Consider the following 54,887-nt stretch of genomic DNA (forward strand, 5'->3'; position numbering starts at 1 on the left):
AGGCCTGGACGAGGAAGGGCCGCACCGAGCGCGCCGCCGCGATGCCGGCACGATCGTCGAAGATTCGCCGGTTACGCGAATGGGCCGCGTTCCAGAGCGGATCGCCGCCGCGCTGCGGCTGGGCATAGGCGTCGTTGTGCACCGGGATGAAGCCGTTGCGGTCGATCGGCACCGTGAAGAGCAGGCGCGGATCGCTTGCGAGCATGCGCGCCATCAGGGGCGGCAGGATCGCCTCGAGCACCGGCAGCGCCCGGGTATCGTATTGCTGGGGCTCCGTATCGGCCACGGCGATGTAGTCCGCGTCGAAGAGCTCGACCTCCCCGACGAGCCCCCCGCCCAGCGCATCCGCCATCAATGCGGACACCTCAATGGCGAAGGCCTGCGCCTTGTCGATCAGCGGGCGGTAGGAACTCTCGACGGTCTCGATCAGGCCGTCGAGCAGGCGGGTCTCGCCGAGAGCCTGCCGATCGAAGGCCACATGCAGGCCGAGTTCGCTCGTCGCGGCCATGCGGCACGGCACCGGCGGCAGATCGGCTATCTCGATCGTGCCGAAGAGACCGGGTGCGAATCTCTGGTCCTCGGGGCGCGCGAGCAGAACACCACCACGGCTGAGATCGATGGTGCGGCTGACGAAATCGACCGTGCCGAGCCGCGCCTTGGCACAGTGTTCGACCGGAAAACGGTCATGCTGGCGTCGGTCGGCGAAGGAGGAATGCCGCAGGGTCGGGATGAAGCGGCGCAGCATGCCTCCCGCGCGCGTCGCGCCCTTGGCCGTGGCCCGGCGGGCATTGGCACTCTCGGTGGCCGCCGAGAGCGCCACCCGGTCGATCTCGTCGACATGCTGGACGACGGTCTCGACGAAGCGCGCCGTCTCGCCGGCATTGCGCGAGAGTTCCGCCGTCGCGGTGGCCTGTTCCTGCGAGGCGTTGCCGATGGCGGCGATCACCGGATTGACGTCCCGAACCATCTGGAGCGCATCGGTGACGATGGCGGCCGAACCGTGGGCGGCCTGCGTCAGCCGATCGACGCGGTTGCGGATGTTGTCGACCGCCTCGCGCACCTCGACCGAGAGCAGCTTGACCTCCTGAGCGACGACGCCGAAGCCGCGCCCAGCCTCTCCGGCCCGCGCCGCCTCGATGGATGCGTTAAGCGCCAGCAGATTGGTCTGGCGCGCGATCTCGGCGATCGAATCGACGATGCCTCGAATCTCCGCGGTCGCGACCGCGAGCCCGCTCATCATGTCGGTCGCCTCGCCCGCCCGGGTCGCGGCGGCTTCGAGCCGCTCGCGCGCATGGCTCATCGAGCTGCCGATCTGCTCGGCGGCATCGGAGACCTGCTGCGACGCCGTCACCAGAGCGACCGAATTGACGCTGGCGCTGGCTGTCGCCGCACGCATGCCGATAACGCTCTCATGAATGGCGCCGGAGCGCGTCTCGGATTCGGACGAGAACTGCTCGGCGCTGCTGAGATCGGCAGTGAGACGGCGCATCGCCGCCACCACATCCTGCTCCAGCACGGTGACGGCCTCGCGATCGGCGGCCTCGCCGGCGCTGCGCGCATCGGCCGGACCGACGGCGGCGATCGCCGCCTCGGCCATCATGGGCTCCACGGCAGCCGTCTGGCTTCGACTGCTCAGCCAGCGTCGAACCCTGCGGTGCATCAGCCCATCCCGTTAGGTTAAGTCGCCTCCCCGTTATGGTCGGACATTGTTAAGAAAAACTGACTGCTGCACCGGGCGCGGGAGGATCGGGCGTCCGCGGGCATGGACCCGGACCGACCGCGCCTGTAAGGCTCCGGCACCACCTCCTTCCCCGTCCGCGCCTGCCCCGCAGCTCTCATCCCACCCGCCCAGCGAGCCCCGCCATGACGAGCAACAGCTACGACGTCATCGTCGCCGGTGTCGGCGCCATGGGGTCGGCCGCCTGCTGGCATCTGGCCAAGCGCGGCCTGAAGGTGCTGGGGCTGGAACGCTTCGATCTCGGCCATGCGATGGGCTCGTCGCATGGGCTGAGCCGGATCATCCGGATCGCCTATTTCGAGGGCTCGCATTATGTGCCGATCGTCCGGCGCGCCCATGAGCTGTGGCAGCAGACGGGCGACGAGGCCGGGCTGAAGCTGCTTCACGTCACCGGCTCGCTCGATCTGGCGCCGGCCGGGTCCGGGCCGGTCGAGGCTTCGCTGCAATCCTGCCTCGACCATGGGCTGGTGCATGAACAGCTCGATGCGAAGGATCTCGCCCGGCGCTTCCCCGGTTTCCAGTTGCCCGGCGGCCATATCGGGCTGTGGCAGCCCGATGGCGGCTTCGTCGCCTCCGAAAAGGCGATCTATGCCCATGTCGGGCTGGCGCAGTCGCGCGGCGCCGAAATCCGGACGAACGAGCCGCTGCTCGACTGGACGCCGACCGCGCAGGGCGGCGTCATCGTTCGAACCGAGCGCGGCACCTATTCGGCCGGGCGCCTCGTGATCACCTCGGGCGGCTGGATCGCCGATGCGGTGCCGGCGCTGGCGAAGAACGTCGCGACCGTCCGGCAGGCGATCGGCTGGTTCACCACGCGCCGCCCGGAGCTCTACCGCCCCGACGTGTTCCCGGTCTTCATCCTGAGCGCGGAGGAAGGCACATTCTACGGCTTCCCGCTCTACGAGCATCCCGGCTTCAAGCTGGGCGGCCCGCATTTCGGCCGCGAGCCGATGGATCCGCGCGATGACGACCGGACGCCGAGCCCGCGCCAGGTCGCGCTGATCCGGGATTGCCTGGCGCGCTACCTGCCCGATGCGGCGGGCGACCCGCTGACCGTGAAGGGCTGCGTCTACAGCGTGACGCCCGACGAGGATTTCATCATCGACAGCGTCCCCGGCGTTCCGCAGGCGGTGTTCGCCTCCGCCTGCTCCGGCCACGGCTTCAAGTTCGCCAGCGCGATCGGCGAGATTCTCGCCGACCTGTCGACCTCCGGCCAATCCGCCTTCGATCTCGGGCCCTTCTCGCTCGACCGCTTCGCGGCCTGAACCCGGACCGGACGACGCCTTGGCCAGTCACGCCGAAAATCGCCGGGGTATCATCGCCATGCTGATGGCGATGACGTTCTTCGTCGGCAACGACACGCTGATGAAGCTCGCGCGCGAGGTCTATCCGGTCGGGCAGGCGATCACGCTGCGCACGATCTTCGCCCTGTTCACCGCGCTTTGCATGGTCCTGGCCTTTCAGGAGGGTGCCAAGCTGCGGCTCGCGATGAAGCCGATCCTGCTGCTGCGTGGCGTCATCGACGCCGTGGTGGCGCTGACCTTCATCTGGGCTCTGGCGGAACTGCCTCTCGCCAACGTCACAGCGATCCTGCTGGCCTCGCCGCTCATCATCGTCGTCCTGGCCGTGGTCTTGCGCATCGAGCGCGTCGGCTGGCGCCGGACGGGCGCGATCGTCGTCGGCTTCTGCGGCGTGCTGATCGTGCTGAGGCCGGCGACCGACGGCTTCAGCACCGCCGCGCTGGTGGCGCTCGCCAGTGCCGTACTCGCCTCGTGCCGGGACCTGCTGACGCGCAGCATCGGCAACGAGATTCCGGCCAGCGTGATCGCGCTGACGACGACCGCGATCGTTGGCCTCGTCGCCTGCGGCTACGGGCTGTTCGAGGTCTGGGTGCCGATCTGGCGGCGCGAGACGCTTTATCTCGCCGGCGCCGCGGTGATGGTCGCGGCCGGCGGCATCTGCATCATCAGCGCCTATCGCAACACCGATGTCGGGCTGGTCTCTGGCTATCGCTACGCGATCGTGATCCTCGCCGTCATCGCCGGCTATGCGGTCTGGGGCCATGTGCCGGACCCGATCGCCGGGGCCGGCATCGCGCTGATCGTCGCGAGCGGGCTCTACACCATGCACCGCCAGCGCGTTCTGCCTGCTTCCAACCTGAAGATCGCCAGCGGCCCGCCCTCATGAGCATCGTCGCGGCCAAACCAACCCTCACGGTCCTCGTCGCGATCTCGGCCCTACAGCCGCTCGCGCTCAACCTGCTGGCGCCGGCGGCACCGGCGCTGTCGCGCCATCTCGGCTCGAGCTACGCGACGATCCAGCTCACCTTGACCTTGTTCCTGGTGGCGGTGGCGCTGACACAACTCGTCAGCGGGCCGCTCTCGGACCGCTTCGGCCGGCGGCCTTGCGTCAATGCCGGCATCGCGCTGTTCGTCGCCGGCTCGGCGCTCGGCGCCATCGCGCCGTCGATCGAGGTGCTGCTGCTGGCGAGGGTGCTCCAGGGGGCGGGGTCCGGTTCGGTCTTCGCCCTGTCGCGGGCGATCATCCGCGACGCGGCCAGCCGCGACGAGGCAGCGAGCCAGATCGCGACCGTGACCATGGTCATGGTCGTGGCGCCCATGGTCGCGCCCTGGCTCGGCGGCCAGATCGAGACGCTGGCCGGCTGGCGCATGATCCTCTGGTTCATGACGGCGACCGGCAGCCTCGTCCTGCTGCTGACGCTGTCGCGGCTGCCGGAGACGGCGCCCCGCCTCGGGCAGCGGACACCGCTGCTGGGCGTATTCCGGGCCTTTCCGCAGCTCGCCGTGAACCGCACCTTCGTCCTCAATGTGGTCGCCGTCTCGACCAGCTCGGCGGCGTTCTTCGCCTTCATCGCGGCGGCGCCCTATATCGTCGTCGAGACGATGGGGCGCGGCAGCGACGTCTACGGCGCCTATTTCATCCTGAACGCGCTGGGCTACATGCTCGGCAACTTCGCCATGGCGCGGCTGGTCGTGCGGATGGGAGCTCCGCGCATGGTCCATCTCGGGCTCATCATCTCCGTCGTGGCGATGACGATCGCGGTTCCGCTGTCCCTGAGCGCCGCCTGGTCTCCGCTGATGCTGTTCCTGCCGCTCGCCCTCAACGCCATCGGCAACGGCATGACGATTCCCGGCTCGACGGCCGAGGCGCTGTCGGCACGACCGGAACTGGCCGGTTCCGCCGCTGGGCTGATGGGCGCGATCCAGCTCGGCCTCAGCGCGCTGATGACGGTCGCGATCAGCTGGCTGGTGACGATCTGGCCGCCGTCGCTGATCGTCCTGATGTGGGTTCTGACCGTGACCGGGCTGCTTGCGATCCATCTCGGCCGGCGAGGCGCGTCGCCGGCAGGCTGAGGCCGGCCCGGCGACGGCTCCCGTTCAGTCTTCGAGGCGCGCGATCAGGCTCGAAGTATCCCAGCGGCGGCCGCCCATCTTCTGAACCTCGGCATAGAACTGGTCGACCAGCGCGGTGACGGGCAGTTGCGCGCCATTGCTGCGCGCCTCGTCCAGCACGATGCCGAGGTCCTTGCGCATCCAGTCGACGGCGAAGCCATAGTCGAACTTGCCGATGTTCATGGTCTTGCCGCGGTTCTCCATCTGCCAGGAGCCGGCGGCGCCCTTCGAGATCACCTCCAGCATCGCCTCGACATCGAGCCCGGCACGCTTGGCGAAATGCACGCCCTCCGACAGCGCCTGAACGAGGCCGGCGATGCAGATCTGGTTGACCATCTTGGTGAGCTGGCCGGAGCCCGCCGGGCCCATCAGCTTGCACATGCGGGCGTAGGCAGCGATCACCGGCTCGGCGCGGGCATACGCCTCGGGATCGCCGCCGCACATCACCGTCAGGACGCCGTTCTCGGCGCCGGCCTGTCCGCCCGAGACCGGCGCGTCGACGAAGCCGAAACCGCCGGCGCGCGCTGCCGCGTCGAGTTCGCGGGCGACATTGGCCGAGGCCGTCGTATGGTCGACGAAGAGCGCGCCCCTGGCCATGCCGGCAAAGGCGCCCTGCTCGCCCAGTGTCACCGAGCGCAGGTCCTCGTCATTGCCGACGCAGGCGAAGACGATCTCCTGGCCCTGCGCCGCATCGGCGGGCGTCGGGGCCGAGATGCCGGCATGCTGAGAAACCCAAGCCTGAGCCTTCGTCGGATTGCGGTTGTAGACCGTGACCTCGTGGCCTTTGGCCTTGAGATGACCGGCCATGGGGTAACCCATGACGCCGAGACCGATGAACGCGACTTTGGCCATGTTTCGCTCCGCTTGATTTTTGTGGCGTTGTCGCGGGGTTTAGCCTGCGGCGCCAAGAGTGGGAAGGGTGTGGTTGTCCGCCGGCAGCTGAGGATCGGCAGGCTCAGCGCAACGCCATGTGCCGCGTCAGCCTGAGTTCCAGCCTGTCCCAGACGCGCCGGATGACCTCCACCAGCAGCAAATAGATCAGCGCGGCGTAGAGATAGATCGTCAGGTCGAAGGAACGGGAGAAGGCAAGCTTGGTCGCTCCCATAAGATCGTAGATCGTCACCAGCGAGGCGAGTGCGCTCGACTTGATCATCACGATCAGTTCGTTGCCGAGCGGGCGCAGCGCCAGGATCATCGCCTGGGGCAGGATGACATGGCGCAGGCTCGACCAACGATGCAGGCCGAGCGCGAGAGCGCCTTCGAACTGGCCGCGCGGGACCGATTGGATGGCGCCGCGCAGGATCTCGGCCTGGTAGGCTGCCGTGTTGATGACGAAGGTCAGGAGCGCACAGTAGAACGGCTCGCGGAAGAACCACCACAGCCCGATATCGGTCCAGAAGACGCGGAACTGGCCGAGGCCGTAATAGACCAGGAAAAGCTGGCAGAGCAGCGGAGTGCCGCGGAAGAAGGTGGTGTAACCGGCGATCGCCCTCTGGGCCCAGCGCGGTCCGTAGAGCCGCGCCACGGCGAGGCCAACCGCCAGCACGAAGCCGAGCGCGACCGAAATCGCGACCAGCTGGAGCGTGATCCAGAGGCCGCCGAACATGCGGCAGCCGTAATTCTGGAAGACTTCATTGCCGACGAGCCAGCCCGGATATTCGCACCAGCTCATCGCGTCGCGCCCCCGAAAGCGGCGATGCCGCGATTGGCGCGCGCTTCCATCCGACCGATGCCCCAGGCGGAGATGAGCGAGAAGAACAGATAGATGGCCATCGCCGCACCGAAGAACAGGAAGGGCTCCTTGGTCGCGACATTGGCGCGGGTGGTGATGAACATGATGTCCGGCAGCGTGATGACGGACACCAGCGAGGTCTCCTTCAGCAAGACCATCCAGTTGTTGCCGAGACCGGGCAGCGCCACGCGAATGAGCTGCGGAAACACGATGAGGCGAAACGTCTGCCGCTTCGACAGCCCCAGAGCGGCCGCGGCCTCGCGCTGGCCCACCGGAATCGCATTCAGCGCGCCGACCCAGACCTCACTGGAAAAGGCGGAGAGCACGACGCCGAGCGCGACCATGCCGGCGACGAAGGGGGGCATCGAGAAGGAGCCCGGCAGGCCAAGCCAGCGCCAGGCCTCCTGAAGCAATACCTGAACGCCGAAATAGATGATGTAGAGCGTCAGCAGTTCCGGCACGCCGCGAAACACGGTCGTATAGGCCGTCGAGATGGCTCGCAGCACCGCGTGGTCCGAGCGCTTCCACAGCGCCACGACCAGCCCGAGCGCGAGGCCGAAGGGCAGGGTCGCAAGGGCGATCGAGATGGTGATGCCCGCGCCCTGGAGCAAGGCGAGCCCCCAGCCGCCATCGCCGAAACCGAGCAGGGCGAACTTGTCGAACATGAAGCGGCCGGCTGGAGGCTGAAAAGCCGACCGGCGCGGAGGAGCCGCGCCGGTCGTTCGAGGACGCTCCGATCAGAGGATCGGGATCTTGAAATATTTGTCGGCGATCTTCTTGTGGGAGCCATCGGCGATCGACTCGGCAATGGCCTTGTCGAACATCACCTTCAGCGCGGTATCCTCCTTGCGGACGGCGCCGCCGACGCCGGGGCCATGGATCGCGGGATCACGCGTGATATCGCCGATCTTCTTGCAGCAATCCTTGCCCTTGCCGTTGAGGAAATCCTCGAGCGAGAGCGAGTCCGCGATGATGTAGTCGAGACGGCCGCTGAGCAGATCGAGGTTGGCCTCCTCCTGAGTCGGATAGGGCCGCGCGGTCGAATCCTTGTAGACCTTCTCGACGAAGTTGGAATGGACGGTCGAGCCCTGGACGCCGATCGCCTTGCCCTTCAGCGCGGCCGGCGAAACGTCGGTCGAGGTCGTCGCCTTCGGCCCGATGATCCAGATTGGCGTCTTGGTGTAGACTGCAGTGAAGTCGACTCGCTTCTTGCGCTCGTCAGTGGCGTTCATGCCCGCGATGATGATGTCGTATTTGCTGGAGAGCAGCGCCGGGATGATGCCGTCCCAGTCCTGCACGACCCAGGTGCATTTCACCTTCATCTTCTCGCAGAGCATGTTGGCGTAGTCGATCTCGAAGCCTTCCAGCTCCTTCTTGGCGTTCAGGTTGTTGAAGGGCGGATAGGCGCCTTCGGTGCCGATCCGGATTTCCTTCCACTCCTTGGCCTGGGCAAGGGCACCGGTCGCGCCGACAGCCGTCAACAGGGCCGCGGCGAAAAATTTCGCGAAACCTTTCATGGTACCTCCCGCTGGGTTCGGCCGGTCGGGCGTTTCGAGTTCCCATGCCCGGCTCTGCCCACAGATTGGGCGATGGCGTGCCATGCCGGCAAGTAGGGGGTCGCAGCTTTTCTGAGCCGGCGCGCCGAATTATTCGGCAGGCAGCCGGCGCGATTTCCGTCCGGAAAAGCGGGGCGGAACGGTGCCCCACCCGGCTGGTTCAGCGCATTCGCGCCGCCCGGAAGCGGTCGTCGAGCACCGCCACGAGCCAGATCGCGAAACCGCCGAGCGCCAGTGCCGTGCCGACCCAGCCGGTCGAAGTCCAGCCATAGCCGGCGGCGATCGCCATGCCGCCGAGCCAGGGGCCGAGCGCATTGGCGGTGTTGAAGGCGCTGTGATTGAGAGCGGCGGCCAGGGTCTGCGCATCCTCGGCCACATCCATCAACCTTGTCTGCAGCATGGCGCCGAGACCGCCGCTGGTGCCGATCAGGAAGATCACGGCGGAGATCGCCCAGATATTGCCGGCCGCAAAGGGAAACAGGGCCAGTGCCGCGGCCGTCCAGAGCAGCATGCCGCCGATCGAGGGCATCAGCGCCCGGTCTGCCGCCCAGGCCCCGACCAGCGTGCCGGCCGTCAGCCCGAGTCCGAAGATGCCGAGCACGAGGGGGACCAGGCCGGCCGAGACCTGCGTCACCTCCATCAGCGTCGAGGCGACATAGGTGTAGACGGCGAACATGCCGCCGAAACCGATCGCGCCGATGGCGAGCGTCAGCCAGACCTGCCGGCGCTTGAGCGCACCGAGTTCGCGCAGCGGGCTGGCGCCCGGCTGGACCGTGTCGCGCGGCGCGAAAGCATAGACCAGCGCCATGGTCAGCAGCGCCAGCAGCGCGACGATACCGAAGCCCCAGCGCCAGCCCAGCACCTGCCCCATCCAGTTGGCGAAGGGGACGCCGATGATCGTCGCTACGGTGAGACCCAGCATGACGCGCGCCACCGCCTGGGCTCGCCGGTTCGGCGGCGAGAGCGAGGCGGCAACGAGCGCGGCCACGCCGAAATAGGCGCCATGCGGAAGACCGCTGAGGAAGCGGAAGACGAGCATCCAGCCATAGCTCGGGGCGAGCGCGCTCAAGAGGTTCGCGACGCCGAAGACGGCCATCAGACCGATCAGGAGCGTCCGGCGCGCGATCCGGGCCGCGAGCACCGCGATGATCGGGGCGCCGACGACGACGCCGAGCGCATAGGCGCTGATGACGTGTCCCGCAGTCGGCTCGTCGATGCCGAGCCCGGCGGAGAAATACGGGACCAGGCTCATGACCGCGAATTCGGTTGTGCCGATGGCGAAGCCGCCCATCGCCAGAGCGAAGATGACCAGCCCGACATGGGCATCCGGGCGGGATGTCGCGCTCCCCGCCGAGGCGCCATCGAGGGCGGTGTCGTTCGTCGCAAGTGTCATCGGTGGGGTCGGCTCGATTTTGGCGGTGCAGCAAAGACGCTGCGCCGCAGCATGATGCCATAGTCATGCGGCGGTCGTCGGATCAACAGGGCGTGAAGAGCGCCGGCATGATTTTCCTGCATGAGTGCAGGACAGAGGCTATAGACGGCGGGACGCCCTGCCCTCCCCCCTCCGAGACCCTGCCGTGAGCGAGATCCATCCGTGATTCCCTGGACGCTGCTCGACACCGCGACTTTGCCCGGCGCCGACCGCGAACTCCGGCTGAAGCGCCGCGGCGCCGAATTCTCGATCATGCTCGGCACCATCGAGCTGATGAACAGCCGCCTCAGCGGCTCGGAGGAGGCGCTGGCGACGCTCGTCGCGACGCGGCTCGCCGGCCGGCCCAAGCCGCGCATCCTGATCGGCGGGCTCGGCATGGGCTTCACCCTGCGCGCGGCGCTCGCGAGCTTCAGCGCCGATGCCGAGATCACGGTCTCCGAACTCATCCCCGCCGTCGTCGCCTGGGCACGCGGGCCGATGGCGGAGCTCTTCGCCGGCTGTCTCGACGATCCCCGCATCGGCATAGCGGTGCAGGATGTCGGGCGCGTCATCGCCGACGGCGCCGGGCGCTACGACGCTATCCTGCTCGATGTCGACAATGGCCCCGAAGCCCTCACGGTCGCCGCCAATGACCGGCTCTACGAGGATGGCGGGCTCGGCCTGGCGAAGGCGGCCCTGCGCCCCGGCGGCATCCTCGCGGTCTGGTCGCAGGGGCCGGACCGGCGCTTCACGCAAAGGCTGAAGCATGCGGGCTTCGCGGTCGAGGAGGTGATGGTCAGGGCCCATCGCGGCCGCAGCGGCGCAAGGCACATCATCTGGCTGGCGCGCAAGACCTGACGCGCACGGCCTGACGCGCGGCGAGACCTATGGCCGCCCCTTCCCGAGAGCCCGCGCCTCGGCGATCAGGCAGAGTTCGGTGAACAGCACCTGCGCCGCGCATTGGGCCGTATTCGAGGTCGCGTCATATTGCGGGGCGACCTCGACGACGTCGGCGGCGACGATGTTCGCGCCCTTCAGCCCGCGCAGGATCGCCAGCGCCTCGCGCGGCGTCAGACCGCCGACCTCGGGGGTGCCGGTCCCGGGCGCGTAAGCGGGATCGAGCGAATCGACATCGAAGGAGACATAGGTCGGGCCGTCGCCGATGACGGCGAGCGCCCTGGCGATAACGGCATCGAGCCCGAGATCATCGACCTCGTTGGCGTGGATCACGGTCATGCCGGACTCGTAGGAGAACTCCCAGAGATATTCGGCGCCACCGCGGATGCCGATCTGGATGACGCGCTCGGGGTCGAGCACGCCGTCGAGCACCGCCTGACGGAACGGGCCGCCATGGTGAAACTTCGAGCCCTCGTAAGGTCCGGACGTGTCGCAATGGGCGTCGATATGGACCATGCCGACCGGACGCTTGGCGCCCACGGCCCGCATGATCGGGTAGGTGATCGAGTGGTCGCCGCCGACCGCCAGCGGTGAGACGCCGGCAGCCACGATCGTCTTGAAGGTCGCCTCGATGTCCTCATGGCAGCTTTCGAGCGAATAGCGCGAGCGGAACGGCACGTCGCCGATATCGGCGGCCTTCAGCATGCCGAAGGGGGCGGTTCCCAGCACATGGTCCATCGGCCCCATCCGCTCGACGGCACGCACGGCGCGGGGACCGAGCCTCGTGCCGGCCCGGTTGGTGACGCCGAGGTCCATCGGCAGGCCGATGATCGCGACGTCGAGCCCGCCGAGGTCCGGGCTCGTCAGCGCATCGGGGCGGTATGGCGCGCTGATGAAGGTGGCGACGTCCGAGAACGGCCATTTGCGCCGGTCGCCCTTGAACTGGTCGGCCGCCACCCTGGCGAAGTGCGGATCATGGATGTCGGCGCCGCTGGCTCCGGCATAGCGCGCCCTCAACCGCTCCAGCTTGTCCCGATCCATGCCCTGCCCTTTCGTTCACGACGCTCATCCGCGAAAATCGCCCGCCGAGCGCCCCGCACCGTCCGTGGCCGACCCGGGCGTGCGCCCGATCCTTGTTGTAGCCGAGCTTTCCGGCCGCACGAAGCACTGAGCCACACTAGCCGAAAGTCGCAGGCCACAGCGTTGAAAAGGCTCGCGATTGCCGAGCCGTTCCTCTAGAACGCCAAGCAAGTATCAATACTTGGCGAGCGCGGCCGAACCGCCTCCCACCGCCACAACGCTCGGAAATCCGAGACAGATCGAGGAGATGTCCCCCATGAAGCGCCGTCAGTTTATCCAGACCGCCACAGCCGGCGCCGCCGCCGCCGCGATCGCCGCCCCGGCCGTCGCGCAGTCCACGCCCGAGGTGAAGTGGCGCCTGGCCTCGTCCTTCCCCAAGTCGCTCGACACAATCTATGGCGGCGCCGAGGTCATGGCCAAGATGGTCTCCGAGCTGACCGACGGTAAGTTCCAGATCCAGGTCTTCGCCGCGGGCGAGATCGTGCCGGCGCTGCAGGCCGCCGACGCCGTGACCAACGGCACCGTCGAGATGTGCCACACCGTGTCGTATTACTATGTCGGCAAGGACCCGACCTTCGCGGTGGCGGCGTCCGTGCCGTTCGGCCTCAATGCGCGCGGCCAGAACGCCTGGCTGTTCCAGGGCGGCGGCAACGACCTGTTCAACGAGTTCTACAAGAAGTTCAACATTTACGGCCTGCCCTGCGGCAACACCGGCGCCCAGATGGGCGGCTGGTTCCGCAAGGAGATCAAGACCGTCGCCGATATGCAGGGCCTGAAGATGCGCATCGGCGGCATCGCCGGCCAGGTGCTGGCCAAGCTCGGTGTCGTGCCCCAGCAGATCGGCGGCGGCGACATTTATCCGGCGCTCGAAAAGGGCACGATCGACGGCGCCGAATGGGTCGGCCCCTATGACGACGAGAAGCTCGGCTTCGCCAAGGTCGCGCCATACTACTACTACCCGGGCTTCTGGGAGGGTGGCCCTTGCGTCCACGCCTTCGTCAATCTCGAAAAGTGGAACGCACTGCCGAAGGCCTATCAGGCTGCCCTGACCGCCGCCTGCAGCTATGCCAACACGATCATGGCCGCACGCTACGACGTGGTGAACCCGCCTGCCCTCAAGCGCCTCGTCGGCGCCGGCACGCAGCTGCGTCCGTTCTCGCAGGAGATCCTGGAAGCCTGCCTCAAGGCCTCCAACGAACTCTACAGCGAGATCTCGGCCAAGAACCCCGACTTCAAGAAGGCGATCGAGGCGATGGCTGCCTTCCGCGGCGACCAGTATCTGTGGTGGCAGGTGGCGGAGCTCAGCTTCGACGTCTTCCAGGTGCGTTCGCGCGCGCGCTGAAGCCTGATACCGGCGCGCGCGCGGCGCCGACCAGCCTTCCTTCAAAGCCCGGCTTCGGCCGGGCTTTTTTGGTTGGGACCGCAGCCTGCCAGGGCCAAGGGATCGCCGTGCTGCGACCGGCGCTGAGTGGCGGACTTCCGAAGCGGAATCCATGCTTTAATCGCATGAGTCCCATGCATTTTTCGCTTGCGTTGTGTTGCAGACCTGCTTTGCTGCCGGAATCGTGACGACCGGACTAACCGGCGCGCGAACGGCTCCAGGGAGGAGATGGAATGAAGCGTCGTCAGTTTCTGAAAGTCGCAAGCGCTGGCACAGCCGCCGGTGTGATCGCAAGCCCGGCCATCGCACAGGCGACGCCGGAGGTCAGGTGGCGGGTGACCTCCTCCTTCCCGAAGTCGCTCGATACGATCTATGGCGCGTCGGAAGTCCTGTCCAAGGCGGTCTCCGAGGCCACGGACGGCAAGTTCCAGATCCAGGTCTTCGCCGCCGGCGAGATCGTCCCGGGCCTGCAGGCCGCCGACGCCGTCACCAACGGCACGGTCGAGATGTGCCACACCGCGTCCTATTACTATGTCGGCAAGGATCCGACCTTCGCGTTCGGGACGGCAGTGCCCTTCGGGCTCAACTCGCGCCAGCAGAACGCCTGGTTCTACCATGGCGGCGGCAACGAATTGCTCAACGAATTCTACAAGAAATACAACATCTACGCGATCCCGGGCGGCAATACAGGCTGCCAGATGGGCGGCTGGTTCCGCAAGGAGATCAAGACCGTCGCCGACCTGCAAGGCGTCAAGATGCGCATCGGCGGCTTCGCCGGGCAGGTCATGGCCAAGCTCGGCGTCGTGCCGCAGCAGATCGCCGGCGGCGACATCTACCCGGCGCTCGAAAAGGGCACGATCGACGCGGCCGAATGGGTCGGGCCCGCCGATGACGAGAAGCTCGGCTTCAACAAGGTCGCGCCGTTCTACTATTATCCGGGCTGGTGGGAGGGTGGCGCCTCGCTGCACTTCTTCCTCAATACCGCGAAGTGGGACGCGCTGCCGAAGGTCTACAAATCGGTCCTGACGACCGCTGCTGCGCTCGCCAATGTCGACATGCAGGCCAAATACGATGCCCGCAATCCGGGCGCGCTGAAGCGGCTCGTCGGCGCCGGCGCGCAATTGCGGCCGTTCTCGCAGGAGATCCTCGAGGCCTGCCTCAAAGCTTCGAAGGAAGTCTATGCCGAGACTTCGGCGAAGAACCCCGACTTCAAGAAAATCTATGAAGCGATGTCGGCCTTCCGCGGCGACGAATATCTCTGGTTCCAGATCGCCGAATACACCTACGACAACTTCGTGATCCGCGCGCGCGCGGCCAACCAGCTCTGACAAAGAGCGACCGGCCGCCTTGCGGCCCAACTGGAACCCCCACCCCGGCCGAGAGGCCGGGGTTTTCCGTTGCCGGCGAGACGCGTATGCTGACGCGCCATCGTCGCGCCGTTTTTGTCCGGCGATCATCGCTCGCCCGTTCGTCTCTCGGATCGCCCCATGCTTCGTCTCACCGGCTCTGTCCTCGTCATCCTGCTGACCGCGGCATCCGGGCAGGCGCAGTCGATCGGCGAACCGCTGCCGGGACGCGGCTCCGCCAAAGAGCGGGCGAAGCCGGCTCGCGCCGAACCGCATGCGACACGCCCCTGCCCCGAATACGGGCCAGGCTTCGTACGGGTCGACGGGGCGTCCTTCTGCGTGCGGGCCGGCGGTTCGGTCCGGGTCGATTTCGGCAAGAGCTCGCGCAGCAGCTCTGGCTCGTCTGCCGGGGCGCTGGTCCAGCTCGAGGGGCGCGGCGAATCCAGCGTAGGGCCGGTGCGCACCGTCCTGCGGATGCGCGGACAGGTCGATCGCGGCCTCGAATCCGGATCGTACCAGTTCCGCTGACGCCTCGTACCCGTTCCGCTGATGCTTGGAGTCGCGGCTTCGTTCAGCCGACGAGCAGCGCAACCTCCTGACGCAGCACGGGCACCAACTCCTCCTCGAACCAGGGATTGCGCTTCAGCCAGGCGTTGTTGCGCCAGGAGGGATGTGGCAGCGGGAGGATATGCGGGCGCCCCGGCCGGTCCAGGATGGCGCGCCAGTCACCGACCGTCTCGGACAGCCTTGCGCTTGTCGCGGACAGACTTGCGCCCGCCGCCGGCCCGAGATGCCAAGCCTGGGCATAGCGCCCGATCGCGAGGACGAGCTCAACCGCCGGCATCGCCGCGAAGACGCGGGCGCGCCAGGTCGGCGCGCATTCGCGGCGCGGAGGCCGATCGCCGCCCTTGGCATCGAGACCTGGGAAGCAATGGCCCATCGGCACGATCGCGACCCGCGAGGCGTCATAGAAGGCCGTCTCGTCGAGGCCGAGCCAGTGGCGCAGGCGCACGCCCGACGGGTCGGTGAAGGGCTTGCCGCTGGCATGGACGCGGGTGCCCGGCGCCTGGCCGGCGATGCACAGCCGCGCCGTCACGGACGCCTGGATGACCGGACGCGGCTGATGCGGCAGCGGGGGCAGGTAGAGCGGTGCGTCGCGGCAGATGCGGCAGGCCCGCAACGCGCTCAGCACCGTGTCGAGGCGCTCCGGCTCGGTCATCGCCCGGCCACATGCGTGCCGGCGGGCCCGCCTGAGATCAGCCCATCGCAACTCCAGTTCGCGGGGCCGTCACTGGCACCCTGTGGATCGCCCGGCTCGATCGTCGCCATGCCGTTGATCGCGCCGCTCGGCCGGCTGCGCAGGATATAGAGACGGTCGCTGCGCTCGACCGTGAAACAATAGGTCCGGCGGATCGCCGGTGAGCCGTAATAATAGCAGACGGCATCGGCCGTCGTCGTCCAGCAAGCGTCGCGGTTCGGCACGTGGCGATTATGCCCGGTCGCCCGGCCATCCGGGTGGTGATGCTCGCTGAAGGGCTGGTTGCTGCCGGAATAGCGCCCGGCGACGGTATTGCCCTCGAAGGCACGGCGGATCGCCTCGCCATCCAGCCTTTCCGCGGCAGAAGCGGCGGTTGCGGCGACGGTCGCCGCCGCGAGCACGGCCGAGACGACGGCGAGCGGGCGCATCAGCGCGCCGCGAGGCGCCGACGTGACATCAGCGGAGATGTCGGCAGAGCTGGCGCTTTCGAGATCAAGCCATCGCAATACCAGGACTGGCCATTGTCGCCATGCTTGCGCGGATTGCCGGACTCGACCGAGGCCAGCGCATTGATCTGGGCATTGCCGGCGTTGCGGAGCACATAGAGGTCACGGTTGAGCTCGACGGTGAAGCAATGCACGGTGCGGTCGGTCTGCGGGCCGTAATAATAACAGACCTGGTCGGCCCTCGTCGTCCAGCAGGCGTCGCGGTTGGGTTGCCAGCCATTATGGCCGAGCGCGCGGCCGTCGGGATCATGGTATTCGGTGAAGAAGCCGCCATTGGTATAGCGACCGCTGACCGTATTTCCCTCGAAGGCGCGCCGGATCGCCTCGCCGTCGAGGCGGTCGACGGCACGGGCCGGGACCGGCAGCGCCATGAGCGCAGCCAGGATGAGGAGCGCCGCCCGCATCAGGCCTTCCAGCTCGGCCGGGCGGAGAGATCGGCATGCCAGCGGCGGATATGGACGAAATCCTCCGGCAGCGGGATGCGGGAGGGCTTCATGAAGTCGATGGCGATCCCCGCCGTGATGTCGGCGACTGTCAGGGCATCGCCGCAGAGATAGCGGTTGCCCGAGAGCTGCAGCTCGAGAATCCAGAGATGGTCGTCGATCTGCTCGCGATTGGCCTCGGCCCATTCCGGAACCTGCTCCTCAAGTTCCGCCATCGAGGGGTGGCTGTGGCGGAACACGGCGGTGACGGCGGCGAACAGGCCGAGCTCGATGCGCCGGTTCCACATCTCGGTCAGGGCCTGTTCCCTGGCATCCCCGCCGAAGAGCGGCGGCTGCGGATGCAGGCTCTCGATATAGCGGCAGATCGCGATCGTCTCGGCCAGCGCCGTGCCGTCGTCGAGCACCAGTACCGGCAGGCGCTGAGCCGGATTCAGCCGGGTGAACGCCTCGCTCCGGTGTTCCTTCTTCGCGATATCGACAGGGACGATCTCGGGCAGCGGAATCCCCTTCTCGGCAAAGAAGATCCGCACCCGCCGTGGATTGGGCGCCCGCCCGCCATCATAGAGTTTCATCGAGATGCTCTCCGCCATCGCCGCGCGACCCGACCATGCCGAGGCCCGGATCGTCAATCCTTTCAAGGCTGTTCGTGATGGTTGTGTGGTACTCGCGGGCTGCCTGCCATCTATCGTATCGGCCTGGCTCAGCGCCCCTGCCCGCGCCGCCAGGTCTCCGGGCGCTCGAACTGAAGCGCCCAGATGCCGCGCCGGGCCGCCCTCGCCTCGTCTTCCTCGGCCCGGTAGCCGCCGTAGGCGACGGCATGCCCGTCCCTGACCAGCGCCGCGTTGATGTCGGTTCCGCCCTGGCGACATTGCGCCAGACCGCGGCCATAGCGGTCGATCTTGCCGATCTCGCAGGTGACGACACCGCGCGACAGCAGCGTTTCAAGCGCGCGCCGCGAGATGCGGCCGCAATCGACCGGGCGGCCGGCCGGATCGGTGCAGCTCTGGCGGAACTCCGGCGCGTCGAGGCCCTGAAGCCGGAGTTCCTCGCCGTTGAGCCGAAGGGAATCGCCGTCGATCGCACGCGCTGCGCCGACCAGCGTGCGCGCCGGGCCGAGACGATATTGCAGAACCGCGCCCGCAATCGCCAACAAACCAATGATTCCAAGGGCTACGACGAGATCGACCGGCCGGCTGACGCGCCGCCAGCCCAGAGGACCGTATTTCGACCGGGTAAATCCGAAGCGCGACATCAGGAAGAGCTTAACGATTTACCGACCATGATGGCGAGCCCGTCGCGCATCCCGCGCGCAGGAAGAGGAAGACTGCGTTCCGATCATGCCGGAGGTGACGGCCGAACAGGTGCAGCGCGGGCGCGGGCCGGACCCGACCGCCCTCGCACGCCGCAAGCTCGTCACCCGCGAAGTCAAGTCGGTGCGCGAGCGGCTGACCTCCTCGACCGGGCTCGAACGCGCCTTCGACCATGAGCTGCTGCGGGTCTTCGCCGAGTACCGCATGACCGGCTCGGTCGGTACGCTCGTACTGGCCATCGGCATCGCGGCCGCGGCATGCCTGTGGGTGCCGGTCTACAAGGTCACGCCCTGGCTCGGAGCCGTGCTGCTGGCGACGATGGTCATCGTCGTGCTGAGCCGGCGCTTCCTGGCGCAGGCGACCGGCGAAATCCGCATCAAGCGCTGGCGCCGCGGATTTGCGCTGGCGGAAGGCTTCCACGGCATCACCTGGGCGCTGATCCTGATGGTCTTCGCACAGATCGACGCGCCCGGCGCCAAGGTCTTCGTCACCACCACCCTGCTGATCGTCAGCGCGCTGACCGTGATGCTGGCCGCGTCGATCCCGATGGCGGTCTATGCCGGCATCGTTCCAATCATGATCGGCATCGCCGCCTTCTTCTGGGGGCGGACGGATATGGACAGCGTCACCACGGCGGTGATGGCAGCCTCGGCGCAGCTTTTCTTCGTCTTCCTCGCCAACCGCCTCTATGCAAGCTCGGTCTCGACCATCGCGTTCCGCGCCGAAAAGGACGCGCTGATCGCCGAACTCGAGACGGCCAACGCCAATTCCGACGAGGCACGGCGCAAGGCGGAAGAAGCCAACCTCGCCAAGTCGCGCTTCCTGGCGACGATGAGCCATGAGCTGCGCACCCCGCTGAATGCCATCCTCGGCTTCTCCGAGGTGATGAAGAACGAGGTCTTCGGCGGGCATGCCAATGCCGCCTACAAGGAATACTCCGCCGACATTCACGGCTCGGGCCAGCATCTGCTCGAACTGATCAACGAGATTCTCGATCTGTCGCGCATTGAGGCGGGGAAGTACGAGCTGAACGAAGAGGCGCTCTCGCTCGCCGGGATCGTCGAGGATTGCCGGCACATGCTCAACCTGCGCGCCAAGGCCAAGGGCCAGGTCATTCGCGAGGCCGTCGAAGCCGACTTGCCGAAGGTCTGGGCCGATGAGCGCGCCATCCGCCAGGTCGTGCTCAACATCCTGTCGAACGCGATCAAGTTCACGCCGCAGGGCGGCGAAATCACCATCAAGGTCGGCTGGACCGCCACCGGCGGGCAATATGTCTCGGTCACCGATACCGGCCCCGGCATTCCCGAGGAGGAAATCCCGATCGTGTTGCAGACCTTCGGGCGCGGCTCGCTGGCGATCAAGACCGCGGAGCAGGGCTCGGGGCTCGGCCTGCCGATCGTCAAGGGGCTGATCGACCTGCATGGCGGTGGCTTCGCCCTGAAGTCGAAACCGCGCGCGGGAACCGAGGTCACGATCACGCTGCCGGCCGTACGCGTGATGGACACGCTGGCCGCGCTGCCCGAGCCCGGGACGCGGGCGGCGTAGCGAGGGCGCCAACTACCGGGACAGGGTCCGCCCCGGCGATTTCAGCCCATCGCGGATGTAGCGTGCCAGTTCGTTCGTCGCGGGACTCGCCTGGCGGTCAGGCATGTGCAGCGCGATGGCGAAGGCAGGCAGCTCCGGGAGGCCGGAGGACAGCGGCAGGACATCGACATCGTTTGGAACGGTCGAGGCCAGGCAGGCCGATATGGCCAGGTCCGCCCGCACGGTCGCGAAGGTCGCCTCAAGACTGCCGTTCTCGAAAACCGTCCTCCACGCGCGCCCCTGGCCACGCAGGGAGGCCGCGACAGCCGGGCTGAAGGCACAACTGTCTGCAACCAGCGAGACGGGCAAAGGTGTCCTGGAATGGGCCCGCCCGCCCCTGGCTCCGACCCAGACCAGGCGGTCGACCGCCAGGCATTCCCCGGTGACGCCCGCAATCGGCTCCTCCAGAACGGCGATGTCGACCCGGCCGTCGGCAACGCTTCGCAGCAATTCCGGGGACGAGTCGCATGCGAGCGACAGCATGACATGGGGGCAAGCCGCGCCGAAGGCCTTGAGCACCGGAGTGAGATGGGGGCCGACAAGGTCATAGGGCGCGCCGAGCCGAACGGGACCGGCGATCGCGCCGCCGTTGAGATCCGTCCAGATCTCGTCATTGAGAGCGAGCATCTGGCGGGCCTGCGGGAGCAGGCGCTCTCCCGACGATGTCAGACGCAAGCCACGTCTTTCCCGGGTCAGCAGAGCCCCGCCTGCGGCCTGCTCCAGGCGTGCGATCTGCTGGCTGATGGCGCCCTGCGTGAGATGCAGGATCTGGCTGGCCGCCGTCATGCTGCGCTGATCGGCAACAGCCACGAAGGCTCGCAAGAGAGCGATGTCGAGATTTCGCGCCATTGCTATATTATAGATTCTAATTCATGAAACACACAGAATTAGTTTTCCTTGAATGCCCGCGCGCCTTATCGCCGCCACTCCCACAGAGAGGTGGCCCCATGGCAGCGCTGATGCCGCTCATCCTGTTCGTTCTCATGTCGACGATCAGCCCCGGCGGCGCGACGACGCTCGCGACGGCATCGGGCGCGAATTTCGGGCTCCGCCGCTCGCTGCCGCTGATCACGGGAATCGCCGCAGGCCTCGCGGTGATGGCGGCCTCCGCGGCCGGTGGCCTCGCCGGCATCCTGCTCGCCGTCCCATCGCTCCAGACGCTGATGAAGGCCGGCGGGTCGCTTTATCTGCTCTGGCTCGCCTGGCAGACGGCCGGCCGCGGTTCGCCTCGTATTGCCAAAGACACCGCCGAACCCATCGGCTTCCTGGGTGGCGTCGGGCTGCTCTGGATCAATCCCAAGGGTTGGGCGATGACGCTTGGGGCGGCAGCATCCTTCGCCATGCTCGCGGAAGGGCCACTCCATCAGGCGCTGCTGCTCGGCTTCGTCTTCGGCCTGTGTGCGCTCATCTCGCTGTCCGCCTGGTGCGCGGCCGGGTTCCTGCTCGCACGCGCTTTGCGCACCGACAGGCAGTGGCGGATTCTGAATATCGTCCTGGGAATTCTGCTCGCGGCGTCGATCGTGCCGATGTGGTTTTGACCGCTCCGGGCAGGCAAGGCCGTTTGCAGAGCCCGGCTCGAAAGGCCTGCGCTCTCGATGCCGGCGGCCGTCATCAACCGGCGGCAGAGAGGCAGACATTCGATCCGGCAGCGCTGGCGAGCCGCGGCTCGCTCGCTTCATTCCTTGCCGGCGACTCCGGCCTGCGCGAAGGTCGCCATGCCGCCATGGATTGCGGCTGCCGCCTTGACGAGGCTCGCCGCCAGTGCCGCGCCCGAGCCTTCGCCGAGACGCATATCGAGCGCCAGCAGGGGCTCTTTGCCGAGATGGGCGAGGACCTGCGCATGGGCGCCTTCGGCGGAGAGATGACCGGCGAGGCAGTGGTCGATCGAGGACGGGTCGAGCGCATGCAGGATCGCGGCGGCCGCCGTCACGACATAACCGTCGAGGATCACGGGGATGCGCTGCGAGCGGGCGGCGATGATGGCGCCGCAGATCGCCGCGATCTCACGCCCGCCGAAGCGACGCAACACCTCCAGCGGGTCCTTGAGATGGGCGCGGTGCAGCGCGATTCCGGCTTCCACGGCCGCGATCTTCCGCTTCAGGCCCGCATCGTCGAGGCCTGTGCCGCGCCCACACCAGAAGGCGGCGTCGCCGCCATAGAGCGCGGTATAGATCGCAGCCGCCGAGGTGGTGTTGCCGATGCCCATCTCGCCGAGGCAGAGCAGATCGGTGCCGCCGACCAGCGCTTCCATGCCGAAGGCCATGGTGGCGACGCAGGCGCGCTCGTCGAGCGCATAGCCTTGGGTGAAATCGCCCGTCGGCAGGTCGAGCGCTAGGTCGAAGACCTTGAAACCGAGATCGAAGGCCGCACAGATCTGGTTGATCGCGGCGCCGCCAGCGGCGAAATTCTCCAGCATCTGGCGCGTCACCGCCTGCGGGAAAGCCGAGACGCCCTGTGCGACGACGCCGTGATTGCCGGCGAAGACGCAGACCAGCGGCCGGTCGACAGTCGGCCTGCCCTTGCCCTGCCAGGCGGCAAGCCATTCGGCGATCTCCTCCATGCGGCCGAGGCTGCCGGCCGGCTTGGTCAGTTCCTTGTCGCGGGCGCGCACGGTGTTGGCCGCCGCCATGTCGGGGCCGGGCATCGCTGCGATGAGCTCGCGGATGTCGTCGAAGGGCAGTCCTGAAGCGGCCATGGCGATGTCTCGTGCAGCGAATGCGATGCGCCGGCGCAATCGCGATGGCTGGCCGGTCGCCGCTGCTGCTATAGGCTGCGGCACGGGAAGACAATCGAGGAACGCAAGGACGCCGCATGGCCGAGGCTTCGACAGGGACGGCGCCCCCGCCGCAGCACGAGCCCGCCTGGCCGGGCTGGCCGGTCGCGACCGCGATCTGCATCCGCTTCTATTCGCGCCTGCCGGTGCCAATCCTGGCCGGCGAGAGCGATCCGCATGCGAGCCCGGATTTCCGCGCCGTGCCGCGGGCCCTGCCCATCGCCGCGCTGATCATCGCCCTGCCCGCCGCGCTGGTGCTGTTCGGCGCCGGGCTCGCCGGCCTCGCGCCGACGCTGGCTGCGACGCTGGCCGTGACCGCGCTGGCGCTGGCGACGGGCGCCTTCCACGAAGACGGGCTCGCCGACACGGCCGATGGCCTGTTCGGCGGACATACGGCCGAGCGGCGGCTGGAGATCATGAAGGACAGCCGCGTCGGGTCCTATGGTGCGATCGCACTGGGCCTCTCGCTGATGTTGCGGGTGACGGCGCTGGCGTCGATCCTCGAGGCGGCGGGCGCCTGGGCGGCCACCGCTGCGCTGCTTGCGGCCGCGCCCTGGTCACGCGCGGAGGGGCTGCGCCTGCTCGCGACGCAGGAGCCGGCACGCAGCGGCGGGGCGTCTGCCTCGGTCGGGCAACCTTCGCGGGATACGGCGGTGTTTGCACTCGCGGCGTCCGGGGCCCTCGCTTTGGTCGCGGCACTGGCCTCGCCGCTGCCGGTCGCCGGCCTCGCGGTCGGCCTGCTGCTGGCGCGCCTCGCCGCGATGGGCCTCGCGCGGCTTGCCGGCCGGCTGATCGGCGGCCAGACCGGCGACATCCTCGGCGCCACCCAGCAGCTCGCCGAGATCGCGATCTATCTCGGCTTCGCGCTCGCGCTGGGTCTCGGCCGCCCGTGAGCGCGATCTCGTCGCCCTGCATCAAGGCCTGCCTGCTCGACCCCGCCAGCAAGCTCTGCGAGGGCTGCGGGCGCTCGCTCGCCGAGATCGCGCGCTGGGGCTCGATGAGCGAAGCCGAGCGGCTGGCGATCATGGCGGGGCTGGCCGAACGGCTGGCGCGGCGCTCCGCCTGACGCGTTCAGGCCCCGCTCGTCGACGGGGTTCGCGCCACTGCGACCAGCGCCTCTCCGGTCAGTCGGAAGAAGACCTTCTCCGCCTGGGTCGCGGCACCGAGACCTTCATAAAAGCGGATCAGCTCCGGATTACCGGCGTCGGCCGTCCAGTCAAGGCGCCGGTGGCCGCGCGCCAGCGCCAGTTCCGCCAGCGCACGCATCAGGGCGCGGCCGATGCCGCCACCCCGCGCCGCGCGCGCCACATAGATTTCCTTCAGGAAGAAGCCCGAAGCGAGGCCGGGGCCCGGATAGATCGGACAGGCGGAGGCGAAGCCCAGCAGCGCGGCAGCGCACTCCGCGATCAGGATCTCGACCCCTTGCGGCAGCTTCGCAAGGCCGATGCGGATCTCCGGCAGCGTCGGACAGGGCACGCCGTAATGCGCCTGCATCTCCGCCATCAGTGCGGCAAGCGCCTCGTGATCGGAGGCGGCGAGCGGCCGGATGCCGAACGGGGCCACATCCTGCGTCATGGGCCTGCCCCTCCCTTCCGTCAGGCAATGAGCGACCAGAGAAAGCGGCTCGCGACCGCCAGCAGGAACAGCCCGAAGACAACCTCGAGCCGCCGCTTCGACAGGCGGTGCGCGAGGCGCGCGCCGATCGGCGCCGTCCAGATCGAGGTCGGGATGAAGAGCAGGAATCCGATGAAGGAAACATAGCCCAGCGACAGCGGCGGCAGGATGTCCATCTTGGGCCAACCGGCATAGATGTAGCCGAGCGCGCCTGGGATCGAGACCAGCACGCCCAGCCCGGACGAGGTCGCGACCGCCTGGTGGATCGGGCGGCCGTAGAAGGTCATGAACAGGCTGGAGAGCTGCCCGCCGCCGATGCCCATCAGGGCCGACAGCACGCCGATGATGGCGCCATAGACGTTCATCAGGACCTTGCCGGGCATCTCGGTGCCGAGCTGCCAGCGGTCCGAGGCGAAGAGCAGCCGCAGCGCGCTCGCCACCGCGACGACGACGAAGACGATCTTGAACAGGTCCGCCGGTGCATAGCGCGCGACGACGCTGCCGGCGATGACGCCGAGCACGGCCGGCACCGCCCAGACCTTGAGGACCGACATGTCGACCAGGCCCTTGGCGCGGTGGGCATTGAAGGAGCGGATCGAGGTCGGGATGATCACCGCCAGCGAGGTGCCGACGCAAAGCGGCATGCGGACCTCCTCCGGCACGCCGATGACGCGGAAGACCTCGTAAAGGATCGGCACGATGACCGCCCCGCCGCCGACGCCGAAAACGCCCGCCAGCAGGCCCGTGAGCGCGCCGGCCACAACGAGCGAGACGGCGAGGAAAACAAGGTCCCCGATGGGAATTCCAGCAAACATGTCAACGATCCGACCAAGAGGAAGGCTGCTGTGGTCGATTTCGTCCGTCGGGGCAAGCACGCCACGGCGGAGCGGATATGCAATGGCGCGATCAACCCGGCAGCGCACGCAAGCGTGATCGCGACACGATCGCCCGAGGAGCAAGAGCGATGCCGGCGACGCCATCCCTGCATGCACGGGCCGCGCGGCGCTCTCCTCCCAAGGCGCCCGTCGCCCCGGGACAGCCGCGCGCCGGAGTTGTAGTGTCGCGCCCGTACCCGGCATGCCGCAACGCAAAGGACGAAAGGAGAGCCGCGAGACGACCAACGACCGGGACGAAACCCGCTCGAACAACGACAATCATGGGAGGTAAATGATGACAGACCAATCTGCTCACGACCGCGATCCCGCTCAGCCGCACGCCGCGGCGCTTTCCCGGCGAAGCCTGATCCATGCCGCAGGCCTCGGAGCTCTGGCCGCCACGGCCAGCTCCGCCCTCGGCCAGACCGCAGCCGCTCCTGCCGCGCCACCGACCACAATCACCACGCCGCCGCGCGACTTCAGCCGCCGCGGCGCGCCCACGACCTATTTCTGGGATCCGGACGTCATCGCCGTCGACCCGGCCTTCAACGGCCTGGCCCAGCCCAATGCCGCGATCCAGCGAATCTGGACCGGGGGCTTATGGGTCGAGGGACCGGCCTGGAACGCGCAGGGCCAGTACCTCCTCTGGAGCGACATCCCGCGCAACCGGCAGATGCGCTGGATCGAGGATGACGGCCATGTCAGCGTCTTCCGGGCGCCGTCCGGCAACAGCAACGGCAACAGCTTCGATTTCCAGGGCCGGCAGCTTTCCTGCGAGCATCTCAACCGCCGGGTCGTACGCTATGAACTCGACGGCTCGGCGACGGTGCTGGCCGACAGCTTCGAAGGCAAGAAGCTGAACTCGCCCAACGACATCGCGGCCCATCCCGACGGCAGCTACTGGTTCACCGACCCGCCCTATGGCGGGCAGCTCTATGAGGGCGCTCCCGACGCGCCGGGCGGCCCGAGCAACGCCAACGGCAAGATCAATCCACGGCTTGGCCAGCCACCCGGAATCGGGCTCGCCAAGCGCGAGCTGCCGACCAACACCTATCGCCTCGATCCGAGCGGACGCCTCGATCTCGTCGTGCCGGAAGCGCAGGTGCCGGACCCGAACGGCTTATGTTTCTCGCCCGATTTCAAAAAGCTCTACATCGCCTCGACCGGCAAGGGACCGGGCGATACCGGGCCGGGCGGCAAGGGCGACATCCACGTCTTCGATGTCGGGGCCGACAACAAGCTCAGCAACGGCAAGCGCTTCGCCGATTGCATGATCGACGGCATCAATTGCGGGCCCGACGGGCTGCGCTGCGATGTCGAAGGCAATCTCTGGGCCTCGTCCAATGCGGGGCGCAATGTCGGCTATAGCGGGGTCAACGTGTTCAACCCTGCCGGCAAGCTGATCGGCCGTATCCGGCTGCCGGAGGTCTGCGGCAACATCACCTTCGGTGGGCCGAAGCGAAACCGGCTGTTCATGGCCGCGAGCCAGTCGATCTACGCGCTCTATCTCGCGACGCAGGGCGCCGGGCCAGGTTGAGGCCATGCCACTTTAGCTATGAGGGAGCCCCGGAGCGCGGCTCCGGGGCTCCTGCGTCACGACGCGGGCGGCTTACGCGTCGAGAATCGGCGCGAAGCCGCCATGGATCAGGCGCTTGCCGTCGAAGGGCATTTCGCGCTGCATTCGCGGGTCGGACATCACCTTCTGCCAACCGGCGTCGCGGACCTCTTTCGAGGGCCACTCGATCCATGAATAGACCACCTTCTCGTCGTCGGTCGCTTTCACCGCGCGCTTGAAGTCGGTGACCTTGCCGTCGGGAACGTCCTCGCCCCAGGTGTCGACGACGCGCGCCGCGCCGTGCTCGCAAAGGATGGCGCCATGATGCGTCGCGAAGTCGCGATAGGCGTCCTTGCTGCCGACGGGAACCGCCGCGACCATGCCATCGACATAGGCCATGCAGCCCCGCATGCCCTGCTGGGCAATCGAGGAAAAGCCGCCATGGATCATGCGTTTGCCGTCGAAGGGCATGTTGGCGCCCATCTCCTTCATGCGCGGGTCGCTCATCATCTTCTGGCTGGCGGCGTCGGCCGTTGCCTTGTCGGCGTATTCGACCCAGGAGAAGACGATCACCTCATTGGGCTCAGCCTTCACCGCTCCCTTGAAGTCGGTGAGCTTGCCGTCGGGCACGTCGTCGCCCCAGGCCTCGACCACGCGGATCGCACCGAACTCCTTGAAGAGCGGCACGAAATCGGCGGCGAGCTTGCGGTAGGCTTCCTTGTTCGCCGCCGGCACGGCGACGACGAATCCTTGCACATAGGTCATGGCTTTTCTCCGTTGGGTTCAGGCCGGGCGAGTGGCCCGGCGATCGGCAGCGCGCTATAGCCGCCGCCTCGGGTCAGGCTTCAGCCGTAACGGGACGCGACCGCCCCACAGGCATGATTCTGATGCGAGCTTCTGGCTTGTCCTCGTAACGGTCGTGGTGGCGCATCCAGTCCATGATGGCCGCCTCGTTGCGGCCCTTCGGCGTCAGATCGAGGACGTTATAGGCGCCGACCAGGAGGTCGCAGCCGCGGGCATAAGACGAGTAGGTGTGGAAGATCTCGCCCTCATCGTTGCGGTAGAAGACGCTGAAGCCCGGCATCTCGCCGCCCTCGCCGTCATGCATCGCGTAATTGTACTCGTAGCGCCCGGCCGCGCGCTCGGCCTCGCTCGGCGTGACGTGGAAATCGGCGTTGAAGTCGCTGCCTGCCGACGACACCCAGTCGAATTCCCAGCCCATCCGCCTCCGGAACGGCTGGAACTCGGCATAGGGCGCGCGCGACACAGCGACGAGGCTGACATCGTGATGCTTCAGATGCTGGTTCGGCCCGTCGAAATGGTCGGCCAGGAAGGAGCAGCCTGGGCAGCCCTCGGTCCAGCCAGGCCCGAACATGAAGTGATAGATCACGAGCTGGCTGTTGGCGCCGAAGAGATCAGCGAGCGTCCGGCGGCCCTTCCCGCCGTCGAAGACATAGTCCTTGTCGACCCTGACCCAGGGCAGCGCGCGGCGCTCGGCGCTGAGCGCGTCGCGCTGCCTGGTGAATTCCTTCTCGCGGGCGAGATGCGCCTTGCGCGCAGCTATCCATTCCTCGCGGGATACGACCTGATGCGGCATCGTTTCGTCTCCTCGTTACGCGGGTCAGGCCGTGTCAGCCTGGTTCTGCCCGGTGGTTTTCCCCCTTGGGTCTGCTTGCGGCATCGGCCTCGCGACCGGCCCGGACGGCAGCCGGGTCCGCTGCCTTCGGCCGAGGCCATCGCTTTCAGGCGAACAGCTCCTCCAGCTTGACCAGCGAGCCCGTCCAGCCATGGGTGTGGCCGAGTACCGCCTGCTCGTCGAAGAGCTTCTCGTGCAAAAGCGTCAGGATCGTGCCGTCGCCATCGGGCTTGAAGGTCACGACCACGCGCGAGACGCGCTCGGGCGTCGTGATCCAGGACCAGCTGAAGACCAGCCGCTCGTTCTCGACTACCTCGTAATAGCGGCCCGAGACCTCGTGACGCTCGCCGGTGTTCTCCAGCATCACGACGCGAAAGCTGCCGCCGACGCGCGGATCGACCGCCACCTCCTGTGTCGTCACATTTTCCGGCCCGAACCAGCGCATCAGCAGCTCGGGATTGGTCCAGGCCTCGAAGACCTCGGCCGGCGCGGCGTTCAGCCGCCGCTTCAAGGTCAGGCTGGGCGTGGTCTCGACCTTCTTGTCCATCGGCTTAGCCTCTCCCTCGTTGCCGCGGTCAGGCGCCGCCGCCACCCTCGCCGGCAGGGCCCCTCTCCTGGCGGCGCTCGTTCAGCATGGCCTCCAGCGCGTCGAGACGCTGCGTCCAGAACCGCTGGTAGCGTGCGAGCCAGCCCATCGCCTCCTCCATCGGATCGGCATTGAGGCGGCAGGAGACGGTGCGGCCCGTCTTCGTCCGCGTGATCAGCCCGGCATCCGACAATACGTCGAGATGCTTCATCACAGCCGGCAGCGACATCGCGAAGGGTTGCGCCAGCTCGCTGACCGACAGGGCGTCCTCAGCTTCGAGACGGGCGAGCAGCGCCCGCCGTGTCGGGTCCGACAGGGCCGAGAAGGTACGATCGAGCTGCGTCTCTTGAAACTTAACCATAGAGTTAAGTTACGGCGCCAGCGGCTGCGCCGTCAAGCCCGAAATCGTGTTTCAGTCCGAGACGCCATCGCGCCCCGCCATGGTCATGCAGGTCGCGGTCATCATGGCGCAGAGCTTCGAAACACCGTCCTTGATCGCAAAGACCTCGGCCATGGCCAGCGTCAGGGTCCGACCCGCCTTGACGACCCTGCCCTTCGCGAGCAGCCGTTCGCCTGCGGCGGGGGCGAGCAGATTGATCTTGAACTCGGCCGTGAGGACGCCCGCGCCGGCCGGCATCAGCGTCAGCGCCGCATAGCCGCAGGCGGAATCCGCGATGGAGGCGACGGCGCCGGCATGGACGAAGCCGTGCTGCTGGGTGACATGCGGCATGATCGGGAGCTCGATCTCGACCTCGCCAACGGCGACATGGCTCAGGCGCGCGCCAAGCGTCGTCATGAAGGCCTGCTTGCCGAAGCTCGCCTCGATCCGGCGGGCGATCTCGTCGTCGGACAGCGCTGCACCGGCCATGACGGGCTCCTTCAGGCGGCGACGCGGCCGCCGTCATGGCGCGCGACATGGGCGATGGCAGCGCGCAGATCGGCGATACCGGCTCCCACCGCCACGCAATGCTCGGCGAGGTGGCGACGGAACTGACGCGCGCCGGGGCGCCCCGGAAACAGTCCGACGAGGTGGCGCGTGAAGGCATGCAGCCGCCCGCCGGCTTCAAGATGAGCCGCCAGATGCGGTTCGAGCGCCTCCAGCATGGCGAAGGCATCGGTCACAGGCGCAGCCTCGCCGAAGAGCAACGGATCGACCTGCAGCAGGATCTCGGGGTTCTGGTAGGCCTCGCGGCCGATCATGACGCCGTCGAGACGGGCGAGGTGAGCGGACCATTCCCCCGACGCCCGGATGCCGCCATTGATGGCGACGATCAGCTCCGGGTTGGCGGCCTTGAGACGGTAGGCGCGTTCGTAGTCGAGCGGCGGGACCTCGCGATTTTCCTTGGGCGAGAGGCCCTGGAGCCAGGCCTTGCGGGCATGGACGATCAGCGCATCGACACCGGCCGCCTTGACCGACGCCGTCAACGCATCGAGCGCGGCCTCCGGGTCCTGGTCGTCGACGCCGATGCGGCACTTCACCGTGACCGGGATCGATACGGACGATTTCATCGCCGCGACGCAATCGCCGACCAGCACCGGCTCGCGCATCAGGCAGGCGCCGAAGGCCCCGCCCTGGACGCGGTCGGAGGGGCAACCACAATTGAGATTGAGCTCGTCATAGCCGAAATCGGCACCGATCCGCGCGGCCTCGGCCAAGAGAAGCGGATCGTTGCCGCCAAGCTGGAGCGCGACGGGGCGCTCCGCCGCATCGAAGCCGATCAGGCGCTGGCGGTCGCCGCGGATAACGGCCTGCGCCGTCACCATCTCGGTGTAGAGCCGGGCACGGCGCGACATCAGGCGATGGATGACGCGGCAATGCCGGTCGGTCCAATCCATCATGGGGGCGACGGAAAAGCGCAGCAGCTCGGGCGAAAGGGCAGTCATCGCCGCTGACTAGCGCAAAATCACGCGCGGCGCATCCCTGCAGGTGTCGAGCGCGCTCCGGTGAAATCGGGCACTGCGCCGGAGAGGCGACCGATCATCCGTCGACACGTGCGTTGCGTCCGATCTGCCTGAGTCCGGCATTGACGTGCTTTCGCCATGCGAGGCCGCGCGAAATCGCGTCATCAAGGGCGTCCGCCACCGTATCGGGGTCGCTTTCGTCGAGGACATCCATCAGCGCCTTGGCCTGCACGCGATCCTTGCCCGCCTTGCCGGAATGCGCGTCGCGCAGTTGAGCGACGATGAGCTTGTGGACCGCGTATCGCGCCGGTTGCGGCACGAGGATCGGCACTCCGGCCCCGTGCAAAGCGACGGCAGGCATAGCGTCCTGCACCAGATATTCCAGGTAATGCAGGGGCACGGCCGACGCGCCCCATGCCGGCAACGCGACGGGATTGTCCTCATCGCGTTTTCGCACCGGCGTGAGCAACTCGACATCGAGGCCGTTCGTGGCCGTGAATTTGTTCGGGTAGGTCTTGCGACCGAGATTGGGGACGCCGACGAAGGAGTCATCCGCACGTTTCAGCAAAGTCAGCATGTCGAGGGATTTAGGGGCTGTGCGGTCGCCGGGTTCTTCGGCGTCGGCGTTCGCTCTCCCTCCGATCGAAACCCTGACGTTCGCTGCGACGAAGTCAACGTCCTGTGTCATCATCCCCGAGGCGCTGAGATCGTAGCCAAGCAGGATCGGGTATGTCTGGAAGGCGATGGTGCCGACGAGCACCATGCCCCTCTCGAACAGATCCGCTCTCGACATCACCTCGAGAATGCGCCCCACCTCCTGGGAAGGCCCCTGCACGCCAGCCGATTTGAGCATCGTGATGTTTTTGCGCCGCTGCTTGGCGATCGCTTCCTCGCGGCGGATGGCCTCGGCCATCGCGACAATGGCGGGGTCGTGTACCGGCCCGAGATAGCGCTGGATGCGCTTCGCACCGTGACGTTCGGTCGAATAGTATCGCTCGACATTGTGAACCATCCTGATCGAGATCGATCCGGGAACAGGCGCATCCGGCGAGACCTTTTGGACAAGGTCGGCGTAGAGGGTCTGTACGGAGGGCGGGAGGCGGCGCACGGCGAAGCCCGTATACACAGTTTCCGGAAACTGTGTATACGAAAAAATCGTCGCCAACGCCAGTGCATGATGCGCCTATCCGTTGTTGCGGTCGCAGCCGGCCGTCCGGCCTTGTCCATTGGTGCAAAGGCGGGCCAAACCTCAGCCGAGAGGCCGGGTCACCGACCTCAGCGAATGCCAAGGGGGCATCCCACGCCATGGCCGAGACGCAGCCGCCTCCGGAAGCTCACCATCTCGTCGTCGTCGGTGCAGGCTTCGCCGGCCTTCAGCTCGTGCGCGATCTCAGGGGCGCCGGTTTGCAGATCACGCTGATCGACCAGCGCAACCACCACCTGTTCCAGCCGCTGCTCTATCAGGTCGCCACGACGATCCTGGCCACCTCCGAGATCGCCTGGCCGGTCCGCCGACTGTTCCGGGAGCGGGCCGACGTCACCACGCTGCTGGCTGAGGTCGCGGGCGTCGATACCGAGAGACGGCGTGTTCTGCTCGATGACGGTACGGCGATCGCCTACGACACGCTCGTGCTCGCCACCGGCGCACGGCATTCCTATTTCGGGCGTGACGAGTGGGAGGCCGTGGCACCCGGGCTCAAGACCCTCGAGGATGCGACGACGATCCGGCGGCGGCTGTTGCTCGCCTTCGAGCAGGCCGAGCGTGAGACCGACCCTGCGGCGCGGGAAGCCCTGCTGACCTTTGCCGTCATCGGGGCAGGTCCGACCGGCGTCGAGCTCGCCGGCATCATCGCCGAACTCGCCAAGCAGATTCTCTGGCAGGAATTCCGCAACATCGACACCCGCGAGGCCCGGATTCTGTTGATCGAGGCCGGATCGCGGGTTTTGCCGGCCTTCCCGGAAACGCTCTCCGCCTATGCGCAAGCTGCGCTTGAAACATTAGGCGTCGAGGTTCTGCTGGGCCGACCGGTCTCCGACATCCGCGCGGACGGGGTGACCATCGGCACGGAGAGTGTCGGCTGCCGCACCGTAGTCTGGGCGGCCGGCGTCGCGGCCTCCCCGGCAGCCGCATGGCTCGACATCCCGGCCGATCGGGCGGGTCGCGCGAGCGTCGATGCGAACCTGAACGCGCCGGGCCGGCCGGAAATCTTCGTCATCGGCGATACGGCGGCAGTGATGACGGCGGAGGGCAAGCCGGTGCCCGGCATCGCGCCCGCGGCCAAGCAGCAGGGCGCCCATGTCGCCCGGGTGATCCACGCCCGGCTTTCCGGGAAGCCCGCGCCCTCCCCGTTCCGCTATCGCCACCAGGGCAATCTCGCCACCATCGGCAAGAGCGCAGCGGTGGTGGATTTCGGCTGGCTGCAACTGCGCGGCTGGATCGCCTGGTGGATCTGGGGCATCGCCCATATCTTCTTCCTGATCGGCGCGCGCAGCCGGGTCGCCGTCGCCTGGAGCTGGTTCTGGACCTTCATGTCCGGCCAGCACAGTGCACGGCTGATCACTCAAGGGAGAAAGGGTCCGAGCCCAGGGCGTTGACGCACCATGATGCTCACGCCGCCAATAGCCCCAACGCCCGCTCGATCCGCGAGCAGGCGCCGCGTGCCTTCGCCTTGTCATAGCAGCGTTTGAGGCGGCCGGTGGCATAGGCGCGCAGCACGATCTCGTGGACATAGCTCTTGCGCACGACGGCCGGCGTATTGACGAGCCGCTCCGAGATCGCCCGCATGATGTCGGCAAGCTGGCGCTTCCGGCCGCTCTCGGTCGCGACGACCTCGCCTGCCAGCAGAAGCTCGGCTGCGGCGGCATTGGCGGCGAGCATGCGCAAATCCTTGCTGCTGATCGGCAGGCCGGAGACGCGCTTGAGATAGGCGTTGATCTCGCCGGCATGGACTTCGGCCACGCTGCGGTCCTCGCGGCGATATTGCAGCAGGCGGGGGCCCGGCAAGGTCATTACCCGAGTCAGGGCGCGGGCGAGCACGGGGTCCTCATGGGCGCAGGCGATCTGCTTGCCGCTCTTGCCCTTGAAGGCGAGTTCGATGCGGCTGCCCGCGATGGCGGCATGGCGCTTCAGCAATGTCGAGGCGCCATGGCTGCCATTGGCTTTGGCATAGCTCTCGTTGCCGACGCGGATATGGCAACGGTCGATGATGGCGGCGGCGCAGGCAAGTGCCTTGTCGCGGCTGAGGCGGCGGTCCCTGAGATTCTCCGCGACGGCGGCCCGCAGCTTCGGCAGCGCGTCGATCAGGCATTTCAGGCGCTTGAGCTTGCGGCGTTCGCGGACCTTTTCCCACTCCGGATGGTAGCGATGCTGGACGCGCCCGGCCTCGTCATGACCGACGGCCTGGAGATGGGCGCGCGGATCGGCGGCGATACGGACATCGGCATAGGCCGGCGGAATGGCGAGCGCGCGGATACGGGCGAGCGTCGCCGGATCGGTGATGCGGCCGCCATCGCCGTCGAGATAGCGGAAGCCCTTGCCGGCCCTGCGGCGGGTGATGGTCAGCGTCGCCGCCGAACTGCGCCTGAGGCGAGCGGGCGGCGCAGGAGCTGAAACGGCATCGTCGAAGATCACGCGCGCCATGATGGCTGTTCCCGGGAGGCGCGGGCCGAGGCAAGTCCAGCCGCGCTGCGGGATTCAATCGCAAACAGCCCCGTCCGGTTCCGGACGGGGCTGTGTTTCTTTCCGGCAGCGGCTGTCGGCGCCGATGCCTCAGCGCTTGGCGCGGGCCACGATCTGCGTCGGGTTGACGAAGCGCAGTGCGATCAGGAGCCAGAGCAGCGTCGTCACCATGTAGATCACCGCCATCGCATCGATCGACTGGACGGCGCGGACGCCGGCGGCGAAGACCGCGTAGTAGAGCGCGACCACCAGCGTCTGGCTCGTCGGGCCGGCCGTGAGGAAGGTCAGTTCGAACATCGCGATGGTGCGCACCAGCACCAGCAGCAGGGCCGCCAGGATGCCCGGCGCCAGCAGCGGCAACAGGATGTAGATGAAGAGCTTGAAGGTGTTGGCGCCGAAGACGCGCGCCGCAGCCTCGATCTTCGTGTCGATCTGCTCGATGAACGGGATCATCACCAGGATGACAAAGGGCACGGTCGGCACGAGATTGGCCAGCACGACGCCCGACATCTGGCCGGCAAGGCCGGCCCGGTAAAGCACCGTCGCCAGCGGGATGCCGAAGGTGATCGGCGGCACCAGCAGCGGCAGCAGGAACAGCAGCATGACGAGCTTCTTGCCCGGGAAATCGCGGCGCGCCAGCGCATAGGCCGCCGGCACACCGATCAACCCCGAAAGAAAGACGACGAGAAAGACGATCTGGAAGGTGACCGAGAGCACGTCGTAGAGCTGGAATTCGTCCCAGGCGGAGGAATACCAGCGCGTCGTCCAGCCGGCCGGCAGCCAGGTGCCGAGCCAGCGCGTGGCGAAGGAACTGGTCACCACGGTCGCGATCATCCCGAACAGGTTCAGGATGAAGAAGCCGATCACGGCCCAGTTGGCGAAGGCCCAGAGACGGGCCGAGAGGCGGTTGTCCTTGACCATCAGATCAGCCCTTTCCGCCGCCGGCAGGGCCACGATAGAGCAGGCCGCGCGCCGCCAGCACGGCGACGACGATCGAGAGCTGGACCACGCCCATGATCATCGCGACGGCCGAAGCCATGGAGTAGTCGTATTCCTCGAAGGCCGCCTGATAGGCCGCAATCGAGATCACGCGCGTCGGCCCCGCGGGTGCGCCGAGCAGCACGGCCGAGGGGAAGACCGAGAAGGCCTGCACGAAGGAGAGGCAGAAGGTGATGGCGAGACCCGGCAGCAGGAGCGGCAGCAGGATGTGCTTGAAGCGCTGCCAGGGGCCGGCGCCCAGCGTCGCGCCAGCCTGTTCCAGCGCGGGATCAACACCCGAGAGATAGGACAGCGTCAACAGGAAGGTGAAGGGAAAGCCGGTGATCACCAGCGAGATCATCACGCCCCAGTAGTTATGCAGCAGCTTCACCGGGGACGAGATCAGCCCCATCGTCAGCAGGGCGCGGTTGAACCAGCCCTGCGGACCGAGATAGTTCAGCAACCCCTGCGCAACCAGCACGGTGCCGAGCGTGATCGGAATCACCAGGATCGTGGTCAGCAGGCGCTGATGTTTCATCACCCGGACGCGGAACGCGATCGGGATCGCCATCAGCAGCGTCAGCAACGTCACGGGCAAGGCCAGCCAGAGCGTCGTCGCGATCGTTCCATAGAGGAAGGAATCCGAGAAGAAGCGCTGGTAATTGGCGAAGGTGCCGCCCGCTTTCGGGTTGAAGGAGAGGAACAGCCCGTAGAAGAACGGATAGATGAACAGCAACAGCAGGAAGAGTACCGCGGGAATGACGAGCAGCGTCAGCCCGTCGAGTCCGCGCGCGGCGAGCCTCTGGCCCAGCGGAATGGAGAGAGCGGAGCTGGTCACGCCTTGTCCCCATAGACGAGGACGCGGTCAGGCTCGGCGGCAAGCGTCACCTGTTCACCGGGCGAGAGCTTGTCATGGGCGAGGAAGGACAGGTCCGTGCCGTCGGCCATGCGGGCGAAACCGACGAACTCGCGGCCACGGAACTCGGTCGAGATCACCTGTGCCTTGAGACCCGCGCTGCCTGCTGCGACGGGATGCAGGTCTTCCGGCCGGATCGCGACATGCGCGACCGAGCCCGGCGTGACGGTGTTGCGGGCGCGCCCGACGATGCCGGCACCTTCGATCGTGACCGTCGCATGCTCGCCTGCGACCGAAACCGCGCTGCCGGCGATCTTGTTGCGGAAGCCCATGAACTCGGCGACATCGAGATGGTCGGGGCGCGAGAACAAATCCTCGGGCACGCCGACCTGGCGGACCTGCCCGTCGCGCATCACCACGATACGGTCGGCGAGCGAGAGCGCCTCTTCCTGGTCGTGCGTCACATAGATCGTGGTCGCGCCGAGCGTGTTGTGGATCCGCCTGATCTCGGCGCGCATCTCGAGGCGCAGCTTGGCGTCGAGATTGGAGAGGGGCTCGTCCATCAAGACCAGTGGCGGCTCGACGACGATGGCGCGCGCGATCGCGACACGCTGCTGCTGGCCGCCCGAAAGCTGGCCGGGCAATTTCTCGGTCTGGCCCTGAAGCCGGACCAGCGCGACGGCCTCGGCGACGCGGCGCTCGATCTCGGCCTTGGGCGTGCCCCGCATCTTGAGACCGAAGCCGATGTTCTTGTTCACGCTCATATGCGGGAACAGGGCGTAGTTCTGGAAGACCATGCCGAAGCCGCGCTCTTCCGGCCGGAGCGGGTCGATGCGCTTGTCGTCGAGCCAGATGCCGCCGCCGGTCGCGGGCAGCAGGCCGGCGATGATGTTCAGCGTGGTGGACTTGCCACAGCCGGACGGGCCGAGCAGCGCGATGAACTCGCCCTTGCCGATCGTCAGCGAGACGTCCTTCAGCGCGTTGTGAGTGCCGAAATCCCGGCTCAGGCGATCGAGCCGGAGCTCGCTAAAGGAGGCTGCGTGAATCGTCATGGCTACCGCGTGCTGGAGTCTCGATCAAAGGACCGTCCGGCGGCGACCCGCTTTCGGGCCGCCACCAGACGGTTTCACTTGCGCGTGTCGAGTTGCGCTTCGTTACTTGCGCTTGGCGCCGCCGACCTGCTCGTCCCAGATGCGGAATGCGACGACCATCTTGTCGGGGTCGAGCGGCGTCTGGAGCGGATTGTCGGCGATCAGCTTCTCGTATTCGGGACGGCCGAACTCCTTGATCGCCGCCTGGCTTTCCGCCGGCGCCATGTCGAGCGTGACGCCCTTCACGGCCGGGCCCGGATAGAAATAGCCCTCGTCATAGGTGTAGGCCTGCTGCTCCTTGGTCAGGAGGAAGTTCATCAGGTCGACCAAGACCGCAAGCTTCTCGTCAGAGACGCCCTTGGGGATGCACATGTAATGCGCGTCCGTGACCCAATGGAAGCCCTTCAGCGCGGCGATCTTCGCCTCCTTCGGCACGACGCCGAGGACGCGCGGGTTGATGTCCCAACCCGTGGTCGTCACGGTCATGTCGCGGGAGCCGTCGCCGAGTTCCTTCATCACCGCGCCGGTGCCGCCGGGATAGTATTCGATGTTCTCGCCCAGCGCCTTGAGATAGGCCCAGGTCTTGTCCCAGCCCTTGACCGGATCCTTGGGATCGGAATCGCCGAGCAGATAGGGCAGGCCCATGATCCAGGTGCGGCCGGGACCGGAATTGGCCGGGCGCGGATAGATGAAGCGGTCCTTGTTCTGGCGCGTCCAGGTCAGCAGTTCCTCGGCGGTCGTCGGGACCGCCTTGACCTTGGCCGGCATGTATTCGAGCAGCGGACCGGAGGGGTAATAGGTGACGACGACGCCCTGCCCGCTGGCGAGCGCCTGCATCTTGGCGGCGCCTTCGAGATAAATCTCGTCGAGCTTCGGCAGGCTGCCGGCGAGCTGCGGCAGCAGCGGCACCCAGAGCTTCTGGTCGACGCCGGCCGAGAGCGCATCGGTTCCGGTCAGCACCATGTCGATGTCGACGCGGCCTGCATCCTGCTGCGCCTTGATCTTGCCTGGAAGCTCGGGCGACGGCGCCTTGGTGAAGACGATGCGCGAGACCAGATTCGGCTTGGCCTTGCGGTAGTTCTCGATCGCCTTCTGCGTCAGCGCGAGATTGCCGGCGACATCGACGATCGACAGGACGACCGGAGATGTCGGCAATTTGAGCTGCTGTGCGAAGGCCGAAGGGGCGTGCGCCGCGCCGGCAAGGCCAGCGACGCCGCCGATGAATACACGCCGATTGATGCTGTTCTGGACCATGACCTCTCCTCCGAATGCGCGGATTTTCCGCTTTGTTGTTGATCGAGTCGCCGGCTCCGCTTCAGGATGCCGTCTCAACAGCTCCGTGACTCGCGCCGATTGACGCGACCCCGGAATAGTCGGTATCCTAGTATACTAGTCGACCAGAGCTTGGCAATGGGCATCCCTGCAGCACGTCAGAGCACCGAACAGATACACCGCTTGCTGCGAGGGGACATCCTCGCCGCGGTGCTGCGCCCGGGCGAGGCGATGTCGGAGGCACGCATGGCCGTGCGCTTCGGCGTCAGCCGCACGCCGGTGCGCGAGGCGTTCAAGCGGCTGGTCGAGGAAGGCTTCCTGATGGTGGTGCCGCAGGTCGGCACCTTCGTCGCGCCGATCGATCTCGCCGCCGTGCATGACAGCCAGTTCGTGCGCGAGACGCTGGAATGCCGGACGGTCGCGCTGGCGGCCCGCCATGCCGACGATGCGGGCAAGGCCGCGCTGGAGCAGAACGTGCGCCAGCAGGAGCGCGATCTCGCAGCCGGCGACCGGGCGAGCTTCTTCCGCCATGACGAGGCGTTTCATGCCGAACTGGCGCGGCTAGCCGGGCATCCGTCGGTGTGGAGCCTGATCGAGGGCGTCAAGGCGCAGCTCGATCGCGTCCGCTGCCTTTCCCTCGACAGCGCGGCCTGGCCCAACATGATCCTGACGCAGCACCGGGAGATCATGCATTGCGTGGTCACGGGCGACGAAGCCGGGGCGGAAGCAGCGATGCGCGCGCATCTGCGCACCGTCTTCGACGCCATCGAGACGATCGCGCGCGACCAGGTCGATGCCTTCGCCGGCAGCGCCGCCCCCATCCGTCTCGATTGACGGCCGGGCCTCATCCACAACAAGAAACTGCGGAGGATTCGCGACCATGATCCATGCTTTGACGAAACGGGCCCTCTGATGGAACAGAGCTGGCGCTGGTTCGGCCCCGACGACGTCGTGACGCTTGCCCAGGCGCGGCAGGCGGGCGCATGCGGCATCGTCAACGCGCTCCATCAGATCCCCTATGGCGTGGTCTGGAGTGTCGAGGAGATCGAGGCGCGCAAGGCGATCATCGCGCGCGATGCCAGCCTGGGGCTGCGCTGGAACGTGGTCGAGAGCCTGCCGCTGCATGAGAGCATCAAGATCGGCGAGGGCGATCTCGAGCCGATCTTCGAGAACTACCGGCAATCGCTGCGCAACCTCGCCGCCTGCGGGCTGGAGGTGATCTGCTACAATTTCATGCCGGTGCTCGACTGGACGCGCACGGAGCTCGCCTACCGGCTGCCCGGCGGCGGCACGGCGCTGCGCTTCAACATCCACGAATACGTCGCTTTCGACCATTTTATGCTGCAACGCCCCGGCGCGGCGGACGGCCATCCGGCCGATGTGATGGACCGCGCGAAAGCCTGGTTCGAGCGCTCCTCGGAGGCCGACCGCGACCGGCTGCTCGCCAACATCATGGCGGGATTGCCCGGCGCCTATGACCGTTACGACGTGCCCGGCCTCAAGCGCATGCTGGAGCGCTATCACGGCATGGGCCATGAGGCGCTGCGCGCTAATCTGAAGCGCTTCCTCGAAGCCGTCATCCCGACGGCCGAGGAGGTCGGTATCCGGATGTGCATCCATCCCGACGATCCGCCGCGCCCGCTCTTCGGGCTGCCGCGCATCTGCTCGGACGCGGACGACATCGCCTTCATCCTGAACGCGGTCGACCGGCCGGCGAACGGGCTGACGCTGTGCTCGGGCTCGCTCGGCGCCAATCCGAAGAACGACGTGCCGGCGATCGCGCGGCGCTTCGCCGACCGGATCTGGTTCGCGCATCTGCGCAACGTCGCCAAGGACCCGGACGGCTCCTTCATGGAGGCCGAGCATCTCGGCGGCGATACCGACATGGTGGCGCTGGTAGAAGCCCTTCTGGCCGAGGAACAGCGGCGCAAGGCGGCAGGCCTCCCGCACTGGCAGATCCCGATGCGGCCCGACCATGGCCACGAACTGCTCGACGACATCGGCAAGGGCAGTTTCCCGGGCTATCCGGCGGTCGGGCGCCTGCGCGGCCTCGCCGAGCTGCGCGGCGTGATGGCAGCGGTCAGCTCGCTGCGAGGTTACGTGAGCTGAGTTGCGAAGGCAAAGTGTCAGCTATTGCCTCAGCAGATAGCCGGCCTCGATCAGCGGCGCGTATTCGTAGCGATAGTTCCATTCATAGAGGCCGCTATCGCGGATACTGAAACGCCGCATCAGCATGGCTTCGCGCAGGGCCGCCCCGCCGGGGCGGCTCACGCGCATCACATGAAACCAGAGGCGGTGGTAGTTCACCTCGACCAACTCGCAAATGCAGGCATTGTGCGAACTGCGTCCGAGGTCGCGGCCATAGGTACGAATGCGCTGATAGAGCGTCACCGGCGCCTTACCGATGTATTTCGGATAGAACGTGTCGCGCTGGATGTAGCCGATCTCGTAGACACCCGGGGCCATCAGATAGCCCTTGTGCTCGCGATAGTCCGAGAGCTTCATCGCATCCGACCAGCGCGCCATCGCCCGTTCCGTCCCCTGCTCTCGCCTTGAGCGTAGTGCCCATGATCCGACCGGGCAACGATCCTCACACCGTCAGTAGACGTCCGCCTGATAGCGCCCGGCCTTCTTCAGTGCTGCGACATAGGCAACCGCCTCGTCAGGCGAGCGCTTGCCGTGCTCGGCGACGACATCGACCATCGCCCGCTCGACATCCTTGGCCATGCGCTTGGCATCGCCACAGACGTAGAAATGCGCGCCCTGCTCCAGCCAGGCGAAAAGCTCGGCTCCACGCTCGCGCATGCGGTCCTGAACATAGATCTTCTCGCTGCCGTCGCGCGACCAGGCCAGCGTCAGGCCGGTGAGGACGCCCTCCTGCTTCATCGCCGTCAGCTCGTCCTCGTAGAAGAAGTCGCTGGCGCGGCGCTGATGGCCGAAGAACAGCCAGTTCCTGCCCGGCGCCCCGGTCGCGCGGCGGTCATGCAGGAAGGCGCGGAAAGGTGCGACGCCGGTGCCCGGGCCGCACATGATGACGGGCGTCTGCGGATCGGCGGGAAGGCCGAAGCCATGGGCGCGCTGGACATAGACCGGCACCTTGTCGCCGGGCTGGACGCGTTCGCCGAGGAAGGTCGAGGCCACGCCCCAGCGCGGGCGGCTGCCGATCTTGTAGCGCACCGTGTCCACCGTCAGCGTGATGCGACCGGGGGTCGCCACGCAGGAGGACGAGATCGAGTAGAGCCGCGGCTGCAGCGGGTCGAGCGCCTCGAAGAAGGCCTCGGCCGAGAGCCGGGCCTGACCGAATTTGTGCAGCGTGCCGAGCACGTCGAGCCGGTCGAGATCGCCATCGGGGTCCTCGCCCGCAGCGAGGCGCTTGGCCTTGGCGCGGGTCTCGCCGCCGGTGACATAGGAGATGAGCTGGAACAGTGCGTCGGGCGCCGGGCCGAGCGCGCGCTCAGCGATCAGCGCCTGCCGCAGTGTCGTGCCGCCGACATCGGCATCCGGACGCACGCCGAGCAGCGCGATCACCGCATCGACGAGGCGCGGATCGTTCTGCGCGACGATGCCGAAGGCGTCGCCGACGATGTAGTCGAGGCCGCATTCGCTCAGATCGAACTCGACATGCCAGGTCTCCTTCTCGGAGCCCTCGCCATTAAGCTTGCGGCGCGAGAGGAAGGTCGCCAGCGCGGGATTTTCACGCGAGCGGCCGATGGGGCCTGCGGGCGCGGCCGGTGCCGCCTCGGACGAGGCGGCGGCTGGAGTCGAACCCGCCTCCTCCGTCAGAGCCTTCAGCATCCGCAGCGTATCCTTGCCGCCGGGCGCGCAGAGGTTCAGCCGCGGCTCCTTGCCCTCGGCGATCGCGGCCGAATAGGTCTCGCAGACATAGCCGCACTGGCCGCAATCCTGCTGCGCCATCGCGGCGAAGAGCTTCCTCGGCAAGGGCTTGCCCTCGGCCAGCGTCATCCGCTCGGCCATCTCCAGCGACGGATCGTGCCAGGGCGCGCCGTCATCCGCCTCACCCATCACGGCGGCATTCTCGGCCGGCGACAGCGCCGTGACGCCTGCATTGTCGAGCGAGAGCAGGCCGGCGAAGAAGCCGTTCAGCCAGGAGCGCTGCTCCTCGCTGAAGGGTGCAGTCTCGGGCAGGACCTGGACGAGCGGGCTTGCGGTCTGGACGGTCATGCCGCATCTCCCGTCTGCGCGACGAGCGCCTGCAGCGCCGCGATCTCGTGGCGACGGGCGAAAGCGACAAAGCTCTCGTCCGGCCCGGCGCGATGGACGGTCCATGTCCGCAGGATCGCCTCGACCAGCGCCGGTGCGTCCTCCGCCTTCACATCGGTGCGGAATTCGCGGCCGATGCCCCCCTCGACGCCGAAGCCCCCGCCGACGAAGACATGGTAGCCCGGCACGGTGTCGCCCTCGTCGCTGACCGGCACCTTGGCGCCGATCAGGCCGAGATCGCCGATATAGTGCTGGGCGCAGGAGTTGTGGCAGCCGGTCAGATGGATATTGACGGGGGTGTCCAACGTAATCCGCGGCTCGCAATGGGCGGCGATGGCGAGCGCATCCTCCTTGGTGTGGGCACCCGCGAATTTGCAGCCTGTCGCGCCCGTGCAGGCGATCAGCCCGGCGCGGAGGATCGAGGTCTCGGCCGAAAGACCGATGGCCTGAAGATTGGCGACGACATCCTCGACTTTCGCATCGGGCACACCCGAGATCAGCAGGTTCTGCCAGACGGTGAGGCGGATATCGCCATCGCCGCAAGCTTGCGAGATCGAGGCGATGACGCGCATCTGCTGGACGGTGAGCTTGCCGACTGGAAGCGCCACGCCGATCCAGTTGAGGCCGGGCTGAACTTGGGGATGCACGCCGATATGACCGAGCCGGTCATAGGCCGGGCGCGGCTTGACGAAGGCTGCATCGAGACGGACGAGCCTGCGGCCCAACTTCTCCTCGACCGCCGTCAGGAACGTCTCGAAGCCCCAGGCGTCGAGCAAATATTTCAGCCGCGACTTGTTGCGGTCGGTACGGTTGCCGTTGGCGATGAAGACACGCACGATCGCATCCGACACCGCGATGGCATCCGAGGGCGCGACGATGACGCCGGTGTCGCGGGCGAGGTCCTTGTGGCCGGTGATGCCACCGAGCGCGAGGCGGTACCAGATGCCCGGCGGGACGGGCTGGCCTTCGAAGACGGCGCCCTCGCCGACCTCGATGGCCTGGAAGCCGATGTCGTTGGTGTCCTCCAGCGTCGCGATTGAACCCGCACCGTCGAAGGCGACGTTGAACTTGCGCGGCAGGCCGTAGAGCGAACGGTCGTTCAGGATGTGGTGGTGCCAGGCGCGGGCATGGGGACGGGTGTCGAGCAGTTCGAGCGGGTCGATGCCGGCGGTCGCCGAGCCCGTGACATTGCGGATGTTGTCGGCGCCCGAGCCTTTGGCGGTGAGACCAAGATCGGCGAGACCCTCGAGCAGCGCGGCCGCATTCTCGGCCGGGATCTCGCGCACCTGAAGATTGGCGCGCGTGGTGACGTGGCTGTAGGGGCCGCAGAGTTTCTCAGCCAGATCGGCGACGCCAGCGAACTGCCAAGCCTTCAGGATGCCGTTGGGAATGCGCAGCCGGCACATATAGCTGTTCTGCGCCGGGGCTACGTAAAACAGGCCGTGATAGCGCCAGCGGAAATTGTCCTCGGGCTTCGGATAGAGGCCGGCCTTCGCCTGGTCCTTGAAGCGGGCATAGGCATCGAAGGGGTGCTCGGCCGCCTTCCACTTCTCCTGATCGACGAGCTTGCCGCCGGCCGCGACGGTCTTCGCCTGCGCCTCCTGATGCTCCCTGTCGGGGCCGCTCGGCCTGGCCGCGCCGCCTGCGCCGCCCTGCGCGCTGCCGAGCGGAGCCAGTCCGCGCGCCGTGCGGGCCGACTGCATGCCGCTCATGAAGCCTTCGAGATAGCGCTTCTGGTCGGGGGTGAAATCGTCGCTCATGGTTCTGCTCTGGCTGACGGATCAGGCCGTTGTGCTCTGGCCGGCCGCCGCGATCATCGCGCCGGAGAGGGTCCCGTAGGCGCTCGTCCAGGCGTCCCTGACGGCAGGGGTGAAGCCTTCGCCGAGGCCCTGCTCCAGCGTCCAGAGCAGCGCCGCGCCGACCGGCGCGTAATGCGCCGCCGTGACGCCGTAGCCATTGTGCTTGCGGGCCAATGCGCCCACCGCGGGCATCAGGGCCGGCAGGTCGTCGAGCCCCTTCACCACGACGGCGAGCGTGCCCATCAGCTTGCGGCCCTGCTCTTTCATGTCCGTGACCTTGAACAAGGGCCGGACCTCGGGGGCGATCTCGAACAGGCGGCCGTAGAACAAGGCGGCAGCCTGCTCGGCAATAGGGGCGACCTTGGAGAAGCTCGCCTTGATTTCGGAAACCTGATCGGGGGTCATGATCGTCTCCTCAAGCCGCTTCGACGAAGCGATGGCGCTCATAGAGGAACTTCAGCACCGCTTCGCGGGCGGCGATGTAAGTGCGGTCGGCGACCAGGTCGAGCCGCTTGCGCGGGCGCGCCAGACGGACGTCGAGCACCTCGCCGATGCGGGCCGAGGGGCCGTTGGTCATCATCACGATCCGGTCCGAGAGCAGCACGGCCTCATCGACGTCATGGGTGATCATGATCATCGTGTTCCCGAGGGTGGCATGGATCTGCATGATCGAATCCTGCAGATGGGCGCGGGTCAGGGCGTCGAGCGCCCCGAAGGGCTCGTCGAGCAACAGGATCTTCGGCTCCATCGAGAGACCTCGCGCGATGCCGACGCGCTGCTTCATGCCGCCGGAGATTTCGCCCGGCCGCTTGTCCTTCGCGTGTCCCATCTGGACGAGCTCAAGATTGTGCATGATCCAGTCATGCCGCTCGGCCTTCGACTTCCGTCCGCTGAAGACCTTGTTCACGGCGAGTGCGACATTGTCGTAGACGGTGAGCCAGGGCAGCAGCGAGTGGTTCTGGAACACCACCGCGCGCTCCGGACCGGGGTCCCGGACCTCCCGCCCCTCGAGCAGGACGGCGCCGGCCGAGATCGGCGTCAGCCCCGCGATGATGTTGAGCAAGGTCGACTTGCCGCAGCCGGAATGGCCGATCACCGAGACATACTCGCCCTTCTCGATCTCGAGGCTGATGTCCTTGAGCACGTTGGTCGAGGCTGCTCCGCGCTGGAAGGTTTTGTCGACGTGATCGATCTTGAGATAGCTCATGCTCGCCTCCTCAGTTGGTCAGGGTGCCGCGGGTGACGATGGTGCCGACGAAGGCGACGAGGCGGTCGAGCACGAAGCCGACGACGCCGATGTAGATGAGCGCCACGATGATGTCGGAGAGGCGCGAGGAGTTCCACGCGTCCCAGATGAAGAAGCCGATGCCGACGCCGCCGGTCAGCATCTCGGCCGCGACGATGGCAAGCCAGGACAGGCCGACGCCGATGCGCAGGCCGGTGAAGATGTAGGGCGCGGCCGAGGGCACCATGATCTTGAAGAAGAACTCGATCTGGTTCAGCCGCAGCACCTGCGCGACATTGCGGTAGTCCTGCGGGATGTTGCGGATGCCGACCGCAGTGTTGATGATCACCGGCCAGATGGCGGTGATGAAAATCACGAAGATCGCCGAGGGCTGGCTGTCGCGGAAGGCGGCGAGCGAGAGCGGCAGCCAGGCGAGCGGCGGCACGGTGCGCAGCACCTGGAAGACGGGATCGAGCCCGCGCATGGCCCAGACCGACTGGCCGACCAGCGCGCCGAGCAGCACGCCGACGATCGCCGCCAGGCTGAAGCCGATGGCGACGCGCTGGAGCGAAACCAGGATGCGCCAGCCGAGCCCGATGTCCTGGGAGCCCGCCCAGTAGAACGGCTCGACGATCAGGTCCTTCGCCTCCTCCCAGATCTTCGTCGGCGGCGGCAGCGAGGATTGCGGACCCGACGCCGCGATCTGCCAGAACAGCGCGATCAGCGCGACCGTGACCAGCGGCGGCAGGACATTGACCAGCACCGCCTTGAGCCAGGGCAGCAGGCGCTGGCCCAGCCGCTTGCGCGACGCAACGGGCAGCGGCACGATTCCGGGCTTCGCACCCGGCAGGGTGACGACCGTCGCTCCTGCAGTCGCTTCCTTCAAGACAGCCCGACCCATCCGGTCCTCCTGTGGTTGGTGTGTTCGCAATGGCTCATGCTGCGACCGTCGTGCGCGACTGCGCGCCGATCCGGCGGATCTCCGGCAGGCATGATCCGCAATTGGTGCCGGCCCGAAGCTGCCGGCCGATATCCTCGGGCGTCGCCGCGCCGCCGGCGAAGGCGGCCCGGATCGCATTGAGGCCAACGCCGAAGCAGGCGCAGACGGTCGGGCCGGGGTCGGCCGCGCCGTCGAGGCTGCGGCCGGCGAGCAGCGCCAGTCGGTTCTCCGGCAGGGCCTGCGCGTCGGCAAAGGCGAGCTTGACCGTGTCCCAGAGCGGCGCGCGGCCGGCGGGGGCAACGAAGAGAGCCGCTTCGAGTCGACCATCCCGCAGGACGGCACAGCGATAGACGCCGCCCTGGAGATCGACCATTTCAGTCAGCCCGTCTTCGCCGAAGGCGGCACGGATGCTCGCCATCAGTTCGGCCGGCGCGGCGTCGGTGGCGAAGAGCCTGCCCTCGCCGCCGTCGACTGCGAGCTTCGACCACCAGCTCCCCTCCGGCAGGACAAAGCCACCGCGCGACAGCACGAAGCCCTGCGAGGCATAGGCGACGGGGGCGATGGAGGACGGCGTCGCCTTCATCTCCGGCTGGCCGGAAAAGGGGTCGCAGGCCGGCTGGACGACCGCGCCGATACGACCATGCGAGGCGGTCTCGCCCGACCAGTGGATCGGCGCGAAGAGCGAGCCGGGCTGGACGCCCGGATCGAGTGCGACCTTGAGCACGACCGCACCGAACGCGTTGCTGATGCGGGCGAAACCGCCCTCGACCAGCCCGAAATGGACCGCATCGGCTGGATGAACCTGGACAAGAGGCTCGGAGATATGGGCGCTGAGGCGCGCACTCAGACCCGTGCGCGTCATCGTGTGCCAGTGGTCGCGGACGCGGCCGGTGTTGAGAAGCAGAGGGAAGGCCTCGCTCACCGACGCCGCAAGGGCCGGAATGGCGAGCGGTGTCATCCTGGCGCGGCCGTCTCCGGTGAAGAAGCCGCCCTGCGCGAAGAGGCGCGGCGTGCCGAGAGGCTGCCCCGCGGGCACCGGCCATTGCACCGGCCTCAGCGCATCATAGGCCCGCTTCGGCAGCGCGGCATGGGCTCCGATGTCGAAATCGCGCGTACCGCCGTTCTCGAAAGCCGAAAGCGCCGCATGCTCGGCATAGATTTCGACCGGGCCGGCATAGGCGAAGGCCTCGCCGAATCCAAGGCGGCTGGCCAGCTCGCAGACGATCCACCAGTCCGGCCTGGCCTCGCCCGGCAGGCGGAGGAAAGCGCGCTGGCGCGAGATGCGGCGCTCGGAATTGGTGACGGTGCCGTCCTTCTCGCCCCAGGCGGCAGCCGGCAGGATGAAATGTGGCTTGGCCTGGAGCGTGTCGTTCGAGAGCACGTTCTCCGAAACGACGAAGAGATCGAGGTCGCCGAGTGCGGCCTTGACCTGATCGGCGCGCGGCAAAGAGACCGCCGGATTGGTCGCCATCACCCAGAGCGCCTTGATGCGGCGCTCCGCCACGGCTTCCATCATGGCGACGGCCTTCAGCCCTTCGGCCTGCGCCATGTTCGGCGCCTTCCAGAAGCGCCCGACGCGGTCGATCTCGGCGGCCGAATAGCCCATATGGGCGGCAAGCATGTTGGCGAGCCCGCCGACCTCTCGCCCGCCCATGGCGTTGGGCTGGCCAGTCAGCGAGAACGGTCCGCCGCCCGGGCGGCCGATGCGGCCGGTGGCGAGGTGGCAGTGCAGGATCGCGGCAACCTTGTCGGTGCCCTGAGCCGACTGGTTGACGCCCTGGCTCCAGGCCGTGACCACGGCCGGCGTTTCGGCCCAGAGGGCGTAGAAGGCGGTGATCTGTGCCGGCTCCAGCCCGGTGCGGGAAGCGATGGTGGCGAGATCGGGCGCAAGGGTGCGGGCATTTTCCAGCGTCGCCTCGAAGCCGGTGACGTGACGGGCGACATAGGTCGCGTCGGTCAGGCCATGATCGGCGAGATGAACCAGCAGGCCGGCGAAGAGCACCGAATCGGAGCCTGGCTTCAGCGGCAGCACGAGATCGGCATCCTGGGCGGTCGCGGTGACGCGGGGATCGATGACGACGATGCGGGCACCGCGCTCGGCCCGGTTCTGCTGCATGCGGCGGAACAGGACGGGGTGGCACCAGGCGGTGTTCGAGCCGCCGAGCACGATCAGATCGGCGCAGTCGAGATCCTCGTAATTGCCGGGGACGGTGTCGGAGCCGAGCACGCGGCGTTGGCCCGCAACCGTCGAGGACATGCAGAGCCGCGAATTGGTGTCGACATGAGGCGAGCCGATGAAGCCCTTCATCAGCTTGTTGGCGACGTAGTAATCCTCGGTCAGGAGCTGGCCCGAGAGATAGAACGCGACCGCATCAGGTCCGTCGCGCGCGATGATCGCTTGCAAGCCGTCCGCCACCGCGTCGAGCGCGACATCCCAGCCGACCCGGTCGTAGCCGCCGGCCGCATTGCGGCGCAGCGGATGCAGCACGCGCGTACCCAGCCCGAGCGTTTCGCCCAGCGCCGAGCCCTTGGAGCAGAGCCGGCCGAGATTGGCCGGATGGGACGGATCGCCCGTGATCGCGACAGCGCCATTCTCGCCCGGCGTCACGATGACGCCGCAGCCCACCCCGCAATAGGGGCAGGTCGTGCGGATCGCACCGTCGGGCATGCCGGGACCGGGGCGGTCTGCGTCGCTGCGCATGTCAGGCCGCCTTCCCGACGCAATAGGGCTCGCCGAAGGGCAGGTCGGCGCGGATCGCGGAAATGTCTTGCCCGGAGCGGATCAGGCCGAGATAGAACAGCGCCCCTTGCGTATCGCCGACGAGGACGCAGCCCACGAGCCGGCCCTCGCGCAGGACGAATTTGCGGTAGATGCCGGCGAAGCGGTCCCGCAGCACCACGGTCTCGGCGCCCTCGCCAGCCTCGAACTCGCCGGCCGAGAACACGCCGACGCCACTGACCTTGAGATTGGTCGCGAGCAGCGAACCGGCATAGGCGGCCGACTTGCCCGCGAGCCGGGCAGCTAGTACCCGCGCCTGCTCATAGGCCGGCTCGACCAAGCCATAGACGCTGCCGCGATGCTCGGCGCATTCGCCGATCGCGAAAATGCTGTCGTCGTCGCTCGCCATGCCGTCATCGACGACGATGCCACGGTTGACGGCGAGACCGGCGGCCCTGGCGAGATCGGTGTTCGGCCGCACGCCGATCGCGATGACGACGAGATCGGCAGGAATGATCGTGCCGTCCTGCAGTTCGACGCCCTCGACCGTGTCTGTGCCGACGAAACCTTTCGTCGCGCTGTTCAGGCGCACAGCGATGCCGCGCGCGGTGATCGCCGAGGCCAGCAGGGCGGCGCCCTCGGCATCGAGCTGGCGCTCCATCAGCCGGTCGACCAGATGCAGCAGCGTGACGTGTCCGCCTGCCCTCGCGAGGCCGTATGCCGCCTCCAGCCCGAGCAGGCCGCCGCCGATGACGACGATGCGCGCCCCGCGCTCGGCAAAGCTGCGCATCGCCTCGACATCGGCGGTGTCGCGGAAGGTCGCGACGCCGGGCAACTCGCCGCCCGGAAAGGGCGGCTTCAGCGGCTTCGAACCCGTCGCCAGCACGAGCTTGCCGTATGGCAGGGTCAGCCCGTCCTCCAGCGTGACCGTCCTGGCAGCGCGATCGACCATCGAGACGGCACGGCCATAGAGCGTCGAGACGCCGCGTGCCTGCCACCAGGCGGCGGGCTTCAGCTCGATGTCGGGCTCGCCGATCTCGCCCGCCAGCAGGGGAGAGAGCAGCACCCGGTTGTAGGCCAGGCGGCCTTCAGCCCCGATCACCGCGATGGAATAGCGGCCGAGCGCGCGCTGGCTGAGCTCGTCAACCAGCCGCGTCGCGGCCATGCCCTTCCCGACGATGATCAGGGGCTCGGCCATGGCTCAGGCCACCCGCTTGATCTTCAGGGCCTTGAGATAGTCCATCGGCGCCGCCGGATCGAACTTCACGCCGTCGAAGAAGGTCTCGACGCCGCGCGAGTCTGTCGTCGGAGCGCCCGCGACGCCCAGCGTCTTGGCCGCCTCGCGCCAGAGATCGGAGCGGTTCGTCTTGTCGACGAGCCCCTTGATGTCGATCGTCGGCTCGAACTTGCCCCAGCGGATGTTCTCGGTGACGAACCAGGTGTCGTGACTCTTGAAGGGATGGGAGACTTCACCGCCCTCGCCCCAGAACTTCATGTAGAGGTTGGTGCCCTTGGCCTCGCGGCCGTTGCCATAGTTGATGTCGCCCTGCAGGCGCTTGTTGATATCGTTGACGGGGACGTTGAACCATTGCCGCCGGCCGACGATCTCGGAGAGTTCCTGGCGGTTCTCCATCTTGTCGGCCCATTGCTGGGCTTCCATCACCGCCATCAGGATGGCCTGCGTCGCCTTGGGATTGGCATCGACGAAGTCGGCGCGCATGCCGAGGATCTTCTCGGGATGCTTGAACCAGAGTTCGCCGGTGGTCAGCGCGGTATAGCCGATGTTCTGGTTGACGAGCTGTTCGTTCCAGGGCTCGCCGACGCAGAAGCAGTCCATCGTGCCGACCTTCATGTTCGCCACCATCTGCGGTGGCGGCACGACAATGACCTTGATGTCGGTGTCGGGATCGATGCCGCCGGCAGCAAGCCAGTAGCGGATCCAGAGGTCGTGGGTGCCGCCCGGGAAGGTCATGGCGGCGGTCAGCTCCTTGCCGGCAGCCTTCTTGCGTTCGAAGGCCTGCTTCAGCGGCGAGGAATCCTTCTGGACGTTGAGGTCCTTGTATTCGTTGGAGACCGAGATCGCCTGCCCGTCCTGGTTCAGGTTGAGCAGCGTGTACATCGGCAGCGGCTGGCTGTTCTGCATCACCTTGCCGGTCGCGTAGAGATGCGTCTTCGGGCGCAGGATGTGGCCGCCATCGATGCCGTTGGCCTTGAAGCCGAGCGCCATGTTGTCGCGCGTCGCGCCCCAGGAAGCCTGTTTGGCGATGTCCATATCGGGCAGACCATATTTGGCGTAGAGCCCCTTCTCCTTGGCGATGATCAGGGGCGCAGCATCCGTCAGGGCGATGTAGCCGAGGCGCGTGCCCTTGATCTCAGGTCCGGCCGATTGGGCGAAGGCGCCCGACGGCAAGGCCAGCCTGGCGGCGCTCAGCAGGGCCGCCGTGCCCGAGAGCCTGAGCAACTGGCGACGGCCGGCGTCAATGGCCCGGTCGTCGATGGCAATGGCTTTCGGCTTGGTCTCGACTGTCTTGGTCATCGATCGCCTCTCGGTGTGGACGTGAATGGGCCCGCCAGCCGCCGAACACGAAAAACGCCGCGCGAAATGCGCCCAGGGGCACGTTTCGACAGCGGCGTTGCTGTGCATTCCGGTTCGGAGGATGACGCGGGCAGCGTTGGCCGCGTTGCAGCATTCCTTACAAGGATCGTGCCAAATGAGGCTCAGATGCGCATAGTCTGGAATTGCAATAAGTTAGCTGGCGCTGCCAGCACGAGGCGAGGGCGCGAGAGGCTATCCCGCGCTGCACAAAAGGCCGCCATCGCATAAAAAGACGGCATCATCAGCCATCAATAATCATTGCCCGGAAAATAGGCAGGACGAAACACCGCCCTCGCCTGCTCGGTCATCTCCGGCGTGCGGACGATCTGCCCGGCGCTTTCCATCCCGGCCAGAATCCAGTCCGCGTGAGCCGGCTCCGGCCGCAGCGCGGCGCGGTCGAAACGGATGAAGCGCTCGACCTGCCGGGGTGGGCGCCCGCCGCCCTGCACCAGGTTGAAATGCAGCACCGGCTCGAGGATCTCCACCGGGAGCGCGAGCCTGTCCGCTGCCGAGAGGTGTTTGGCGAAGCGCGGGATGTTGGCGGGGTCGCAGGCCCATTCGCTGGCCCGGAGAATCGCGGCGGTGAGCTTCCCGACCGCCGCAGGCCGACGCTCGAGATCGTCGGCCTGCCAGGCCAGCACCTTGTCGGGGCAGTCGCGCCTGATATCGGTGCCGGTGTGGACCATGGCGCCGACGCCGGCGGAGACTGCCGCAGCGTTCCAGGGTGCGCCGGCGCAGAAGCCGTCGACGCGCCCGCTCGTCAGTGCCTCGACAGTCTGGGGCGGCGGCACGACCTCGAAACGGATATCCACGCCCAATGTCAGCCCGCCCTTGGCGAGCCATTCGCAGAGAAGATAGGTGTGGCTGGAGAAGCCGAAGACCGCGGCCAGCGTCAGCGGCGGCAGGCCCGATGCCTTGCGACGCGCCACGAGCGCCGCCAGCGCACGGGCCGAGATCGCGGTGTCCGCCACGTCGCCATCAGCCAGACGCGCCAGTTCCTCGTAACGGCGCACCGACACCGTGATCGCGGCGCCGTCGAGATTGAGCGCCAGCGGCACCGCCATCGGCACCCTGACCCCGCCGACGCCGAGCGTGGCGGCGATCGCCGCCGGGCCCAGCATATGGGCCGCGTCGAACAGGCGGACATTCAGCTTGTCGCGCAGGTTGGACCAGGAGACCTCGCGCACGAGCTCGAGATTGAGCCCCTCGGCCTCGGCGAAGCCCTGATCCTTCGCGAGGACGACCAGCGCGCAATCAACCAGCGGCATGAAGCCGACACGCAAGTGCAGGGTCATTTCAGCACCTCGGCTGCCGTGATGACGGAGCGCGCGATGTCGATGAGCTTGCGCTTCTCGTTCATCGCCGTGCGCCGCAGCAGGGCGTAGGCCTCGTCCTCGGACAGGTTCTTCATGCGCATCACGATGCCCTTGGCGCGATCGACCAGCTTGCGCTCCTCGAGCTGGGAGCGGGCCTCGTCCAGTTCCTCGCGCAATTTCCGGAAAGCGTTGAAGCGACTGATGCAGGTCTGCAGGATCGGCTGCATGCGCTCCTTCTTCAGCCCGTCGACGATATAGGCCGAGACGCCGGCCTCGACCGCGGCCTCGATCGAAGCGGAATCCGACTGGTCGACAAACATGGTGATCGGCCGCCTGACATGGCGGCTGACCAGGAACATGTCGGCCAGCGCATCGCGGCTCGGATCCTCGAGATCGATCACCACCACGTCGGGATCGTGCGTCTCGATGGCCGCGACGAGCCCGTGCGTCGCGCCGATGCGGACGAGGTCCGTGAAGCCGGCCTCGCGCAGGCCCTCGTCGATGATGGCCGCGCGCACCGGGTTGGCGTCGACGATCAGGATTTTCAGAGCGGGCCTCATGGCCGGCGACGGAGCCCCGGCTGACGGAGGAAAGGGACGCTAGCCGGCGAGGATGGCGACGCCCGCCAGCGCCAGACCGCCTCCGGCGATGCGGGCCAGCAGCGGCGCGCGCGCTGCCAGGACACCTGCCAGGCCGAGGCCGAGACCATGCAGCGCGGCCGTCGCCAGCACGAAGCCCAGCGCATAGCCGAGGCCGCTCGCGCCGGCCGGCAGTTCAGCGCCATGGGCATGGCCATGGAAGATCGCGAAGATGGCGCAGGCAGCGGTGCCAGCCGCCAGCGGCGGGGTCAGGTTCAGCGCGATCGCGAGGCCGAGCACCACAACCGAGACGGCGATGCCGATCTCGACGCCCGGCAGCGCCGCGCCCGACATGCCCCACAGGCCGGCGACGACCATCATCGCGACGAAGGCGAGCGGATAGGCGAAGCGCGCCCGGCCGCCGACCAGCCCGGCCCAGAGGCCGACCGCGACCATCGCGAGGACATGGTCCAGGCCAAACAGCGGATGCAGGATGCCGGCCTCGAAACCATGGACCGCGCCGACGCCGGTATGCGCCAGGGCCGGCCCAGCCAGGCCCAGCGTCACCACAGCCGCGCCCATCATCTTCACAACTGCCTGCATCGTCATCTCCCTCCGCCGTCCGTCACGCCGCCGGAGCGGCTCGCAAGCCGCCCGCCATCTCGATGAAATCGACCACCGCATCGACCCCCTCGCCCGCCTTCGTATTGGTGAAGACGAAGGGGCGCTTGCCGCGCATCAACCGCGAATCCCGGTCCATGACTGCAAGATCCGCGCCGACATGCGGGGCGAGATCGGTCTTGTTGATGACCAGAAGGTCGGAGCGCGTGATGCCCGGCCCGCCCTTGCGCGGGATCTTCTCGCCGGCCGCGACGTCGATGACGTAGATCGTCAGATCGGCGAGTTCGGGCGAAAAGGTCGCCGCGAGATTGTCGCCACCAGATTCGATCAGGATCATGTCCAGCGCCGGAAACTTCGCCCGCATCTCCTCGACGGCGGCGAGGTTGATCGAGCAGTCCTC

General features: G+C 67.3%; 56 protein-coding genes (2 of these 56 cut by a window edge). 15 read left to right on the forward strand and 41 right to left on the reverse strand.

What is annotated here, in order from left to right; all coding sequences use genetic code 11:
• Positions 1–1,600 carry the 5' portion of a methyl-accepting chemotaxis protein gene (locus tag C8D03_RS00565; protein ID WP_248308632.1) on the reverse strand. Its footprint begins 110 nt before the window's first position, so 1,600 of the gene's 1,710 nt are visible here — the first part of the coding sequence; the start codon lies at positions 1,598–1,600; its stop codon lies beyond the left edge, outside the window.
• Between the two features lie 263 nt (positions 1,601–1,863).
• Between C8D03_RS00565 and solA the strand changes: the two genes are divergently transcribed.
• Genes solA through C8D03_RS00580 form a run of 3 tightly spaced genes read left to right on the forward strand, consistent with a single transcriptional unit; the run spans position 1,864 to position 5,112 of the window.
• Positions 1,864–3,003: an N-methyl-L-tryptophan oxidase gene (gene solA, locus C8D03_RS00570; protein WP_108044519.1), complete on the forward strand. Its 1,140-nt coding sequence runs from the start codon at positions 1,864–1,866 to the stop codon at positions 3,001–3,003.
• Between the two features lie 19 nt (positions 3,004–3,022).
• Positions 3,023–3,925: a DMT family transporter gene (locus C8D03_RS00575; protein ID WP_146170022.1), complete on the forward strand. Its 903-nt coding sequence runs from the start codon at positions 3,023–3,025 to the stop codon at positions 3,923–3,925.
• Positions 3,922–5,112: a multidrug effflux MFS transporter gene (locus tag C8D03_RS00580; RefSeq protein WP_108044521.1), complete on the forward strand. Its 1,191-nt coding sequence runs from the start codon at positions 3,922–3,924 to the stop codon at positions 5,110–5,112. Before C8D03_RS00575 ends, C8D03_RS00580 begins: the two co-directional genes overlap by 4 nt.
• Positions 5,113–5,136: 24 nt before the next feature.
• Here C8D03_RS00580 and C8D03_RS00585 read toward each other — a convergent pair whose 3' ends face one another.
• From C8D03_RS00585 to C8D03_RS00605, 5 genes are all read right to left on the reverse strand, one after another.
• Positions 5,137–6,003 carry an NAD(P)-dependent oxidoreductase gene (locus C8D03_RS00585; RefSeq protein ID WP_108044522.1) on the reverse strand — a complete coding sequence of 289 codons (867 nt, stop codon included), beginning with the start codon at positions 6,001–6,003 and terminating at the stop codon, positions 5,137–5,139.
• 103 nt (positions 6,004–6,106) lie between these two features.
• Positions 6,107–6,823 carry an ABC transporter permease gene (locus C8D03_RS00590; protein ID WP_108044523.1) on the reverse strand — a complete coding sequence of 239 codons (717 nt, stop codon included), beginning with the start codon at positions 6,821–6,823 and terminating at the stop codon, positions 6,107–6,109.
• Positions 6,820–7,548 carry an ABC transporter permease gene (locus tag C8D03_RS00595; RefSeq protein ID WP_108044524.1) on the reverse strand — a complete coding sequence of 243 codons (729 nt, stop codon included), beginning with the start codon at positions 7,546–7,548 and terminating at the stop codon, positions 6,820–6,822. Before C8D03_RS00595 ends, C8D03_RS00590 begins: the two co-directional genes overlap by 4 nt.
• A 72-nt stretch (positions 7,549–7,620) precedes the next feature.
• Positions 7,621–8,400, reverse strand: coding sequence for a transporter substrate-binding domain-containing protein (locus tag C8D03_RS00600; protein ID WP_108044525.1), 780 nt, complete (start codon positions 8,398–8,400; stop codon positions 7,621–7,623).
• A 199-nt stretch (positions 8,401–8,599) separates the two neighbouring features.
• Positions 8,600–9,832 (reverse strand): MFS transporter, encoded by a 1,233-nt coding sequence (locus tag C8D03_RS00605; RefSeq protein WP_108044526.1) that lies wholly within the window; start codon positions 9,830–9,832, stop codon positions 8,600–8,602.
• A 201-nt stretch (positions 9,833–10,033) separates the two neighbouring features.
• On the opposite strand from C8D03_RS00605, the gene C8D03_RS00610 reads away from it, so the two are divergent.
• Positions 10,034–10,708 carry a spermidine synthase gene (locus tag C8D03_RS00610; RefSeq protein WP_108044527.1) on the forward strand — a complete coding sequence of 225 codons (675 nt, stop codon included), beginning with the start codon at positions 10,034–10,036 and terminating at the stop codon, positions 10,706–10,708.
• 27 nt (positions 10,709–10,735) lie between these two features.
• On the opposite strand, the gene speB is transcribed toward C8D03_RS00610, so the two are convergent.
• Entirely contained in the window at positions 10,736–11,788 is a 1,053-nt protein-coding gene (gene speB / locus C8D03_RS00615; protein ID WP_108044528.1) for an agmatinase, read from the reverse strand.
• Between the two features lie 295 nt (positions 11,789–12,083).
• Between speB and C8D03_RS00620 the strand changes: the two genes are divergently transcribed.
• The 3 genes from C8D03_RS00620 (at position 12,084) to C8D03_RS00630 (ending at position 15,082) form a co-directional block, all read left to right on the forward strand.
• The gene (locus C8D03_RS00620) at positions 12,084–13,169 is read left to right on the forward strand and encodes a TRAP transporter substrate-binding protein (protein WP_108044529.1); all 1,086 of its coding nucleotides are present in this window, start codon (positions 12,084–12,086) and stop codon (positions 13,167–13,169) included.
• A 272-nt stretch (positions 13,170–13,441) separates the two neighbouring features.
• Positions 13,442–14,536, forward strand: a complete 1,095-nt coding sequence (locus C8D03_RS00625) for a TRAP transporter substrate-binding protein (RefSeq protein ID WP_108044530.1) — start codon at positions 13,442–13,444, stop codon at positions 14,534–14,536.
• A gap of 159 nt (positions 14,537–14,695) precedes the next feature.
• Entirely contained in the window at positions 14,696–15,082 is a 387-nt protein-coding gene (locus tag C8D03_RS00630; RefSeq protein WP_108044531.1) for a hypothetical protein, read from the forward strand.
• A 43-nt stretch (positions 15,083–15,125) separates the two neighbouring features.
• Here the strand turns inward: C8D03_RS00630 and C8D03_RS00635 are convergent, their stop codons facing one another.
• The 5 genes from C8D03_RS00635 to C8D03_RS00655 form a co-directional block, all read right to left on the reverse strand.
• Positions 15,126–15,773, reverse strand: coding sequence for a uracil-DNA glycosylase family protein (locus C8D03_RS00635; protein WP_108044532.1), 648 nt, complete (start codon positions 15,771–15,773; stop codon positions 15,126–15,128).
• Positions 15,770–16,240 carry a hypothetical protein gene (locus C8D03_RS00640; protein WP_108044533.1) on the reverse strand — a complete coding sequence of 157 codons (471 nt, stop codon included), beginning with the start codon at positions 16,238–16,240 and terminating at the stop codon, positions 15,770–15,772. The genes C8D03_RS00635 and C8D03_RS00640 overlap by 4 nt, the downstream gene beginning before the upstream one ends.
• Positions 16,240–16,722 (reverse strand): hypothetical protein, encoded by a 483-nt coding sequence (locus C8D03_RS00645; RefSeq protein ID WP_108044534.1) that lies wholly within the window; start codon positions 16,720–16,722, stop codon positions 16,240–16,242. The genes C8D03_RS00640 and C8D03_RS00645 overlap by 1 nt, the downstream gene beginning before the upstream one ends.
• Positions 16,722–17,333 (reverse strand): glutathione S-transferase family protein, encoded by a 612-nt coding sequence (locus C8D03_RS00650; protein ID WP_108051017.1) that lies wholly within the window; start codon positions 17,331–17,333, stop codon positions 16,722–16,724. Before C8D03_RS00650 ends, C8D03_RS00645 begins: the two co-directional genes overlap by 1 nt.
• A gap of 128 nt (positions 17,334–17,461) precedes the next feature.
• On the reverse strand, positions 17,462–18,013 hold the full coding sequence (locus C8D03_RS00655; protein ID WP_108044535.1) for a thermonuclease family protein: 552 nt from the start codon (positions 18,011–18,013) through the stop codon (positions 17,462–17,464).
• Positions 18,014–18,098: 85 nt separating this feature from the next.
• On the opposite strand from C8D03_RS00655, the gene C8D03_RS00660 reads away from it, so the two are divergent.
• Positions 18,099–19,616 carry a sensor histidine kinase gene (locus C8D03_RS00660; protein WP_108044536.1) on the forward strand — a complete coding sequence of 506 codons (1,518 nt, stop codon included), beginning with the start codon at positions 18,099–18,101 and terminating at the stop codon, positions 19,614–19,616.
• 12 nt (positions 19,617–19,628) lie between these two features.
• Here the strand turns inward: C8D03_RS00660 and C8D03_RS00665 are convergent, their stop codons facing one another.
• The gene (locus tag C8D03_RS00665; protein WP_108044537.1) at positions 19,629–20,504 is read right to left on the reverse strand and encodes a LysR family transcriptional regulator; all 876 of its coding nucleotides are present in this window, start codon (positions 20,502–20,504) and stop codon (positions 19,629–19,631) included.
• A gap of 98 nt (positions 20,505–20,602) precedes the next feature.
• Here C8D03_RS00665 and C8D03_RS00670 point away from each other — a divergent pair, with 98 nt between their 5' ends.
• Complete coding sequence (locus C8D03_RS00670; RefSeq protein ID WP_108044538.1) at positions 20,603–21,193, forward strand: LysE family translocator; 591 nt, start codon at positions 20,603–20,605, stop codon at positions 21,191–21,193.
• A gap of 137 nt (positions 21,194–21,330) precedes the next feature.
• On the opposite strand, the gene cobT is transcribed toward C8D03_RS00670, so the two are convergent.
• Complete coding sequence (cobT, locus tag C8D03_RS00675; protein ID WP_108044539.1) at positions 21,331–22,350, reverse strand: nicotinate-nucleotide--dimethylbenzimidazole phosphoribosyltransferase; 1,020 nt, start codon at positions 22,348–22,350, stop codon at positions 21,331–21,333.
• Positions 22,351–22,466: 116 nt separating this feature from the next.
• Between cobT and C8D03_RS00680 the strand changes: the two genes are divergently transcribed.
• Together C8D03_RS00680 and C8D03_RS00685 are read left to right on the forward strand one after the other, a co-directional pair.
• Entirely contained in the window at positions 22,467–23,321 is an 855-nt protein-coding gene (locus C8D03_RS00680) for an adenosylcobinamide-GDP ribazoletransferase (protein WP_108044540.1), read from the forward strand.
• Positions 23,318–23,494 (forward strand): DUF1289 domain-containing protein, encoded by a 177-nt coding sequence (locus C8D03_RS00685; protein ID WP_108044541.1) that lies wholly within the window; start codon positions 23,318–23,320, stop codon positions 23,492–23,494. The genes C8D03_RS00680 and C8D03_RS00685 overlap by 4 nt, the downstream gene beginning before the upstream one ends.
• A 5-nt stretch (positions 23,495–23,499) precedes the next feature.
• Here the strand turns inward: C8D03_RS00685 and C8D03_RS00690 are convergent, their stop codons facing one another.
• A complete protein-coding gene (locus C8D03_RS00690; protein WP_108044542.1) occupies positions 23,500–24,003 on the reverse strand; it encodes a GNAT family N-acetyltransferase in 504 nt (167 codons plus the stop codon).
• A 20-nt stretch (positions 24,004–24,023) separates the two neighbouring features.
• The gene (locus C8D03_RS00695) at positions 24,024–24,857 is read right to left on the reverse strand and encodes a sulfite exporter TauE/SafE family protein (RefSeq protein ID WP_108044543.1); all 834 of its coding nucleotides are present in this window, start codon (positions 24,855–24,857) and stop codon (positions 24,024–24,026) included.
• A gap of 355 nt (positions 24,858–25,212) precedes the next feature.
• Between C8D03_RS00695 and C8D03_RS00700 the strand changes: the two genes are divergently transcribed.
• Entirely contained in the window at positions 25,213–26,454 is a 1,242-nt protein-coding gene (locus tag C8D03_RS00700) for an SMP-30/gluconolactonase/LRE family protein (protein WP_108051019.1), read from the forward strand.
• 72 nt (positions 26,455–26,526) lie between these two features.
• Here C8D03_RS00700 and C8D03_RS00705 read toward each other — a convergent pair whose 3' ends face one another.
• From C8D03_RS00705 to C8D03_RS00735, 7 genes are all read right to left on the reverse strand, one after another.
• Positions 26,527–27,237: a DUF1428 domain-containing protein gene (locus tag C8D03_RS00705; RefSeq protein WP_108044544.1), complete on the reverse strand. Its 711-nt coding sequence runs from the start codon at positions 27,235–27,237 to the stop codon at positions 26,527–26,529.
• 73 nt (positions 27,238–27,310) lie between these two features.
• Complete coding sequence (locus tag C8D03_RS00710; RefSeq protein ID WP_108044545.1) at positions 27,311–28,069, reverse strand: DUF899 domain-containing protein; 759 nt, start codon at positions 28,067–28,069, stop codon at positions 27,311–27,313.
• 145 nt (positions 28,070–28,214) lie between these two features.
• Positions 28,215–28,655, reverse strand: coding sequence for an SRPBCC family protein (locus tag C8D03_RS00715; RefSeq protein ID WP_108044546.1), 441 nt, complete (start codon positions 28,653–28,655; stop codon positions 28,215–28,217).
• A 28-nt stretch (positions 28,656–28,683) separates the two neighbouring features.
• Positions 28,684–29,055: an ArsR/SmtB family transcription factor gene (locus C8D03_RS00720; protein WP_108044547.1), complete on the reverse strand. Its 372-nt coding sequence runs from the start codon at positions 29,053–29,055 to the stop codon at positions 28,684–28,686.
• Between the two features lie 51 nt (positions 29,056–29,106).
• Entirely contained in the window at positions 29,107–29,562 is a 456-nt protein-coding gene (locus C8D03_RS00725) for a PaaI family thioesterase (protein ID WP_108044548.1), read from the reverse strand.
• Between the two features lie 11 nt (positions 29,563–29,573).
• Positions 29,574–30,578 carry a tRNA dihydrouridine(20/20a) synthase DusA gene (gene dusA / locus C8D03_RS00730; RefSeq protein WP_108044549.1) on the reverse strand — a complete coding sequence of 335 codons (1,005 nt, stop codon included), beginning with the start codon at positions 30,576–30,578 and terminating at the stop codon, positions 29,574–29,576.
• Between the two features lie 94 nt (positions 30,579–30,672).
• The gene (locus C8D03_RS00735) at positions 30,673–31,761 is read right to left on the reverse strand and encodes a GSU2403 family nucleotidyltransferase fold protein (protein ID WP_146170024.1); all 1,089 of its coding nucleotides are present in this window, start codon (positions 31,759–31,761) and stop codon (positions 30,673–30,675) included.
• 140 nt (positions 31,762–31,901) lie between these two features.
• Between C8D03_RS00735 and C8D03_RS00740 the strand changes: the two genes are divergently transcribed.
• Positions 31,902–33,191 carry an NAD(P)/FAD-dependent oxidoreductase gene (locus C8D03_RS00740; RefSeq protein ID WP_108044551.1) on the forward strand — a complete coding sequence of 430 codons (1,290 nt, stop codon included), beginning with the start codon at positions 31,902–31,904 and terminating at the stop codon, positions 33,189–33,191.
• Positions 33,192–33,204: 13 nt separating this feature from the next.
• Here the strand turns inward: C8D03_RS00740 and C8D03_RS00745 are convergent, their stop codons facing one another.
• The 5 genes from C8D03_RS00745 to C8D03_RS00765 all read right to left on the reverse strand — a co-directional run bounded on the left by C8D03_RS00745 (position 33,205) and on the right by C8D03_RS00765 (position 38,454).
• A complete protein-coding gene (locus tag C8D03_RS00745) occupies positions 33,205–34,236 on the reverse strand; it encodes a DNA topoisomerase IB (protein WP_108044552.1) in 1,032 nt (343 codons plus the stop codon).
• Between the two features lie 129 nt (positions 34,237–34,365).
• Positions 34,366–35,196 (reverse strand): ABC transporter permease, encoded by an 831-nt coding sequence (locus tag C8D03_RS00750; RefSeq protein WP_108051021.1) that lies wholly within the window; start codon positions 35,194–35,196, stop codon positions 34,366–34,368.
• A gap of 4 nt (positions 35,197–35,200) precedes the next feature.
• Complete coding sequence (locus C8D03_RS00755; RefSeq protein WP_248308300.1) at positions 35,201–36,091, reverse strand: ABC transporter permease; 891 nt, start codon at positions 36,089–36,091, stop codon at positions 35,201–35,203.
• Positions 36,088–37,161 (reverse strand): ABC transporter ATP-binding protein, encoded by a 1,074-nt coding sequence (locus tag C8D03_RS00760; protein ID WP_108044553.1) that lies wholly within the window; start codon positions 37,159–37,161, stop codon positions 36,088–36,090. The genes C8D03_RS00755 and C8D03_RS00760 overlap by 4 nt, the downstream gene beginning before the upstream one ends.
• Before the next feature lie 102 nt (positions 37,162–37,263).
• Entirely contained in the window at positions 37,264–38,454 is a 1,191-nt protein-coding gene (locus C8D03_RS00765) for an ABC transporter substrate-binding protein (protein WP_108044554.1), read from the reverse strand.
• A 156-nt stretch (positions 38,455–38,610) separates the two neighbouring features.
• On the opposite strand from C8D03_RS00765, the gene C8D03_RS00770 reads away from it, so the two are divergent.
• Together C8D03_RS00770 and uxuA are read left to right on the forward strand one after the other, a co-directional pair.
• Positions 38,611–39,306 (forward strand): GntR family transcriptional regulator, encoded by a 696-nt coding sequence (locus C8D03_RS00770; RefSeq protein ID WP_108044555.1) that lies wholly within the window; start codon positions 38,611–38,613, stop codon positions 39,304–39,306.
• A gap of 78 nt (positions 39,307–39,384) precedes the next feature.
• Entirely contained in the window at positions 39,385–40,581 is a 1,197-nt protein-coding gene (gene uxuA / locus C8D03_RS00775; protein WP_108044556.1) for a mannonate dehydratase, read from the forward strand.
• A gap of 21 nt (positions 40,582–40,602) precedes the next feature.
• On the opposite strand, the gene C8D03_RS00780 is transcribed toward uxuA, so the two are convergent.
• The 13 genes from C8D03_RS00780 to ureG all read right to left on the reverse strand — a co-directional run.
• Positions 40,603–40,998 carry a hypothetical protein gene (locus C8D03_RS00780; RefSeq protein WP_108044557.1) on the reverse strand — a complete coding sequence of 132 codons (396 nt, stop codon included), beginning with the start codon at positions 40,996–40,998 and terminating at the stop codon, positions 40,603–40,605.
• A gap of 72 nt (positions 40,999–41,070) precedes the next feature.
• Entirely contained in the window at positions 41,071–42,654 is a 1,584-nt protein-coding gene (locus C8D03_RS00785; protein ID WP_108044558.1) for a sulfite reductase subunit alpha, read from the reverse strand.
• A complete protein-coding gene (locus C8D03_RS00790; protein WP_108044559.1) occupies positions 42,651–44,453 on the reverse strand; it encodes a NirA family protein in 1,803 nt (600 codons plus the stop codon). Before C8D03_RS00790 ends, C8D03_RS00785 begins: the two co-directional genes overlap by 4 nt.
• Before the next feature lie 21 nt (positions 44,454–44,474).
• Entirely contained in the window at positions 44,475–44,897 is a 423-nt protein-coding gene (locus C8D03_RS00795; protein WP_108051025.1) for a globin family protein, read from the reverse strand.
• A 10-nt stretch (positions 44,898–44,907) separates the two neighbouring features.
• Positions 44,908–45,699, reverse strand: a complete 792-nt coding sequence (locus tag C8D03_RS00800) for an ABC transporter ATP-binding protein (protein ID WP_108044560.1) — start codon at positions 45,697–45,699, stop codon at positions 44,908–44,910.
• A gap of 10 nt (positions 45,700–45,709) precedes the next feature.
• Positions 45,710–46,618 carry a nitrate ABC transporter permease gene (gene ntrB / locus C8D03_RS00805; RefSeq protein WP_108044561.1) on the reverse strand — a complete coding sequence of 303 codons (909 nt, stop codon included), beginning with the start codon at positions 46,616–46,618 and terminating at the stop codon, positions 45,710–45,712.
• Between the two features lie 34 nt (positions 46,619–46,652).
• The gene (locus C8D03_RS00810; protein ID WP_248308301.1) at positions 46,653–49,358 is read right to left on the reverse strand and encodes a nitrate reductase; all 2,706 of its coding nucleotides are present in this window, start codon (positions 49,356–49,358) and stop codon (positions 46,653–46,655) included.
• A gap of 1 nt (position 49,359) precedes the next feature.
• A complete protein-coding gene (locus C8D03_RS00815; RefSeq protein WP_108044562.1) occupies positions 49,360–50,574 on the reverse strand; it encodes an NAD(P)/FAD-dependent oxidoreductase in 1,215 nt (404 codons plus the stop codon).
• 3 nt (positions 50,575–50,577) lie between these two features.
• The gene (locus tag C8D03_RS00820) at positions 50,578–51,912 is read right to left on the reverse strand and encodes a CmpA/NrtA family ABC transporter substrate-binding protein (RefSeq protein ID WP_108044563.1); all 1,335 of its coding nucleotides are present in this window, start codon (positions 51,910–51,912) and stop codon (positions 50,578–50,580) included.
• Positions 51,913–52,220: 308 nt separating this feature from the next.
• Entirely contained in the window at positions 52,221–53,267 is a 1,047-nt protein-coding gene (locus tag C8D03_RS00825) for a CmpA/NrtA family ABC transporter substrate-binding protein (RefSeq protein ID WP_108044564.1), read from the reverse strand.
• Positions 53,264–53,848 carry an ANTAR domain-containing response regulator gene (locus C8D03_RS00830; protein ID WP_108044565.1) on the reverse strand — a complete coding sequence of 195 codons (585 nt, stop codon included), beginning with the start codon at positions 53,846–53,848 and terminating at the stop codon, positions 53,264–53,266. The genes C8D03_RS00825 and C8D03_RS00830 overlap by 4 nt, the downstream gene beginning before the upstream one ends.
• Positions 53,849–53,887: 39 nt before the next feature.
• Positions 53,888–54,469: a HupE/UreJ family protein gene (locus tag C8D03_RS00835; RefSeq protein WP_108044566.1), complete on the reverse strand. Its 582-nt coding sequence runs from the start codon at positions 54,467–54,469 to the stop codon at positions 53,888–53,890.
• A 22-nt stretch (positions 54,470–54,491) separates the two neighbouring features.
• Positions 54,492–54,887, reverse strand: the 3' portion of a protein-coding gene (ureG, locus tag C8D03_RS00840; protein ID WP_108044567.1) for an urease accessory protein UreG. 237 nt of this gene lie beyond the right edge of the window; only the last 396 of its 633 coding nucleotides appear in the window; the start codon falls outside the window, past its right edge; it ends in the stop codon at positions 54,492–54,494.

Origin of the sequence: Bosea sp. 124 (genome assembly GCF_003046175.1) — a bacterium.
Lineage (GTDB): Bacteria > Pseudomonadota > Alphaproteobacteria > Rhizobiales > Beijerinckiaceae > Allobosea.

Excerpts from the sequence above, each read along its gene's own strand:
- solA (WP_108044519.1), top strand. The coding sequence starts at position 1,864 with ATGACGAGCAACAGCTACGACGTCATCGTCGCCGGTGTCGGCGCCATG.
- C8D03_RS00580 (WP_108044521.1), top strand. The coding sequence starts at position 3,922 with ATGAGCATCGTCGCGGCCAAACCAACCCTCACGGTCCTCGTCGCGATC.
- C8D03_RS00585 (WP_108044522.1), bottom strand. The coding sequence starts at position 6,003 with ATGGCCAAAGTCGCGTTCATCGGTCTCGGCGTCATGGGTTACCCCATG.
- C8D03_RS00590 (WP_108044523.1), bottom strand. The coding sequence starts at position 6,823 with ATGAGCTGGTGCGAATATCCGGGCTGGCTCGTCGGCAATGAAGTCTTC.
- C8D03_RS00595 (WP_108044524.1), bottom strand. The coding sequence starts at position 7,548 with ATGTTCGACAAGTTCGCCCTGCTCGGTTTCGGCGATGGCGGCTGGGGG.
- C8D03_RS00600 (WP_108044525.1), bottom strand. The coding sequence starts at position 8,400 with ATGAAAGGTTTCGCGAAATTTTTCGCCGCGGCCCTGTTGACGGCTGTC.
- C8D03_RS00605 (WP_108044526.1), bottom strand. The coding sequence starts at position 9,832 with ATGACACTTGCGACGAACGACACCGCCCTCGATGGCGCCTCGGCGGGG.
- speB (WP_108044528.1), bottom strand. The coding sequence starts at position 11,788 with ATGGATCGGGACAAGCTGGAGCGGTTGAGGGCGCGCTATGCCGGAGCC.
- C8D03_RS00620 (WP_108044529.1), top strand. The coding sequence starts at position 12,084 with ATGAAGCGCCGTCAGTTTATCCAGACCGCCACAGCCGGCGCCGCCGCC.
- C8D03_RS00625 (WP_108044530.1), top strand. The coding sequence starts at position 13,442 with ATGAAGCGTCGTCAGTTTCTGAAAGTCGCAAGCGCTGGCACAGCCGCC.
- C8D03_RS00630 (WP_108044531.1), top strand. The coding sequence starts at position 14,696 with ATGCTTCGTCTCACCGGCTCTGTCCTCGTCATCCTGCTGACCGCGGCA.
- C8D03_RS00635 (WP_108044532.1), bottom strand. The coding sequence starts at position 15,773 with ATGACCGAGCCGGAGCGCCTCGACACGGTGCTGAGCGCGTTGCGGGCC.
- C8D03_RS00640 (WP_108044533.1), bottom strand. The coding sequence starts at position 16,240 with ATGCGCCCGCTCGCCGTCGTCTCGGCCGTGCTCGCGGCGGCGACCGTC.
- C8D03_RS00645 (WP_108044534.1), bottom strand. The coding sequence starts at position 16,722 with ATGCGGGCGGCGCTCCTCATCCTGGCTGCGCTCATGGCGCTGCCGGTC.
- C8D03_RS00650 (WP_108051017.1), bottom strand. The coding sequence starts at position 17,333 with ATGAAACTCTATGATGGCGGGCGGGCGCCCAATCCACGGCGGGTGCGG.
- C8D03_RS00655 (WP_108044535.1), bottom strand. The coding sequence starts at position 18,013 with ATGTCGCGCTTCGGATTTACCCGGTCGAAATACGGTCCTCTGGGCTGG.
- C8D03_RS00660 (WP_108044536.1), top strand. The coding sequence starts at position 18,099 with ATGCCGGAGGTGACGGCCGAACAGGTGCAGCGCGGGCGCGGGCCGGAC.
- C8D03_RS00665 (WP_108044537.1), bottom strand. The coding sequence starts at position 20,504 with ATGGCGCGAAATCTCGACATCGCTCTCTTGCGAGCCTTCGTGGCTGTT.
- C8D03_RS00670 (WP_108044538.1), top strand. The coding sequence starts at position 20,603 with ATGGCAGCGCTGATGCCGCTCATCCTGTTCGTTCTCATGTCGACGATC.
- cobT (WP_108044539.1), bottom strand. The coding sequence starts at position 22,350 with ATGGCCGCTTCAGGACTGCCCTTCGACGACATCCGCGAGCTCATCGCA.
- C8D03_RS00680 (WP_108044540.1), top strand. The coding sequence starts at position 22,467 with ATGGCCGAGGCTTCGACAGGGACGGCGCCCCCGCCGCAGCACGAGCCC.
- C8D03_RS00690 (WP_108044542.1), bottom strand. The coding sequence starts at position 24,003 with ATGACGCAGGATGTGGCCCCGTTCGGCATCCGGCCGCTCGCCGCCTCC.
- C8D03_RS00695 (WP_108044543.1), bottom strand. The coding sequence starts at position 24,857 with ATGTTTGCTGGAATTCCCATCGGGGACCTTGTTTTCCTCGCCGTCTCG.
- C8D03_RS00700 (WP_108051019.1), top strand. The coding sequence starts at position 25,213 with ATGACAGACCAATCTGCTCACGACCGCGATCCCGCTCAGCCGCACGCC.
- C8D03_RS00705 (WP_108044544.1), bottom strand. The coding sequence starts at position 27,237 with ATGACCTATGTGCAAGGATTCGTCGTCGCCGTGCCGGCGGCGAACAAG.
- C8D03_RS00710 (WP_108044545.1), bottom strand. The coding sequence starts at position 28,069 with ATGCCGCATCAGGTCGTATCCCGCGAGGAATGGATAGCTGCGCGCAAG.
- C8D03_RS00715 (WP_108044546.1), bottom strand. The coding sequence starts at position 28,655 with ATGGACAAGAAGGTCGAGACCACGCCCAGCCTGACCTTGAAGCGGCGG.
- C8D03_RS00720 (WP_108044547.1), bottom strand. The coding sequence starts at position 29,055 with ATGGTTAAGTTTCAAGAGACGCAGCTCGATCGTACCTTCTCGGCCCTG.
- C8D03_RS00725 (WP_108044548.1), bottom strand. The coding sequence starts at position 29,562 with ATGGCCGGTGCAGCGCTGTCCGACGACGAGATCGCCCGCCGGATCGAG.
- dusA (WP_108044549.1), bottom strand. The coding sequence starts at position 30,578 with ATGACTGCCCTTTCGCCCGAGCTGCTGCGCTTTTCCGTCGCCCCCATG.
- C8D03_RS00740 (WP_108044551.1), top strand. The coding sequence starts at position 31,902 with ATGGCCGAGACGCAGCCGCCTCCGGAAGCTCACCATCTCGTCGTCGTC.
- C8D03_RS00745 (WP_108044552.1), bottom strand. The coding sequence starts at position 34,236 with ATGGCGCGCGTGATCTTCGACGATGCCGTTTCAGCTCCTGCGCCGCCC.
- C8D03_RS00750 (WP_108051021.1), bottom strand. The coding sequence starts at position 35,196 with ATGGTCAAGGACAACCGCCTCTCGGCCCGTCTCTGGGCCTTCGCCAAC.
- C8D03_RS00760 (WP_108044553.1), bottom strand. The coding sequence starts at position 37,161 with ATGACGATTCACGCAGCCTCCTTTAGCGAGCTCCGGCTCGATCGCCTG.
- C8D03_RS00765 (WP_108044554.1), bottom strand. The coding sequence starts at position 38,454 with ATGGTCCAGAACAGCATCAATCGGCGTGTATTCATCGGCGGCGTCGCT.
- C8D03_RS00770 (WP_108044555.1), top strand. The coding sequence starts at position 38,611 with ATGGGCATCCCTGCAGCACGTCAGAGCACCGAACAGATACACCGCTTG.
- uxuA (WP_108044556.1), top strand. The coding sequence starts at position 39,385 with ATGGAACAGAGCTGGCGCTGGTTCGGCCCCGACGACGTCGTGACGCTT.
- C8D03_RS00780 (WP_108044557.1), bottom strand. The coding sequence starts at position 40,998 with ATGGCGCGCTGGTCGGATGCGATGAAGCTCTCGGACTATCGCGAGCAC.
- C8D03_RS00785 (WP_108044558.1), bottom strand. The coding sequence starts at position 42,654 with ATGACCGTCCAGACCGCAAGCCCGCTCGTCCAGGTCCTGCCCGAGACT.
- C8D03_RS00790 (WP_108044559.1), bottom strand. The coding sequence starts at position 44,453 with ATGAGCGACGATTTCACCCCCGACCAGAAGCGCTATCTCGAAGGCTTC.
- C8D03_RS00795 (WP_108051025.1), bottom strand. The coding sequence starts at position 44,897 with ATGACCCCCGATCAGGTTTCCGAAATCAAGGCGAGCTTCTCCAAGGTC.
- C8D03_RS00800 (WP_108044560.1), bottom strand. The coding sequence starts at position 45,699 with ATGAGCTATCTCAAGATCGATCACGTCGACAAAACCTTCCAGCGCGGA.
- ntrB (WP_108044561.1), bottom strand. The coding sequence starts at position 46,618 with ATGGGTCGGGCTGTCTTGAAGGAAGCGACTGCAGGAGCGACGGTCGTC.
- C8D03_RS00810 (WP_248308301.1), bottom strand. The coding sequence starts at position 49,358 with ATGCGCAGCGACGCAGACCGCCCCGGTCCCGGCATGCCCGACGGTGCG.
- C8D03_RS00815 (WP_108044562.1), bottom strand. The coding sequence starts at position 50,574 with ATGGCCGAGCCCCTGATCATCGTCGGGAAGGGCATGGCCGCGACGCGG.
- C8D03_RS00820 (WP_108044563.1), bottom strand. The coding sequence starts at position 51,912 with ATGACCAAGACAGTCGAGACCAAGCCGAAAGCCATTGCCATCGACGAC.
- C8D03_RS00825 (WP_108044564.1), bottom strand. The coding sequence starts at position 53,267 with ATGACCCTGCACTTGCGTGTCGGCTTCATGCCGCTGGTTGATTGCGCG.
- C8D03_RS00830 (WP_108044565.1), bottom strand. The coding sequence starts at position 53,848 with ATGAGGCCCGCTCTGAAAATCCTGATCGTCGACGCCAACCCGGTGCGC.
- C8D03_RS00835 (WP_108044566.1), bottom strand. The coding sequence starts at position 54,469 with ATGCAGGCAGTTGTGAAGATGATGGGCGCGGCTGTGGTGACGCTGGGC.